General features: G+C 73.6%; 35 protein-coding genes and 1 pseudogene (1 of these 36 cut by a window edge). 24 read left to right on the top strand and 12 right to left on the bottom strand.

Translation table 11 applies throughout. The annotated features are described in order from the left end of the window. Positions 1 to 954: lamin tail domain-containing protein (locus C4U44_RS34400; RefSeq protein WP_235032575.1), on the bottom strand; the 954-nt coding region annotated here is incomplete at its 3' end. A 358-nt stretch (positions 955 to 1,312) separates the two neighbouring features. Then, the gene (locus tag C4U44_RS34395; protein ID WP_235032574.1) at positions 1,313 to 1,930 is read right to left on the bottom strand and encodes an LUD domain-containing protein; all 618 of its coding nucleotides are present in this window, start codon (positions 1,928 to 1,930) and stop codon (positions 1,313 to 1,315) included. Positions 1,931 to 2,100: 170 nt separating this feature from the next. Here C4U44_RS34395 and sigJ point away from each other — a divergent pair. After that, positions 2,101 to 3,039 (top strand): annotated as a pseudogene (gene sigJ, locus C4U44_RS34390) (RNA polymerase sigma factor SigJ). 37 nt (positions 3,040 to 3,076) lie between these two features. On the opposite strand, the gene C4U44_RS34385 reads toward sigJ, so the two are convergent. Continuing rightward, positions 3,077 to 3,709: an isochorismatase family cysteine hydrolase gene (locus tag C4U44_RS34385; RefSeq protein ID WP_235032573.1), complete on the bottom strand. Its 633-nt coding sequence runs from the start codon at positions 3,707 to 3,709 to the stop codon at positions 3,077 to 3,079. A 150-nt stretch (positions 3,710 to 3,859) separates the two neighbouring features. Between C4U44_RS34385 and C4U44_RS34380 the strand changes: the two genes are divergently transcribed. Then, positions 3,860 to 4,432: a TetR/AcrR family transcriptional regulator gene (locus C4U44_RS34380; RefSeq protein WP_103890024.1), complete on the top strand. Its 573-nt coding sequence runs from the start codon at positions 3,860 to 3,862 to the stop codon at positions 4,430 to 4,432. Between the two features lie 766 nt (positions 4,433 to 5,198). Next, entirely contained in the window at positions 5,199 to 7,370 is a 2,172-nt protein-coding gene (locus tag C4U44_RS34375; protein ID WP_103890023.1) for an ATP-binding SpoIIE family protein phosphatase, read from the top strand. Between the two features lie 42 nt (positions 7,371 to 7,412). Here C4U44_RS34375 and C4U44_RS34370 read toward each other — a convergent pair whose 3' ends face one another. After that, positions 7,413 to 8,594, bottom strand: a complete 1,182-nt coding sequence (locus tag C4U44_RS34370) for a beta-ketoacyl-[acyl-carrier-protein] synthase family protein (RefSeq protein WP_103890022.1) — start codon at positions 8,592 to 8,594, stop codon at positions 7,413 to 7,415. Positions 8,595 to 8,968: 374 nt separating this feature from the next. Between C4U44_RS34370 and C4U44_RS34365 the strand changes: the two genes are divergently transcribed. The 10 genes from C4U44_RS34365 to C4U44_RS34320 all read left to right on the top strand — a co-directional run bounded on the left by C4U44_RS34365 (position 8,969) and on the right by C4U44_RS34320 (position 27,272). Further along, positions 8,969 to 9,874, top strand: a complete 906-nt coding sequence (locus C4U44_RS34365) for a carbohydrate ABC transporter permease (RefSeq protein WP_103890021.1) — start codon at positions 8,969 to 8,971, stop codon at positions 9,872 to 9,874. Between the two features lie 11 nt (positions 9,875 to 9,885). Beyond that, the gene (locus tag C4U44_RS34360) at positions 9,886 to 10,827 is read left to right on the top strand and encodes a carbohydrate ABC transporter permease (RefSeq protein ID WP_103890020.1); all 942 of its coding nucleotides are present in this window, start codon (positions 9,886 to 9,888) and stop codon (positions 10,825 to 10,827) included. Between the two features lie 67 nt (positions 10,828 to 10,894). Next, positions 10,895 to 12,271 (top strand): ABC transporter substrate-binding protein, encoded by a 1,377-nt coding sequence (locus tag C4U44_RS34355; RefSeq protein ID WP_103890019.1) that lies wholly within the window; start codon positions 10,895 to 10,897, stop codon positions 12,269 to 12,271. A 124-nt stretch (positions 12,272 to 12,395) separates the two neighbouring features. After that, positions 12,396 to 14,852 (top strand): glycoside hydrolase family 2 protein, encoded by a 2,457-nt coding sequence (locus tag C4U44_RS34350; RefSeq protein ID WP_103890018.1) that lies wholly within the window; start codon positions 12,396 to 12,398, stop codon positions 14,850 to 14,852. Between the two features lie 115 nt (positions 14,853 to 14,967). Beyond that, positions 14,968 to 16,794, top strand: a complete 1,827-nt coding sequence (locus tag C4U44_RS34345; RefSeq protein WP_103890017.1) for a sulfatase — start codon at positions 14,968 to 14,970, stop codon at positions 16,792 to 16,794. 292 nt (positions 16,795 to 17,086) lie between these two features. After that, positions 17,087 to 19,921: an alpha-L-rhamnosidase gene (locus C4U44_RS34340; protein WP_103890016.1), complete on the top strand. Its 2,835-nt coding sequence runs from the start codon at positions 17,087 to 17,089 to the stop codon at positions 19,919 to 19,921. Further along, the gene (locus tag C4U44_RS34335; protein WP_103890015.1) at positions 19,918 to 21,222 is read left to right on the top strand and encodes an ABC transporter substrate-binding protein; all 1,305 of its coding nucleotides are present in this window, start codon (positions 19,918 to 19,920) and stop codon (positions 21,220 to 21,222) included. Before C4U44_RS34340 ends, C4U44_RS34335 begins: the two co-directional genes overlap by 4 nt. Next, positions 21,219 to 22,130, top strand: coding sequence for a carbohydrate ABC transporter permease (locus C4U44_RS34330; RefSeq protein WP_103890014.1), 912 nt, complete (start codon positions 21,219 to 21,221; stop codon positions 22,128 to 22,130). Before C4U44_RS34335 ends, C4U44_RS34330 begins: the two co-directional genes overlap by 4 nt. After that, positions 22,127 to 23,014: a carbohydrate ABC transporter permease gene (locus tag C4U44_RS34325; RefSeq protein WP_235032572.1), complete on the top strand. Its 888-nt coding sequence runs from the start codon at positions 22,127 to 22,129 to the stop codon at positions 23,012 to 23,014. The genes C4U44_RS34330 and C4U44_RS34325 overlap by 4 nt, the downstream gene beginning before the upstream one ends. Further along, the gene (locus tag C4U44_RS34320; protein WP_103890013.1) at positions 22,998 to 27,272 is read left to right on the top strand and encodes a glycosyl hydrolase; all 4,275 of its coding nucleotides are present in this window, start codon (positions 22,998 to 23,000) and stop codon (positions 27,270 to 27,272) included. Before C4U44_RS34325 ends, C4U44_RS34320 begins: the two co-directional genes overlap by 17 nt. Before the next feature lie 157 nt (positions 27,273 to 27,429). Here the strand turns inward: C4U44_RS34320 and C4U44_RS34315 are convergent, their stop codons facing one another. The 3 genes from C4U44_RS34315 to C4U44_RS34305 form a co-directional block, all read right to left on the bottom strand. After that, a complete protein-coding gene (locus C4U44_RS34315; protein ID WP_103890012.1) occupies positions 27,430 to 28,887 on the bottom strand; it encodes an FGGY-family carbohydrate kinase in 1,458 nt (485 codons plus the stop codon). A 61-nt stretch (positions 28,888 to 28,948) separates the two neighbouring features. After that, positions 28,949 to 29,965 carry a 2-hydroxyacid dehydrogenase gene (locus C4U44_RS34310; RefSeq protein ID WP_103890011.1) on the bottom strand — a complete coding sequence of 339 codons (1,017 nt, stop codon included), beginning with the start codon at positions 29,963 to 29,965 and terminating at the stop codon, positions 28,949 to 28,951. Positions 29,966 to 29,987: 22 nt separating this feature from the next. Next, complete coding sequence (locus tag C4U44_RS34305) at positions 29,988 to 30,773, bottom strand: DeoR/GlpR family DNA-binding transcription regulator (RefSeq protein WP_103890010.1); 786 nt, start codon at positions 30,771 to 30,773, stop codon at positions 29,988 to 29,990. Between the two features lie 265 nt (positions 30,774 to 31,038). Between C4U44_RS34305 and C4U44_RS34300 the strand changes: the two genes are divergently transcribed. Together C4U44_RS34300 and C4U44_RS34295 are read left to right on the top strand one after the other, a co-directional pair. Further along, a complete protein-coding gene (locus tag C4U44_RS34300) occupies positions 31,039 to 32,583 on the top strand; it encodes an FGGY-family carbohydrate kinase (protein WP_103890009.1) in 1,545 nt (514 codons plus the stop codon). Then, the gene (locus tag C4U44_RS34295) at positions 32,580 to 33,191 is read left to right on the top strand and encodes a histidine phosphatase family protein (protein WP_103890008.1); all 612 of its coding nucleotides are present in this window, start codon (positions 32,580 to 32,582) and stop codon (positions 33,189 to 33,191) included. The genes C4U44_RS34300 and C4U44_RS34295 overlap by 4 nt, the downstream gene beginning before the upstream one ends. 9 nt (positions 33,192 to 33,200) lie before the next feature. Here the strand turns inward: C4U44_RS34295 and lepB are convergent, their stop codons facing one another. Further along, positions 33,201 to 34,085 (bottom strand): signal peptidase I, encoded by an 885-nt coding sequence (gene lepB / locus C4U44_RS34290; RefSeq protein WP_235032571.1) that lies wholly within the window; start codon positions 34,083 to 34,085, stop codon positions 33,201 to 33,203. 263 nt (positions 34,086 to 34,348) lie between these two features. On the opposite strand from lepB, the gene C4U44_RS34285 reads away from it, so the two are divergent. Then, positions 34,349 to 36,412: a phosphocholine-specific phospholipase C gene (locus C4U44_RS34285; RefSeq protein WP_103890006.1), complete on the top strand. Its 2,064-nt coding sequence runs from the start codon at positions 34,349 to 34,351 to the stop codon at positions 36,410 to 36,412. Positions 36,413 to 36,464: 52 nt separating this feature from the next. Here the strand turns inward: C4U44_RS34285 and C4U44_RS34280 are convergent, their stop codons facing one another. Both C4U44_RS34280 and C4U44_RS34275 read right to left on the bottom strand, forming a co-directional pair. Then, entirely contained in the window at positions 36,465 to 37,517 is a 1,053-nt protein-coding gene (locus tag C4U44_RS34280; protein ID WP_103890005.1) for a serine hydrolase domain-containing protein, read from the bottom strand. Beyond that, entirely contained in the window at positions 37,514 to 38,371 is an 858-nt protein-coding gene (locus C4U44_RS34275; RefSeq protein WP_103890004.1) for an IclR family transcriptional regulator, read from the bottom strand. The genes C4U44_RS34280 and C4U44_RS34275 overlap by 4 nt, the downstream gene beginning before the upstream one ends. Before the next feature lie 108 nt (positions 38,372 to 38,479). On the opposite strand from C4U44_RS34275, the gene C4U44_RS34270 reads away from it, so the two are divergent. Genes C4U44_RS34270 through C4U44_RS34250 form a run of 5 tightly spaced genes read left to right on the top strand, consistent with a single transcriptional unit; the run spans position 38,480 to position 43,737 of the window. Next, complete coding sequence (locus C4U44_RS34270) at positions 38,480 to 39,997, top strand: ABC transporter substrate-binding protein (RefSeq protein ID WP_235032582.1); 1,518 nt, start codon at positions 38,480 to 38,482, stop codon at positions 39,995 to 39,997. Then, complete coding sequence (locus tag C4U44_RS34265) at positions 39,994 to 40,986, top strand: ABC transporter permease (protein ID WP_103890002.1); 993 nt, start codon at positions 39,994 to 39,996, stop codon at positions 40,984 to 40,986. The genes C4U44_RS34270 and C4U44_RS34265 overlap by 4 nt, the downstream gene beginning before the upstream one ends. Next, positions 40,983 to 41,897: an ABC transporter permease gene (locus C4U44_RS34260; protein ID WP_103890001.1), complete on the top strand. Its 915-nt coding sequence runs from the start codon at positions 40,983 to 40,985 to the stop codon at positions 41,895 to 41,897. Before C4U44_RS34265 ends, C4U44_RS34260 begins: the two co-directional genes overlap by 4 nt. Then, a complete protein-coding gene (locus C4U44_RS34255; RefSeq protein ID WP_103890000.1) occupies positions 41,894 to 42,823 on the top strand; it encodes an ATP-binding cassette domain-containing protein in 930 nt (309 codons plus the stop codon). The genes C4U44_RS34260 and C4U44_RS34255 overlap by 4 nt, the downstream gene beginning before the upstream one ends. Beyond that, positions 42,820 to 43,737, top strand: a complete 918-nt coding sequence (locus C4U44_RS34250; RefSeq protein ID WP_103889999.1) for an ATP-binding cassette domain-containing protein — start codon at positions 42,820 to 42,822, stop codon at positions 43,735 to 43,737. The genes C4U44_RS34255 and C4U44_RS34250 overlap by 4 nt, the downstream gene beginning before the upstream one ends. Positions 43,738 to 43,775: 38 nt before the next feature. Here C4U44_RS34250 and C4U44_RS34245 read toward each other — a convergent pair whose 3' ends face one another. Further along, positions 43,776 to 44,735: an ROK family protein gene (locus C4U44_RS34245; protein ID WP_103889998.1), complete on the bottom strand. Its 960-nt coding sequence runs from the start codon at positions 44,733 to 44,735 to the stop codon at positions 43,776 to 43,778. A 41-nt stretch (positions 44,736 to 44,776) separates the two neighbouring features. Here C4U44_RS34245 and C4U44_RS34240 point away from each other — a divergent pair, with 41 nt between their 5' ends. Genes C4U44_RS34240 through C4U44_RS34230 form a run of 3 tightly spaced genes read left to right on the top strand, consistent with a single transcriptional unit; the run spans position 44,777 to position 47,106 of the window. Further along, positions 44,777 to 45,538, top strand: coding sequence for a creatininase family protein (locus C4U44_RS34240; protein ID WP_103889997.1), 762 nt, complete (start codon positions 44,777 to 44,779; stop codon positions 45,536 to 45,538). A gap of 54 nt (positions 45,539 to 45,592) precedes the next feature. Further along, entirely contained in the window at positions 45,593 to 46,720 is a 1,128-nt protein-coding gene (locus tag C4U44_RS34235; protein WP_103889996.1) for a mandelate racemase/muconate lactonizing enzyme family protein, read from the top strand. Beyond that, positions 46,717 to 47,106, top strand: coding sequence for a RidA family protein (locus C4U44_RS34230; RefSeq protein ID WP_103889995.1), 390 nt, complete (start codon positions 46,717 to 46,719; stop codon positions 47,104 to 47,106). The genes C4U44_RS34235 and C4U44_RS34230 overlap by 4 nt, the downstream gene beginning before the upstream one ends. 93 nt (positions 47,107 to 47,199) lie before the next feature. On the opposite strand, the gene C4U44_RS34225 is transcribed toward C4U44_RS34230, so the two are convergent. Further along, positions 47,200 to 47,529: the 3' end of a hypothetical protein gene (locus tag C4U44_RS34225; RefSeq protein WP_103889994.1), read on the bottom strand. Its footprint extends 819 nt past the window's final position; only the last 330 of its 1,149 coding nucleotides appear in the window; its start codon lies beyond the right edge, outside the window; its stop codon occupies positions 47,200 to 47,202.

Below are 47,529 nucleotides of genomic sequence, written 5' to 3'. Positions count from 1 at the left end.
AACCGATCCACCGCCATCCCCGCCGGTCGTCACACCGACCGTCCCACCGTCATCCGCCCCACCCGTCACACCACTGACGGTGCCGCCACCGGTCGCACCGACCGATCCACCGTCATCCCCGCCGGTCGTCACACCCACCGTCCCACCGTCATCCGCCCCACCCGTCACACCACTGACCGTGCCACCACCGGTCGCACCGACCGATCCACCATCGTCACCACCCGTCGTCACACCCACCGTCCCACCATCATCAGCGCCACTGGTCACGCCCACCGTGCCGCCGTCGTCGCCGCCGGTGCTGCTGGTGGATGCCTGGGGGGTCGGCGGGCCCACGGTGAAGTCCGTCGCGTTGTCGTCGGTGTCGTCGAGGGAGCCACCGCGGGCCACGGAGGCGGAGTTGCCCGCCCCGGTGGCCGGGCCGGCGCCCTCGTGCACGACCGCGGTGCCGTAGCCCACCAGGTCCTGGACCCGGGGGTCGGCGGCGCAGGCGGCCGCGGTGAAGCAGGTGAGCGGGGCGGTGCCGGAGACCAGGGCGACCGTGCCGTCCGTGGCGGACAGGTTGATCGTGCCGGTGGCGTCAGGGGCCGGGAGGGGCGCCGCACCACCGGTGTTGCCCCACTCCTGGACCAGGTACCGGCCCCCTCCGGCGAGGGTGCCGGTCAGCGGGGTCGCGCGCCAGGTGGAGGTCGGGGTCGGCGTGCCCCGCAGGTACTGCACGCTGTAGCCGCCCAGATCCAGCGGCGACGCACCGGCGTTGGCCAGCTCGACGAAGTCGTCGGTGTACACCGCACCGGAGTTGCCCCCGCCGCCGTACACCTCGGAGATCAGCGCACCGGTGGACGGCGAGGCGGACGCGGCGTGCACCGCTAGGCCCGCCAGCACGACGGCGCCGGCCACGCCGAGGGGGACGACGCGCCGGCGCAGCCGGGACCGTGACCACGCGTGGGCCGTCACGGCTTCGGTACCGGGTCTCTCGGGGTGAGGCTGCGTGGCCTCCGAGGGGCTCAACATCAGGCGTTCTCCTCTGTCTGCCAAGGGATATGACGCCACGTCAGGTCCGTGGAGCCGGGACGCGGCCGGCCGGGAACCACGATAGGCGCGGCGCCGGAAACGCGACGGGGTTCTTCGAATCTCGTAGCTTTTCCCGCGGGTTCGCAGCCCTTCCGGCAGGTCCCGGCAGGCAGGTCGTGCGGGTTCCCGGCAGGCAGGTCGTGCGGGTTCCCGGCAGGTCGGTCGTCCAGCGGCCGGTCCGGGGCGTGGGGCCGGCCGCCGTCTGGCGTGTCGGCGGAAGGACGGCCGGCCCCGCGCCGGTTCAGAACCCGATCGCCTCGCGGAGCAGCAGGACCGTGCCGCGGCCGGGGTAGGGCTCCGCGTTGAGGACGAGCAGGCGGTTGACGGCGCTGGGCCACCCGTGGGCCGCCTGGGTGCGGGCGCTCTCCAGCGGGAGGCAGTGCTCCTCGACCCGCCGCAGCGCGGTGTCCAGGTCGGGTACCACCTTCTGCGCCCCGACGATCCAGATCGCGCGGGCGGCGCCGCCGGCGTAAGCGGGCAACTGGGCGCCGCTGCCGGAGGCGATGACGAGCGAGCCGGTCTCGGTGAGCGCGGCGACGCTGCCCAGGATCACGTCGGGAACCCCGATGAGCCGCCGGATGTCGTCGGCCTCGGTGGCGCGGTCCATGGCCAGGACGCGCGGCCTGATGGCCTCGTACCGTCCGCCGGTGTTGACGTCCGCCTCGATTCCGGACAGCCGGAGGGTCTCGCTGGCCCCGGTGAACACGGCGGCGCCTTCGGGGACCAGCTCCTGGACGCGGGCACGCGCGGCGGCGACGTCGTCGAGGATCTCCACGGTGAAACCGTGTGCGGCCAGCGCGGCGGCCGCCCGCTCCAGGCGCTGCGCGGGCGCCGGGTCGGCGAACTGTGGTGCGGGCATGGAGGTCGTCATGGTGTCCCTGTACTTCCCTGTCGCTCGATGATGGTCACGTCTCACCGGTACGACCCGGCAGCCCCCGGGAATGTGAGGTCGCCGCGCCGCCTCACATTCCGGCGCGCCGCGTTGTCGAACAGGTGAGGGGACACACGACACAGGGAGCCGCCGGCACCATGACCACCCGTTCCGGGCCGGCACCCGGCCACTTCGATCCGGTCCAGGACCCGATCATGGGTGAGCGCCGCCATCTCATCAACGTCGCCTACCGCCTCCTGGGGTCGACGGCCGAGGCCGAGGACGCCGTCCAGGAGGCCTACGCCCGCTGGTAGTCCATGGCACCGCAGCGCAAGGACGCGATCGTCTCCCCCGGCGCCTGGCTGACGACGGTCACCGCCCGGATCTGCCTCAGCCTGCTCGGCTCCGCCCGCGCCCGGCGGGAGACCTACGTGGGCGAGTGGATCCCCGAGCCGCTGCCCGAGCGTGCGGAGTGGGGCGCGGGGCAGCCGGGCGGCAGCACCTCCGACCCGGCCGACCGGGTCACGCTGGACGAGTCGGTCGGCCTGGCCCTCCTGGTCGTGCTCGACTCCATGACCCCGGCCGAACGCGTCGTGTTCGTGCTGCACGACGTCTTCTGCCACTCCTTCGCCGAGGTGGCCGAGATCGTCGGCCGCACCCCCGCGGCCTGCCGCCAGCTGGCCTCCTCGGCCCGCCGCCGCGTCCGGGCCTCGCGGCCGGTTCCGACCGCGGCGGCCCAACGCGCCCGCGTCGTAAGGGACTTCAAGCAGGCGTGGGAGGCCAAGGACATCGACGCGCTCATCGGCCTGCTCGACCCCGACGCCAGGGCGGTCGCCGACGGCGGCGGCCTCGCCACGACCTTCCTGCACCCGATCGTCGGCGGCATCCGGATCGCACACGCCTGGGCCGAACTCGCCCGCCGCCGACGCGACTCCATGACGCTGCTGGAGCGCACGGTCAACGGCCGGCCCGGCCTGGTGGCGGAGGAGGACGGACTCGTGGTGACGGTGTTCGCGTTCGACGTCGCGGGCGACCGGATCACGCGGATCTGGGTTGTCCGCAACCCCGAGAAGCTCCGCCACTGGATCACGGTCTGAGGTGAACCGGGCCGCACGAAGCCGCACTTCCCCGCGTTCAGCCGGCGAGCGCGGCCAGCTCCGCGGTGGTCACGATCGCGTGCGCGAACGTCGGGCCGTTCAACTCGTGGGCGGCGTGCATCATCTGGGGCTTGAACGCCGCGGTCGCGTCGCGCACCAGCGTCACGTGGTAGCCCAGCTCCATCGCGTAACGGCCGGTGGACTCGATGCAGGTGTTGGCGAGCAGCCCGGCGAGGATCACGTGGGTGATGCCGTGCTGCTTGAGCTGGAAGTCCAGGTCGGTGTTGGGGAACCCGCTCTGGCCCCAGTGCTCCTTAGCGACGACGTCGCCCGGGGCGGGCCGGAAGTCGGGGTGGAACTCGCCGCCCCAGGTGCCCTTGGCGAAGGTGTGGTGCTGGGCGACCAGTTGCTGCGTGGGGTTGGGGTGGTCCCAGTTCTCGTAGTCGCCCTCCTGCCAGCGGCGGTGCGGGACGAACACCATCTGCATCCCGGCGCGCCGGCCGGTGGCGACGACACCGCGGAGGTTGTCCAGCAGCCCCAGCTCGGCGGCCATGCCCTCCAGCAGCGGCCAGATCTTGCCGCCCTCGGAGAGGAAGTCGTTGTAGGGGTCGACGAGCAGCACGGCGGTCCGGCTCGGGTCGTAGGTCGCGGTCATGATCGTCCCTCGCATCTGGAGTATCTACGTCATCCACATTCAGGATGATGCAGATCATCCTGAATGGCAAGCGCCTCCGCCCGTTACGGGAGGTGATGTGTATGATTGCCATCATCCAGATGGTGTGCCGGCGCGGACCGGCCCGGCGCGCGGAAGGAGGCAGGAATGGGCCACTCCCAGGCCGAGAAGGCCGAGTCGCGGGAGCGCGTGCTGCGGGTGGCGGCACGGCGGATCCGCGAGGAAGGCATGGAGCAGCCGGGGGTCGCGGCGCTCATGAAGGAGGCCGGCCTGACCCACGGCGGCTTCTACAAGCACTTCGGCTCCCGCGAGGACCTGATGGACCAGGCCGCGGCGCTGGCGCTGGCCGAGGGCGAGGAGGCGATGGCGCGCGCCGCCCGGGCCGACGCCGACCGGCCGCGCGACGGGCTGATCGACGCCTACCTCAGCGCGCGCCACCGCGACTCCCCCGGCACCGGCTGCGCCCTGGTCACCCTCGGTGCGGCCGCCGGGCGCGGCGGCACCGGGATCAAGGAGGCGTACGAGCAGCAGGTGCGCGGCTACCTGGATCTGATCGGCGCGCCGGGCGCCGGGGCGGAGGACCGGGCCGACGCCATGGTCACGCTGAGCGCCCTGGTCGGAGCCATGCTGATGGCGCGGGCCGTCGCCGATCCCGAGCTGTCGGACGAACTGCTCGACACCGTCGCCGGGCGCCTCAAGCAGGGCACCTCGGCTCCGTAACCGCGGGCGCGCCGCCGTGCGGGCGGGGCCGGGCAACCCGGCCCGCCGCCGGTCGGGTTCGACGATCCCCTCGCCCCGGGAGTACGCGAACGCACCCTCCCTCCGCGATCCGCCGCGCGGCGGCGTCGCCGTACGGTCCGGGCCCGCCGGGAGGCAGCGGCGGCGAGGGAGAGCCGGCCGGAGGACCACCGGTCGCTCTCGGGGGGATTTCCGCCCGGGTGTTGACGAGCCCTTTCCCCAATTCCCCAGCTCCGGTCGGTGGGAGCCGCCCACCGGCACGCTCAGCCACTCGGTGCGGCGCCGCGACCGGATCCCTCCATCGGACCGGCACGATGAGCAGCCTCTCCGCGCCGCCCGGACCATGACGCGGAACGGCCTCCGGGGACCGCCCTGGCACGGACGAGGAACGGACCCGGAAGGATCCGGAACGGACCCGGAAGAGCCGCACCGCCGCCCGCGGAATCCGGCGCATTCCCGAATACGGGTGACCCGTGTCCCACTCCGCCAATTCACCGGGAGAAGGGCAGGTCGGGGAGTTCTCGCGGCCCGCCCGGAATTCACGCCGGGCCGTCCGGGAACCCCGTCCGAGGCGGCGGGAAACGCATTCCGTGACGGCAGGATTCCGTTGGGTGATCGCCGCGTACAGGCAGAGCGGCCACGAGTGTTATTCAATGGGTGTGCGGGAGGGGATCTCGGGGCTTCTTCGCAGGGAAAGCCCGGGCATGCCTCCGGCCCGCACCGGGGGCCGGCGAGCTGAGAGAGGCGCATGGACTCCACACCATCTCCCTCGTCCTCGTTGCCGTCCGACCAGGTCACCCGTGCCCTGGGGAACTACGACGGGCGGGAGGCGCGCACGGCGTCGGCCGGCCCTGCCGCCGTGCGCGACTCCGGCGGGTCCGGGACCGCGGCGGCCGAGGACTCCCCCGGCGGCCAGGAGCAGATCCTCGGCTCCGTCGACCTGGACCGCGGCCTGCGGATCACGCGGGTCCGCATGGACGCGCCCGCCTTCGAGGGGCTGACGATCGCGCCGGGGAAGCCGTTCGCCGAGCTGCTGCCCCCCGGGGACGTGCCGACGGTCACGCGGCGCCTGCGCCAGGTCATCGAGACCCGGGAGGCCCACGTGGCCCGGGTGCAGCGGCTGCGCCGGGACGACGGGACCGAGCTGGTGGTCTCGATGAGCATCCTGCCCGCCGCGGCGTCGCAGGAGGGCCTGACCGTCTCCCTGATCGCGATGGCCAAGCGGCTGCACCTGTACGCCGCCGAGAACGCGATCGGGACCTCGCTGGACATCGGCGAGACCGCGCGGTCCCTTGCCCAGTCCCTGCTGGCCTGGGGCGACGTCGCCGCGGTGGACCTCGATTTCGGGGTGTGGACCGGTGAGGCCGTCACCGAGCACCCGCAGGGGCGCATCCGGCTGCGGCGCGCGGCGCTGGTGCCGGACATGGCCTGGCCGGACGGCTACCTGACCCCCGGGGACAACCTCCCGCGCGAGGCGAGCCGGCTGCTGGCCTTCGCGGTCCGGCGCGACGAGGTGGGGCAGCCGATCGTCATCCCCGACCGGGGGGCGATCGAGCGGGCGCTGCGCGATCCGCGGCTGGTGCGGGCCCTGATCCCCGGCGACCGGCCGGCGAGTCTGGCGTGCATACCGCTGGTGCTGGAGAGTCTCGACGGCAAGGCGCCGATCGTGCTGGGCGTGGCGGAGATCTGGCGCCGGCCGGACCGCCCTTTCCTGGACAGCGAGCTGCTCGACCTGCAGGAACTGGCGGCCAGGACCGCGCACCACATCGACCTGGCCCGTCAGCACCAGCGCGAGCACGCCCAGGTGCTGGCGCTCCAGCGCCGGCTGCTGCCGCGGGCCGGCAGCGACGCCATCGAGGTCGCCAGCGTCTACCAGCCGACCACGCCCGACAGCGCAGGGGTCGGCGGTGACTGGGTGAACAGCTTCCCGCTGCCGGACGGGCGGACCGCGCTGGTGGTCGGCGACGTGGTCGGGCACGGCCTGGGGGCCGCGGCGGCGATGGGCCAGCTGAGCATGGAGGCCCGGGCGCTGCTGTCGGCGGGGCTGGCGCCCGACGAGGTGCTGGAGCACCTGGCCGAGACGGTCACGCTCCTGGACGACGCGGACGCGGGCCTGGTCGCCGGGTACAGCGCGCTCGGTTCCACCTGCTGCATCGCGGTCTACGATCCGGTCAGCCACCAGGTGGTGATGTCCAGCGCGGGCCACCTGCCGCCGGTGCTGGTGCTGCCGGACGGCTCCGCCACGGTTCTCGCGGTGCGCCCCCACCCCGGCCTGGGCACCGAGTTCGCGGTGCGGGAGCCGTTCGACACGCACACCTTCGCCGCGCCGCCCGGCTCCCTGCTCGCGCTCTACACCGACGGCCTGGTGGAGGACCCGGCCGTCCCGATCGACGAGGGCATCGACAGGCTGGCGGACGCGGTCGGCGGCATCCATCCCTGGGACGACCTGCAGCGGGCCGCGCGGCGGCTGGTGACCGACCTCGCCCCGCGCAACCGCCCGCGCGACGACATGACACTGCTGCTGGCGCGCATGTCCGGCTGCCGCAAGCGGGACACGGCGGTCTGGGAGCTGCCGGCCCGCGCCGACGCCGCGAGCCGGGCCCGCGCGCTGGCCGCCACCCGGCTGCGGCAGTGGGAGGCACGGGAGGAGACCCGGGACAGCGCGCTGTTGCTGATCAGCGAGCTGGTGACGAACGCGGTCCGCTTCGCCACCGGGCCGATCACGGTGCGGCTGATCAAGGCCGGGCGCAGCCTGCTGTGCGAGATCGGTGACAAGGGCAACGGCAGGCCGCGGCTGCGCCGCCGCGGCCTGCTCGACGACAGCGGGCGCGGCCTGTACGTCGTCCACAACCTCACCAGCCACTGGGGGGTGCGGTGGACCGACACCGGCAAGGTCGTGTGGGCCGAGCTCAGCTGGTGAGGCGCCCGGCGGACCGCCAGGTGGCCCCCTGCACCCCTACGCCTAGAGCCACTCCCCCTCGATGGCCGTGGCGGTGAGGCCCGGCGCCGCGGCGTACAGCACGGTGCGGTCGCCGGTCTTGCGGCCGTCGTCGTGGGCCCGGCGCAGGATGTCGAACACGGCCGCACCGCCGCGGTTGCCGCTGGTGTAGCTGTCGCGGCTGTAGCCGAGGATCCCGGGCGGGCAGCCCTCGGGCATCGTCTGCTCCATGTACTCCAGCACCCGGGTGCCGCCGGGATGCGCGAGCAGCAGGTCGGGGTGCCAGGTCTCGTCGTCCTGGTGCCGGCCGCGCAGCCAGTCCCACATCGCGACGACCGTCTCCTGCACCGCCCGCGGGCCGCGCCGGTCCATCACGAAGTGGGTGCCGTCGGCGCGCGTCTCCAGCCGGTGCAGGTCCTGGGTGCCGGGCAGGGTGTGGTGCCAGGCGGTGTCCAGCCGCAGCACCGACTCCGGCCGGGGCCGGCCGGTGACCACCGCGGCGACGGCGGTGTCGGCGAACAGCAGCCGGACGATCAGGGACTCCAGCGAGTCGTCCGCGGGCTGGTAGGTGGTGCTCAGGGCCTCGGATATCACGACCAGCACCACGCGGTCGGGGTCGGCGGCCACCAGGTCGGCGGCCAGCGCGAGGGAGCGGGTGCCGGCGATGCACGCCCACTGCGCGGCGGGCAGCAGGAGGACGTCGTCGCGCAGTGGCAGCCGGTTGGCCAGCGAGACGTCCAGCCCGGGCAGCGCCGGGGTGGTCGAGTGGCTGGTGATCAGGCAGTCGACGTCGGCCGCGTCCAGTCCGGCGATCTGCAGGGCGCCGCGCGCCGCGCGCTCGCCGTACTCCTGCACGGCCTCCCAGGCGGGCGCGGTGCGCTCCTGCACGGTCTGCGCCGCCGGTACCGCCTCGAGCGCGGCGATCACCCGGTCGACGTCCTGCTCGGTGAACCCGTCGCGGGCCAGCGCCTCGCGCGCGGGAGCGACGCCGGGGATCTGCAGGCCGCCCGCGCCGGTGGGCGCGACGGCGGTGTCCAGCGGCAGCATCCAGCCCCGGGAGTCGATACCCGTGCTGGCCGCGATGCCCTCGATCCGGGACAGCCACGGCGCGTGCGGGTGCCGGTCGCGCACTTCCGCAAGGATCTCGCCGGTCTCGACGGGGTGCTCGCCGTGTATCACCGCAGGGGGGCACAGGTAGGCGGCCACAATACGCACCTTTCTCCACAGAACGAGGGGGGAAATTACCGCGAAGCATATGAAACAGGTCACTTCGCCGAGTGGTGATCAATTGACGGGCATTGCGCACCACTTCGGAAGTTATATACCGATTTCATCGCGATGAACCGATAGCACGTCTTTTTGTGGTCGACGTCTCAAGTACGGCTCAAGCACCCCCGCCGGATTAATTCATAAATTATTGGCGAGAACCTTGTTCTGCGCTGCCCCGCTCCCTAGGGTCGTCGTGCTCTCCAGAGATCACCGGAGGTCACTCCGGGGCGCCGTCCGGGCGCCCGAAGCCGCCGGTACGAACTGCCCCCACCCACCCCTGGCCAGGACCGTCCTGACTGAATGGAGCCGACATGGCTACGCCACCTCGGACGATGGTGTCGCCCTCTTCCCGCCGCGGGGACGCGAAGCTCGCATGGCTGATGATCACGCCGGCGGTCGCCGGATTCCTCGTGTTCTTCGCCTATCCGGCCGTGAAGGGCGTGTACTACAGCTTCACCTCGTTCCACATCCTCACCCCGCCGAAATGGGTCGGCCTCGCCAACTGGCGGGAGATGTTCGGGGATTCGGTGTTCTGGCACTCGCTGCTGGTCACCGCCTACTTCGTCGGCCTCTCGGTGGTCGCCGGCGTGCTGATCTCGCTGGTCACCGCGGTCGTGCTGCACCGGCTGACCGGTTCCACCGTCATCAGGGGCCTGATCCTGCTGCCGTTCCTGATCTCCGGGGTGGTCTCCGCGCTGGTCTGGCAGTGGATGCTCGACCCCCAACTCGGCATCGTCAGCCGCCTGCTGGAGAAGATCACCGGCAGCCACACACTCTTCCTCGGCGACAGCCACTGGGCCATCCCCACGCTCGCCGCGATCAGCGTGTGGAAGTCGATGGGCTACAACGCCATCCTGATCTTCGCCGGCCTGCAGACCATCCCGGCGTCGGTCTACGAGGCCGGCCGGCTCGACGGAGCGGGCGAGGCGCAGATGTTCCGCCGCCTCACGGTGCCGCTGCTGCGCCCGATCCTGGCCATGGTGGTCGTGCTGACCGTGATCGGCTCGTTCCAGGTCTTCGACATCGTGCAGGTCACCACCCGCGGCGGCCCGGCCAACGCGTCGAACGTGCTGCAGATGTACATCTACGAAAAGGGCTTCGGCGAGCTGGACTTCGGCTACGCCGCCACCATGTCCCTCGCGCTGTTCGTCCTGCTCAGCGCGATCACCTTCACCCAGATGCGGCTGGCCCGCGCGGGTGAGACCGATCTCGCCTGAGGAGTTGCGCCATGACCGTCCTCGCACCGGAACGGCCCCGCACCGCCCCGGACTCCGCCCTGGGACGCGCCTGCCGGGTCCGCTTCTCCCCCGGCAGGGCAGCCGCCTGGCTCTACATCGGCGTGATCCTGCTCGTCACGCTCTTCCCGTTCTGGTGGATCCTGCGTACCGCACTGTCTGACAACGTTGCCATGCCGACGGACCCCGGCTCGCTGCTCCCGGTCCACTTCACCTGGGGTGCCTTCGAGCGGGCGCTGGGCATCGCCGGCCGGGCGCAGGCCGAGGCGCAGGGCGGCTCGGGCGCGGCCATCAACACCCCGCTGTTCCTGCGCAACTCGCTCATCTACGCGGCCGTGCAGACCACCCTGGTGGTGTTCTGCTCGGCGATGGCCGCCTACGCGTTCGCGCGGTTGCGCTGGGCCGGCCGCAACCTGGTGTTCAACATCCTGCTCGGCGCCCTGATGGTGCCGGCCATCCTCACCCTGCTGCCGAACTTCATCTTCATCCGCGACATCCATCAGCTCAACGGCTTTGGCGGGCTGATCCTGCCGGGCGCGTTCTTCTCCGCGTTCAACATCTTCTTCCTGCGGCAGTTCATGCTCGGCCTGAGCACCGAGGTCGAGGAGGCGGCGACCGTGGACGGCGCGGGCCGGCTGCGGATCTTCTTCACCATCACGCTGCCGATGACGGCGGCGCCGATCGCCACGCTGTCGCTGCTGACGTTCATCAACACCTGGAACGACTACCTGTGGCCGCTGCTGGTCACCAGCAGCGACCACGCCAAGCCGCTCACGCTGGCGCTCGGGGTGTTCAAGCAGTCCTCGCCGCAGGCCGCGCCGGACTGGGCGGGCCTGATGGCGGCCACCGTGATCGCCGCGCTGCCGATGCTCGCCCTGTTCATGGTCTTCGGCCGGCGCATCGTCAACTCCATCGGCTTCACGGGCATCAAGTGAGCCGCGCCCACCCCCGCGAGAACCGCCACCAGTACCCGCACCGCCACCAGCAGGACGAGGAGCAACGATGACAGCATTCCGCGCGGGGCGCCGACGCTCGGCCGCCGCCTTGCTCGCCGGGCTCGGCCTCCTCGCCACGCTCGCCGGCTGCGGTGCGGGCGCCGGCTCCGGCACCACCACCGTCAACTGGTGGACCTGGGACGACAAGCAGGCGATCGCCTACCAGAGCTGCGCGGACGCCTTCGAGCGGGCGCACCCGGACATCCACGTGAAGATCACGCAGTACGACTCCGCGGACTACTTCACCAAGCTGCTGTCGGGGTTCGTCTCGGACACCGCGCCGGACGCCTTCATGAACAGCGTCCAGTACCTCCAGCAGTACGCGTCGCTGAAGCAGCTGATGCCGCTCGACTCGTTCATCGACAAGAGCCACGTCGACATGGGCGCGTTCTCGGTCGGGGTGAACGACTGGAAGTACACCGACGGCAAGCAGTACGGCCTGCCGATGGACTGGGCGTCGGCGGCGCTCTACTACAACACGGACATGCTCGCGAAGGCCGGCTACACCGCGGCCGACGTGGACCACCTGACCTGGAACCCCGACGACGGCGGGTCCTTCGAGAAGATGGTGGCCCACCTCACCGTGGACCGGAACGGAGTCCGCGGCGACCAGCCGGGCTTCGACAAGCACCACGTGAAGGTCTACGGCATCAGCAGCATGGTGACCGTGGGCAACGACTTCAACGGCCTCACCACCTGGCGGCCGTTCGCCTCCTCGCTGGGCTGGCGGGCCGGCAACAAGGCCAGCTGGCCGACCGAGTTCACCTACGACGACCCGCGGCTGGTGAAGACCTTCGACTTCTTCCGCGACCTCACCGACAAGGGATTCGCCCCGGCTCCGGGCGAGTTCGCCTCCGCGGGGAACGCGCCCGACGGCGGGCAGCTGCTCGGCTCCGGCAAGGTGGCGATCTACTCCGGCGGTTCCTGGGAGGCCGCGACCCTCGACAAGCTGCCGGGCCTGCACGTCGGCACCGGCCCGCTGGTCGCCGGCCCGGACGGGACCCGCGCGACGGTGAGCAACGCCAACGGGAACGTCATCTGGTCGGGCACCAAGCACCCGGACCAGACGTGGGCGTGGGTGTCGTACATGGGGTCGGTCCAGTGCCAGAGCACGGCCTCGAGGACCGGCACCTTCCTGCCGTCCATCCCGGCCGCGACCGAGGCGTCGGTCGCGGCCATGGCCAAGCAGGGCGTCGACCTGGGCGTCTTCCTCCAGCAGGACCGCACCCACCAGCTGCTGCCCAACTCCCCCTACGCCAACGGAACGGCGCTGCAGGCGGCCGTACTGCCGCTGATGCAGCAGTTCTTCGCCCACCAGAAGAACGGCAGCGTCTTCCCGCAGATGGCCGAGGAGAGCAGGAAGCTGCTCACCGAGACGGACTGACCGCCGCACGACCGGCCACCGGCCACCGGCCACCGGCCACCGACTGCCGACCGCCGACGGCAGTTCCCGGCGCCGCACCCGACGGGCAGCGCCCCACCTTCGCCCCGCACACAGATGGAAGAGCATGGACACCTCCACCACGCCCCCGCACTCCCGCACCAGGCACGCCGTTCCGCTCACCGAGGGCTGGACGCTCCGGCACGAGCAGGAGCAACTGCCGGCGCAGGTACCCGGATGCGTGCACACCGACCTGCTGGCCGCCGGCCGCATACCCGACCCGTTCGTGGGCCGCAACGAGCTGGACGTCCAGTGGGTCGGGAAGGCGGACTGGCAGTACGACACCGTCGTCGACGCCGGCCCCACCGGCCATGAGCGCACCGACCTGGTCTTCGAAGGGCTCGACACGGTCGCCGAGATCACGCTCGGCGGTCAATTGCTGGGCCGCACCGCCAACATGCACCGCAGCTACCGGTTCGACGTGACGCGGGCACTCGCCGCCGGCGGTCCGATCCCGCTGTCGGTACGGTTCACCAGCGCCTTCACCGCGGCCGAGCAGACCCGTGCGCGGATGGGCGCGCGCGAGGAGGCGTACCCCCATCCGGCCTCCATGGTGCGGAAGATGGCCTGCTCCTTCGGCTGGGACTGGGGGCCGACGCTGGCGACCTGCGGCATGTGGCGGCCGGTGCGCCTGGAGCGCTGGTCCACCGCGCGGCTGGCCGCGGTCCGGCCGCTGGTGACGGTGGACGGGACCACCGGCCGGGTCGAGGCCCGCCTGGAGGTCGAGCGCACCGCCTCCGGCGCCGGACAGACGCTGACCGCGGTGCTGCGCGTCGGCGGGCGGTCCGCCGCCGCCCGCTTCGACGACGACCGCGCCACCGTCACCGCCGAGGTCCCCGACGCGCGGCTGTGGTGGCCGCGCGGCCACGGCGAACAGCCTTTGTACGACTGCGAGGTGGAGCTTCGGGACGCAGACGGCGCCGTGCTGGACACCTGGTCGCGCCGCGTGGGCTTCCGGACGGTCGTGCTCGACACCTCCCCGGACGAACACGGCACCGGCTTCACGGTGGTGATCAACGGCAAGCGGATCTTCGCCCGCGGCGTCAACTGGATCCCCGACGACGTCTTCCCCTCCCGCATCACCCCGGAGCGCTACCGCCGGCGGCTGCGGCAGACCGCCGACGCGGGCTGCGACATGGTCCGGGTCTGGGGCGGCGGCATCTTCGAGAGCGAGAGCTTCTACGACACCTGCGACGAGCTGGGCCTGATGGTGTGGCAGGACTTCCTCTTCGCCTGCGCCCCCTACCCGGAAGGGCAGCCGCTGCGCTCGGAGGTGGAGGCCGAGGCGCGGGAGAACGTGGTCCGCCTGATGCCGCACGCCAGCCTGGTGCTGTGGAACGGCAACAACGAGAACCTGTGGACGTACGGCCTGTGGAACTGGGAGGAGCAACTGCGCGGCGACTCCTGGGGCGAGGGCTACTACCTCGCGCTGCTGCCGCGGATCGTCGCGGAGACCGACCCCACCCGCCCCTACTGGGCCGGCAGCCCTTGGTCGGGCTCGTGGGACCACCACCCGGACGACCCCGCGCACGGCTGCTTCCACTCGTGGGACGTGTGGAACACCACGGACTACACCGACTACCTCGACTCGGTTCCGCGCTTCGTCTCAGAGTTCGGCTGGCAGGCGCCGCCCACCCACGCGACGCTGCGGCGCGCGCTGCCCGGCGAGGAACTGGACGCGCACGCACCGGGGTTCACGCACCACCAGAAGGCCGAGGACGGCACGGGGAAACTGGAGCGCGGGCTCGCCCGCCACTTCGCGGTGCCCGAGGACTTCGACAGCTGGCACTACCTCATGCAGCTCAACCAGGTCCGGGCCGTCGCCACCGGCGTGGAGCACTGGCGCTCGCACTGGCCGGTGTGCGCCGGGGCCCTGGTCTGGCAGATCAACGACTGCTGGCCGGTGAGCTCCTGGGCGGCCGTGGACAGCGACGAGCGGCGCAAACCGCTGTGGTACGAGCTGCGCCGGCTGTACGCGGACCGGTTGCTGACCGTGCAACCGCGCGACGGCGCACCGGCGGTGTGCGCGGTGAACCAGGGCGACGCGCCCTGGCGGCCCGCGGTGCGGCTGCGCCGGATGCACGCCGACGGCCGGGTGCTGGCCGAGCGGACCGTCGACCTCGACGCCGGCCCGCAGACCGTCGCCACGCTGGCCGTGCCGGAGGAGCTGCGCCCGGCGGCGGACGGCGGCCAGGAGTTCCTGGTCGCCGACGCCGGGGACCTGCGGGCCCTGCACTTCCCGGTGCGGGACCTCGCGTTCGGCTACCCCGAGCCGGAGTTCGAGGTCGAGGTCGGCGCCGGCGGCGACGGAGCGCCGGGCAGCGCGACCGTGGTCGTCACCGCCAGGACACTGGTGCGGGACCTGCTGCTCCAGGCCGACCGGCTCGCGCCGACCGCCGAGGCGGACCGGGGCGTGCTGACGCTGCTCCCGGGCGAGAGCGTCCGGATCGCGGTCACCGGGTGGCAGGACCCCGACGCCGCCTCGGCGCGGGCCGCGCTCTTCGCGGTGCGCCCGGCACGATGACGCCCGGGCGCCGGTGGCAGTGAGCCGGGCGGCAGGGGGCGGCCGGAGCGTGCCGGCCGCCCCGCCGTCAGCCGCCCGGCGCCCGCCCGCCCGTACGACGGAAAGACGAGCCTCCATGCGTGCGATCATGCTCATGTTCGACACCCTCAACCGACGCTTCCTGCCGCCCTACGGCGCGCGGGGTGTGCACGCCCCGAATTTCGAGCGGCTCAGCGGGCTGACGGCGGTCTTCGACCGCGCGTACGCCGGGAGCATGCCGTGCATGCCGGCGCGGCGGGAGATCCACACCGGCCGGCACAACTTCCTGCACCGTTCATGGGGCCCGCTCGAACCCTTCGACCACTCCGTCCCGGAGATCCTGTCCCGGGCCGGTGTCCACACGCACCTGGTCACCGACCACCAGCACTACTGGGAGGACGGCGGCGCGACCTTCCACAACCGGTACGACTCCTACGAGTTCTTCCGCGGGCAGGAGGGCGACAAGTGGAAGGGGCAGGTCGCCGACCCGCCGATGCCGCCGGTCCTGGGCCGGCGGCCCGACCGGATGCGCCGCCAGGACTGGATCAACCGCCAGTACATGGCGACCGAGGACCGGCACCCGCAGACCCTGACGGTCGACGCCGGGCTGGAGTTCGTCGCGGTCAACGCGGCGGCCGACTCGTGGTTCCTGCAGATCGAGTGCTTCGACCCGCACGAGCCCTTCTTCACCTACGACGAGCACCGCTCCCACTACGTGCGCGACCTCGCGGCCGACAGCGCCGACGGCGTCCCGCGCGCGGACTGGCCCGAGTACCGGCGAGTGACCGAGGACCCGGCGCAGGCCGACCGGGTCCGGGCGGAGTACCTGGCGCTGCTGACCATGTGCGACGCCTCGCTCGGCCGGGTGCTGGACGCCATGGACGAGCACCGGCTGTGGGACGACACCCTGCTGATGGTCTGCACCGACCACGGACTGCTGCTCGGCGAGCACGGCTGGTGGGGCAAGAACGTGCAGCCCTGGTACGACGAGAACATCCACACCCCGCTGTTCGTCTGGGACCCGCGCAGCCGGGTGCGCGGGGAGCGGCGCTCCAGCCTGGTGCAGACCGTCGACTTCGGCCCCACCCTGCTGGACTTCTTCGGCGTGCCGGCCCCCGGTCCGATGGCGGGCGCGCCGCTGGCCGCCACGGTGGCGCGGGACGCACCGGTCCGCGAGGCCGGGCTGTTCGGCTCGTTCGGCGGCCACGTCAACGTGACCGACGGGCGCTACGTCTACATGCGCGCGCCGCTGCGGGAGAGCAACGACCCGCTGTACGAGTACACGCTGATGCCCACGCACATGGCCAGCCGCTTCGCGCCGGAGGAACTGGCGGACGCGGAGCTCGTGCCGCCGCTGCCGTTCACCAGGAACGCGCCGGTGCTGCGCGTCCCGGGGCGCCCCTGGGGCAACCCGCACGCCTTCGGCACGCTGCTGTTCGACCTGGAGAGCGACCCGGAGCAGCGCCACCCGCTGCTCTCGGACGCGCTGGAGCTGCGCATGGCGGGGCTGATGGTGGAGTTGATGCGGTCCGCCGACGCGCCGGAGAGCCAGTTCGAGCGGCTGGGCCTGCCGGCCACCGGCCCGGTCACCGAGCACCACCTGCTGGCGCGCGCGCAGTTCGCGCTGGTGCTGGCCTCCGGCCGGGAACTGCCGCCGAGGAGCGCCTTCCGCCCGGCGGCACAGGGAGTGCCCGGGGTGACCACGCCGCTGGGCGAGCTGCTGGCCGACGGCGACTGCCGGGCCGCGGTGCTGCGGCACCTGCCGCTGGTGGCCAACCCGGAGTTCGCCCGCCGCGTCGCCGACCAGTCGCCGTACGACCTCGCGGCCAGGACGCCGGGGGTGTCCGCGGCGGCGCTGGAGGCACTGGAGGCGGAACTCGCCGTTCCGTCGGCGGGGACCCGGTCCGCCGGCCCGCAGGGCTGACGCACCGTCGGGCGGTCGGGACCCGCCGGTCCCGACCCCACCGGTCGCGCGCCCGCAGCACGGCATTTTCACGTTCATTCATGTGGTAATCACGCAGCGAATATCACGCACCGGCCATCCGTCGCCCGCTGTCGCGCGCCTCAGCTGCCACGCCGGTCGCAGCCGTGCCCGCCGGGAGTTGGGTCACGACATGGGAGCAGCAGATCAGGGCGCTGACGTGACTCTTGACACCCCTCGATGGGGACTCATAGTCTCCACGCCACAGAATCGACGTTAGTTTTCACATCCAAGGATGATCATCTTCACGCCGTTCCCGGTGCGAAGGGAGGACGTGCCCGTGTCCGCACTGCGGCCCTACGCCCTGCGGTGCGACCACCGCACCACCCCGCTCGGAATCGACGACCCGGCTCCGCTGCTCTCCTGGCGGTTGGCGTCCGACCGGCGCGACGACGACCCCACCGCGTACCGGATCCGCGTCGCGGAGCGGCCGGAGGAACTCGCGGAGGACGGGCGGGCGTGGTGGGACAGCGGCCGGATCGGGGACCCCGCGGCGATCGGCGCCGGCTACGAGGGACCCGCGCTGCGCCCCTCGACCCGCTACCACTGGCAGGTCGAGGTCTGGTCGGCGACGCGGAACGCCCCGGCCGCCGCGAGCTCCTGGTTCGAGACCGGCCCGACCCTGCCTGCCGGCACCGCGGAACCCGCCGCCTCGCCGGTGTGGACCGCCTCCTGGATCACCCACGACCCGGACCCGATCGCCGTGGTGGACGCCCCGACCGAGGGCGAGCGCGCGCTCGACGACCACGGTCTGGCCCCGTGCCCACTGCTGCGCCGCTCCTTCTCCCACCCGACCGGCCCGCCCCTGGTCAGCGCCCGGCTGCACGTGAGCGCCCGCGGCCTGTACGAGGTGCGGCTGAACGGCACCCGGGTCGGCGACGCCGAACTCGCCCCGGGCTGGACCGACTACACCCGCCGCGTGCAGTACCAGACCTACGACGTGACCGCGCTCGTCGCCGAGGGCGAGAACGTGCTGGCGGCGACGGTCGCCGACGGCTGGTGGAGCGGCTTCGTCGGTTTCGAGCCGCGCCGGGCGGGCGCCCACTACGGCACGTTCCCGCAACTGTTCGCCGAACTGCGGCTCACCCGCGCGGACGGGAGCGTCCGCACCGTCGCGACCGACGGGTCCTGGGTCACCGGCACGGGGGCGATCCGGCATGCCGACCTCCTGATGGGCGAGTGCCACGACCGGCGGCACGCCGTCGACGGCTGGGACCTGCCCGGCTTCGACGACGCAGGCTGGTCACCGGCCCTGGTCACCGATGCCGAGCACCGGTCGCTGGTGGCGTCCGTCGACGAACCGGTCCGGGCGATGGCCGAGATACCGCCGGTGTCCGTCACCCGCGTGCTGCCCGGCACGCACATCGTCGACTTCGGCCAGAACGTCGCCGGCCGGGTCCGGCTCCGCGTCGGCGCCCTCGCCGCCGGCGCCCGGGTGGTGGTCCGGCACGCCGAGGTGCTCGACGACAAGCAGCGGCTGTACACCGCCAACCTGCGCACCGCCGCCGCGACGGACGTCCTGATCGGCGACGGGCGCGGACCGGTCGAGTTCGAGCCCCGGTTCACCTACCACGGCTTCCGCTACGCAGAGATCAGCGGCCTCCCGGAGCTGGCGGCCGGGGACGTGGTCGCCGTCGCCCTGCACAGCGACACGCCCTGGGCCGGCGCGTTCGACTGCTCGGACCCGGACATCCGCCGGCTGCACGCCTGCGTCGAATGGGGCCAGCGCTCCAACTTCGTCAGCGTGCCGACCGACTGCCCGCAGCGCGACGAGCGGCTCGGCTGGCTGGCCGACGCGCAGGTCTTCCTCCCCACCGCCGCGCTCAACGCGGACGTGGCGGCCTTCTTCACCAAGTGGCTGCGCGACGTGGACGACGCCCGCACGCCCGACGGCGGCTTCACCAACGTCGCGCCCCGCCTGACCGGGGTCGCCGACGAGGGCGCGCCCGGCTGGGGCGACGCGGGCGTGATCGTGCCCTGGCACCTGTACCGGACCTACGGCGACCGGCGGTTCCTGTCCCGCGCGCTGGACGGCATGCGCGCCTGGGTCGCCCTGATCCATCGGCGCAACCCCGACCTGATCTGGCGGCACCGGGTGGGCCCGCACTTCTCCGACTGGCTCGCCCCCGGCACGCCCACTCCGCGCGAGGTCGTCGCCACCGCGTACTTCGCGCACAGCACCCGGCTCACCGCCCTCGCCGCCGAGGCGCTGGACCGGCACGACGTCGCGGCCGAGCACCACGGGCTCGCGGCGGAGATCCGATCCGCCTTCGTCGCGCGCTTCGTCACCGCGGGCACCGACGGCCGGGTGCGGGTGGCGGGCGACACCCAGACCGGCTACCTGCTCGCGCTCGCCTTCGAGCTGCTGCCCGGTCAGCTCCGGGACGGCGCGGCCCGCCGGCTCGCCGAACTCGTCGAGGCGGCGGGGCCCGCACTGCAGACCGGCTTCCTCGGTGTCGCGCTGGCCGCGCCGGTCCTCGACGCGCACGGGCGCGCCGACCTGGCCCACGCGCTGCTGCGCCGTACCGAGGTGCCCTCGTGGCTGTTCCCGCTGCAGCACGGCGCCACCACCATCTGGGAGCGCTGGGACGGCTGGACGCCCGACGGCGGCTTCCGGGCGCCGGCGATGAACTCCTTCAACCACTACGCGCTCGGCTCCATCGGCGAGTGGCTCCACCGGGGCGTGGCCGGCCTGGACCAGAGCGAGGGGTCCGTCGCCTACCGGCGACTGCGCGTGCGGCCCCGGCCGGGCGCGCTCACCCACGCCAGTACCCGGTACGAGTCGGCGCGCGGCACCGTCGCGGCCGGCTGGGAGCGCCGCGGCGACACGCTCAGCCTGCGGGTGCAGGTGCCGCCCGGGGCCACGGCCGACGTCTTCGTACCCACCACCGATCCCGGCTCGGTCCGCGCCCTCGGCGCGGCGCCCGACGACGGCGACCACGCCACCCTGATCGGCACCGGCCCCGACCACGCCCACTACCAAGTGGCCTCGGGGGCCTACCACTTCACCGCGGCATTCGCTCCGGCGGCGCCATCGCCCGCCGGTCCCCATGAGGAGGACACACCATGAGCACGGGTTCCCGCAGTCTGCCCGGCCGGGGCACGGTGAGCCGCCGAGGACTCCTCCGCGTCGGCGGTGGGGTCGTGGCCGCGACCGCGCTCCCCTCGCTCCTCACCGCGTGCGGGGGTGGCGGTTCGGGCGGCAAGGTCCGCATCGTCGGCGTCGCCGACGAACAGAAGCCGATCACGCAACTGCTCGCCGCCTACCGCAAGAGCCACCCCGACTTCAAGGCCAGCACCTCGTTCGCGCCCACCGACGACGTGCAGACGGTGGTGCGCACCCAGCTCGCCGGCGGCAACGCGCCCGACATACACGTCCTGTACCCCGGCAGCGGCAGCGCGATGTCCATGGTCGAGCTGGCCAAGGCCGGCCTGCTGGCCGACCTCTCCGACATGGCGTGGACCAAGACGATCCCCAAGAGCTTCGACGCGGCCTACCGGCGGGACGGCAAGACCTACCTGTACTCGGCGGGCAGCAGCATCATCGGCGCCATCTACAACAAGAAGGTGTTCGCCGACGCCGGGGTGAAACCGCCCACCACCTGGAGCGAACTGCTGGACGTCTGCGCCACGTTGAAGGCCAAGGGCATCATCCCGATCGCGCTCGGCGCCCAGACGCCCTGGGTCACGCAGCTGATCACCTACGCGCTGGTACCCAACGCCGTCTACGCCAAGGACCCCACCTTCGACGACGAGATGGCCGCGGGACGCGCGACGTTCGCCGACTCCGGCTGGGCCGACGCCATGGGCAAGTACCTGGACCTGCAGAAGCGCGGCTTCTTCAACGACCACCCCGACGGCACCACGTACGAGCAGCAGACCTCGATGGTCGCCACCGGCAAGGCCGCCATGGCCGTCCAGGTCTCCTCGGTGCTGTCCGTCTTCCGGGCGGCCGCTAAGAACCCCGACGACCTGAGCATGTTCCCCTTCCCCGGCGGCGACGACCCGGCGCAGCTGTGGATCCCGGCCGGGATCGTGGTGGGCCTCGGGGTGTCCGCGCGGGCCAAGAACGCCACCAAGGCACGGCAGTTCATCGAGTTCCTCGGTACCCAGGAGAACCTCAACGCCTGGACGACGGCCGTGTCCGCCATACCCCTCCAGCGGGACTCCACCACCAAGCTCGACCCGGCGCTGTCGGAGTTCCTGCCCATCATCGACGCCGACCGCGCGGTGCCCTTCATGGACCAGCGCTGGCCCAACGCCGAGGTGCAGCCCGCCCACTTCGCCGCCGTGCAGGACCTGCTCGCCGGCAAGACCGACGTCAAGGGCGCGCTGACGCAGATGGACAAGGCCTACGGGAAGAAGTCGTGAAAGCACCTCGTATCGCGGGAACCCGGCTCGGCCGCCGCGACCCCACCGTACCGCCGTGGTTGTTCGTCGTTCCGGCGCTGGTCGTGTACGCGTTCGTGGTGCTGTATCCGAGCATCGCCGGGGTGGTCTACGCGTTCACCGACTGGTCCGGCATCGGGTCGTTCTCGTTCGTGGGCCTGGACAACTTCCACACCCTGCTCCACGACGACCGCGCGCTGGCGTCCGTCGGCAACACCCTGCTGCTCACCGTCGCCATCGTCGTCGTGCAGAACGCGATCGGGCTGCTGCTGGCGCTCGGCGTGAACACCAACATCCGGTCCAAGGCGCTGCTGCGGGTGGTCTTCTTCGCGCCGGCCGTGGTCAGCCCGGTGATGGTGGCGTTCCTGTGGAAGTACGTCTACAACCCCGAGAACGGGGCGGGGCTCAACGGCATCCTCGGCGCGGTCGGTCTGGGCGGCCTGCGCCAGGACTGGCTGGGCAACCCGTCGCTGACGCTGTGGTCGGTGGCGGGGATGGTGGTCTGGCAGTACGCCGGCTACTCGATGGTGATCTTCCTGGCGGGGCTGCAGGGCGTGCCGGCCGAACTCCACGAGGCGGCCCGGATCGACGGCGCCGGCGCCTGGCAGCGGTTCCGCTACGTGACCTGGCCGCTGCTGGCGCCCGCGCTGACCATCAACCTGATGCTGTCGACGATCGGCGGCCTGAAGCTCTTCGACCAGGTGTACGCCGCGACCGACGGCGGGCCCGGCACGTCCAGCGAGACCCTGTCGACCGTGCTCTACAAGGAAGCATTCGTGTACGGGAAGTTCGGCTACAGCACGGCGGTGGCCCTGGTCCTCGCGCTGTTCGTGGCCGCCGTCTCCCTGATCCAACTCCGTTACCTGCGCGCCCGGGAGGTCACTGCGTGAGTACCGTCACCGCCGGCGGGGTCAGCACCGGTGCGGAGCGACCCGCGGCGACCCGCAGCAGACCGCGGCCGGGCTACGGGCGCTTCGTCCTGGAACTGGTGATGATCGCGGCCGCCGTCGTCTTCCTCTTCCCGGTGTACGCGCTGGTCACGCTGTCGCTGAAGAGCCCGTCGCAGATCGCCGACTCGCCGCTGAAACCGCCGACGTCGCCCACCTTCCACAACTTCGGCAACGCCTGGTCGTCGGCGTCCCTCGGGTCCGCGCTGCTGAACAGCGCCGTCATCACCGCGCTCAGCCTGGTGCTGCTCGTCGTCATCGGATCGACCGGGGCCTACTACCTCGCACGGTGCGTGCGCGGGCTCGGCTACAGCCTGTACGTGCTGTTCCTGCTCGGGATCATCCTGCCGTTCCAGCTCGGGATGATCCCGCTGTACAAGCTGGTGGACGACCTCGGCTGGCTCGGCACCTACCAGGGCATGATCCTGTTCTACACCGGCATCCAGATGCCGTTCACCGTCTTCCTCTACACCGGGTTCATCCGGGCGCTGCCCTCGGACTACGCGCAGGCCGCCCTGATCGACGGCTGCAACCACCGGCAGGCGTTCACCCGGATCGTCTTCCCGCTGCTGCGGCCGATCACCGGCACCGTGATCATCCTGAACGCGGTGTTCATCTGGAACGACTTCTTCACCCCGCTGCTGTACCTGGGCGGTTCCGGCAAGGAGACCGTGCCGGTGGCGGTGTTCTCCTTCGTCGGGCAGTACGTCTCCGACTACGGCCTGGTCTTCGCCGGCCTGGTGCTCGCCGCGCTGCCGATCCTCGTCGTCTTCCTGCTGCTGCAGCGCTACGTGATCAAGGGGTTCGCAGGTGGTCTCAAGGGCTGACGCCACGTCAGCGGATGTCCGGGCGAACGGCCGGGCCCACCACGGCCTGCCGCACACCGTCGCATCGATCCTCGCCGAACCCCCCAGGGCCTTCTCGCCCACCGCCATCTGGTGGTGGAGCGGGGAGCGGCTGGACCGGGCGCGGCTGCGGGCGCAGCTCGAACGGTTCGCCGAGGGCGGGGTGTTCAACCTCGTCATCCTCAACCTGGCACCGTCCGGGCCGCTGTTCGGCTCCGACGCGGACGATCCGCCGTTCATGAGCGACGCCTGGTGGGCGCTGCTCGACGGCGTCTGCGCGGACGCCGCCGAACTGGGCGTCCTGCTCTGGTTCTACGACCAGCTGGGCTTCTCCGGCGCCGACCTCCAGGCCCGACTGGTCGACGAGCGGGAGCAGTTCGCGGGGCGCCGGCTGGAACGGGTCCGCGCGGTGGTCGACGGGGACGGCGCGCTGCGCTGCCCGCCGCACGGGCGGCCGATCGGCGGCCACGCCGAACCGCTGGACGCGGCGGGGCGGGTGAGCGGCCCCGCGGTGCCGGTCGCCGTCGAGAGGCGGGCGGTGCGGCCGCCCGGACCCGGCCGCTGGCGGCTGACCCTCCACCACCACGTGGCGCGCGGCTTCGACTACCTCGGGACCGAGGCGTGCGCCGCGCTGCTGGACCGGGTGCACGGCGCCTTCGAGCGGCACCTCGGCGACCGGCTCGGCAGCGTGGTCGTGGGCTCCTTCCAGGACGAACTGCCGTCCCTGCCCACCTGGTCGACCCGGTTCGCGGCGGAGTTCCGCCGGCTGCGCGGCTACGACCTCGTGCCCCGCCTGGACGCGCTGTACGAGGACGGCGGCGCCGCCCCCGAGGCCGCGGGCGTGCGCCGCGACTACCAGCTGACCCGGGCGGAGCTGGCCGAGGAGGCGTTCTTCCGGCCGCTCGCCGGCTGGCACGAGCGGCACGGCCTGCTCATCGGCTGCGACCAGCAGGACCCGGCGCGCGCCGGACACCCGGTCGGCGGCGTCGAGTTGTACGCCGACTACGCCAGGACCCACCGGTGGTTCTCCGCGCCCGGCTCCGACCACCACGGCGACGCCCGCATCCACTCCTCCCTGGCGCACCTGTACGGGGGCCGGCGGACCTGGATCGAGGCGTTCCACTCCACCGGGTGGGGCGGCACGCTGGAGGAGACCTTCGACTGGCTGCTCCCCTGGCTGCGCGCCGGGGCGACCCTCTACAACCCGCACGCGGTGTACTACACGACCAAGGGCGGGTGGTGGGAGTGGGCGCCACCCGGGACCGACTGGCGCCAGCCGTACTGGCGCCACCACCGGGTCTTCGCCGACGCGGTGACCCGGCTGTGCGCGATCCTGAGCCTGGGCCGCCACCTGTGCGATCTCGCGGTGCTGCTGCCCACCACCACCGCGCAGGCCGGCACCGCCCTGGACGGGGTCTCGGCCGACGCGGCGCGCGCCCAGGCGACCTACCTCGAACTCGTCGGCGACATGACCTGGTTCCACACCCGACCGGGCGTGCTCGACCGGCTCGGGCGCGACGCCGACGTGATCGACGACGCGTCCCTCGCGCGGGCGGCGGTGCGGCGCGGCGGCCGGGACGGGACGCGGCTGTGCGTCGCCGAGGAGCGCTACGCGACGGTGCTGCTGCCCGCGTGCACCGTCCTGGAGGCGGACACCGCGCGGCGGCTCGTGGAGTTCGCGGCGGCCGGCGGGCGCGTGGTCGCGCTCGGCGCGCTGCCGGAGGAGATCGTGGGCGCCGGCTCCGGCGCCGACGCGGATGCCGTGCTCGGCGCGCTCCGCGCGTACTTCGCGGACGGCCGCGCGGTGTTCGTCCCCTCGGCGGACCGGTTGGCCGACGCGCTGGACACCGCACCGGGGGACCCGACCGCCGGATCACGTCCTTCCGTCGAGGCGAGCGTGCCCGCGCTGGCCCGGCGGGTGGAGGGCGCCACGGTGGTGTTCCTGACGGCCGCCGCCCCGCGGGCCACCCGGGCGGAGGTCGCCGCGCCCGACGAGCGGGGCGCCGCGCTCGGCTGGCTGGACGCGCGCTACGACTTCGACCCCGATCGCTACGCCGCCTCGGCGCGGGTGAAGGTGCGGGTCCCGGACGGGGCGGACCACGCGGTGCTGCTGAATCCGTTCGGCGGCGCCGCCCGCTCCTTGCCGGTCGAGGCCGACCCCGACGAGCCGGGCTGCCTGCGGGTGGAGGTGCCCTTCGCGTCCGGCCCCGCCGCGGTCCTGGTCCTGCCCGACCACCACGAGCAGGCGCGCACGGCACCGGAACCAGCACCGGCACCGGCACCGGCACCGGCACCGGCACCGGCACCGACGCTGTCCGCGGACGACGGCGGCGCGAGCACGCTCGTGATCCCCGCCGACGCCGAGTGGGACATGACCCTCGTGCCGACCGCCGACAACACCTGGGGGGACTTCGACCGCCCGGCAGCCGGGCCGGATGCCCCGGCGACCACCGAACTGCGCACGTTCCGGCACCGGGCGGAAGTCCCCGGCGAGGACGGCGTGCGCGACGGCTGGGCGGCGGGAGGGGGCGCCGCCCAGCCCGAACACCCGCCCGCGCATGCCATGTTCGGCCCGCACGCCGTCCTGCGCGGGCCCGCCGGGGAGACCGTCGCCACTCTGGAGTGGTCCGCCTCGCGCGGTATCCACAAGGACCCGGTGCACCGGGACGTGCTGGGCCCCAAGGGCCACGTGCCCGAGGAGTTCCTGCACGTCGGCCCGTCCGCGGCGGGGGTGACCCGGCGGGTGGCGGCCGACCTGCTGCTGACCGAGCCCTTCGACGGCTGGCTCGCGGTCGGCGCCGCCGCCGCGAAGTCGGTCCGGCTGGCGGGCGAGCCGGTCGCGCTGGAGGACGGCGGGCATCTGGCCCTCGGCCGGCTGCGGACCGGGCCCGGCCGGCTGCTCCTGGAGCTGGATCTGACTCCTCATCAGGACGTGGACCTGCGGGCGCACGTGGCGCTCGTGCGCGACGCCGGGCGCTACCGCCGCCCCGAGTGGATCCTCGCCGGAGGCGGCGGGGCGCCGGGCGGGGACGGCGGCCCGGGTGAGAGCGCCGGACGCGTCGGCACGACCCTGTCGCTGGCCGCGCCGCCCGCACGCGGCGTGGTCCAGGTCGCGGCCCGCGGCCGGTGCGTGCTGCGGGTGAACGGGCAGGTGATGGGCCGGCAGGGCGGTTTCGACCCGTACGCCGAGCACGCGGTGCCGCGCGTCCGGCGCCATGACGTCACCGCGGCGCTGCGGGCGGGCGACAACGAGATCTCGGTCGAGAGCGACGGCGGCGATCCGGCCGTCCTGGTGGACGCGGTCCTCCACGACGACGGCCCGGTTCCCGTCGCGGCCCTGCACAGCGATGCCACGTGGTGGGCGGAGCGCGACGGCGCGCGGGTACCGCTGGTGGTGCGGCGCGAGCCGGTGGGCGACCCGGCCGCGCTGTACCTGCGCCGCAGGCCGCACCCGCTGCCCGGCGCCGCCTGGCTGGACCCGGACGCCGACGACGGCACCGTGGTCCCCGTCGGGTTCGCCGTGCCCGGCGACCGGCCGCGGGTGGAGTGGCTGTGGTGCGAACTGCCGCCCGGGGCGACCCGGTTGAGCGTCGAAGTGCACGGCGGGGCCACCCTGTTCGTGGACGGCGCGGCGTGCGGCGGCACGGCGGGGACCCGGGGGCGGCACACGCTGGCGGTCGACCTGCCTGGTGGCGACGCCCCCTCGGGCGCGCGGGCGGCGGCCCTGCGGCTGGAGCCGGACGCCGGGCACGAGGGCGGGGCGGCCCTGGCGGGACCGCTGCGCTGCGAGGTCGGCCCGGGGCGGATCGGGACCGGCGACTGGGCGTCCCACGGCTTGGCCGAGTACAGCGGCGGGGTGCGCTACCGCCGCGTCGTGCGGGTACCCGCCGATGCCGCGCAGGGGCCCGTCCGCCTCGACCTCGGCCGGGTGCGGGGCACGGCGGAGGTGTCCGTCGGCGGGGTACGGGCCGGGGTGCGCGTCTGTTCCCCGTACGTCTTCGACCTGACCGGGCTGGTGGCCCCGGGCGCCAACACCCTGGAGGTCACGGTGTTCGGCACGCTCGGGCCCCGCCTCGACGCGACCAGCCCGACGCACTTCGTCTTCCCCGGCCAGCGCGTCTCGGGCCTCCTCGGCCCGGTCCGCCTCCTCGCCGGCGCGCCGTACCCCGCGGAGGTGCTGCCCCGTCCGCGCCCGGACCACGAGCCGTACGCCACCAGCGACGACCCGGGCGCCGGCTGATCCCCGGGTCCGTTCGGTCCGGCCGTCAGGAGCCGGGCCGAACGGACCGCGCCGGACGGGCCCGAAGCGAACGGGCCGCGTCCGGAGCCCAGTTGCCGCGGACCGCCGCGACCCTCGCCGCACGGGTCGAGGTGCTCCCGGGCGGCGGGCCGGGGCGCTACACGGCCGGGCTGCCCGCAGGGCCCTTCCAGCGGTCCCGCGCGCTCCCGACCCGGAACAGGTAGTCCTGGTACGCCTCGTCGTAGAAGGCGACGGCCGCCGGATCGGGGTCGACCACCGCCTCGGGGGCCGTCCACTCCGCCAGGTCGAGGTGCTGCCCGAGGGTGTCGCCGTGGGCGGCCACCGCTGCCAGCACCGCTCCTCGCGCGCCCGGCTCGGGGCCCCGGGCGACGCGCAGCGGACGGCCCAGCACGTCCGCGAACAGCCGCAGCCACTCCGGGTTGCGGGCGCCGCCGCCGCAGACGGCCAGCCGGCCCGACAGCCCGGCCGCCTCCAGGCAGTGCCGGGCGGCGAAGGCGATGGCCTCGCACATGGCGCGGACCACGTCGGCGCGGGTGGCCCGCAGGTCGAGGCCGGTGAACTCGGCCCGGGCCGTGGGGTCGACGAAGGGCGCCCGCTCGCCGGACGGTGACAGGTAGGGCAGGGCCGCGACGCCGCGCGCGCCGCGCGGGGAGGCGTCGAGCAGGTCGGAGAGCTGGTCGTGGACGGTCCCGGTGAGGCCGAGCACCCAGTCGAGCGCCACGGTGCCGGTCATGGCGGGCAGCGCCCGCATGTGGCGGTCGGGCCTGGCCGTGGCGAGGTGGAAGCCGACCGGGTCCTCGTCGAGGGCGACGCGCTCGACGACGACCTGGCAGGCGAGCGTCGTGCCGACGATGAGCAGCCCGTCGCCCGGCTCGGTCACCCCGGCGCCCGTCGCGGAGGCCGGCAGGTCGTAGGGGCCGGAGGTGACGGGGGTGCCGCGGGTCAGGCCCGGGACGCGGTCGCGCGCCTCGCCGTACGGCAGCGTCGCGGCGATGGGCGGCAGCAGGCCCTTGCGGTGGTCGACGCCGAGGGCGGCGAGCGCCTCGGGGGCGTAGCCGCGGGTGCGCGGGTCGAGGAACGGGTTCGACGCGTCGGAGAGGTCGGTGCCGCGCTCACCGGTCAGCCGCAGGTGGACGACGTCCTTGCAGCAGCCGGCGGTGGTGGCAGCGTCCAGGGAGGCCGGTTCGTTGCAGTCGAGCCAGGCCAGCAGCGGACCGGGCGAGCCGGGGAAGAGTACCTGGCCGGTGCGCCGGTAGAGCCGGTCGGCGGTGCCGTCCGCCATCCATCCGGCCACCAGCCCGCCGGCCCGGCCGTCCATCCAGGACAGCGCCGGGCGCACCGCCCGGCCGTCCGCGTCGACCAGCCACAGGCCGTCGCCCTGACCGGTGATCGCGACCAGCGCGGAATCCTGTCCCCCGGTGACCGCCTCGACGACGCCGGTGGCGGCACGCACCACCTCCTCGATGTCCTGCTCGACGTGCTCGCCCTGCCCGCCCAGCGCGATCGGCGTCGACTCGACGCGCAGGGTCGTGCCGTCATCGGCGAAGGCCGCCGCCTTGACGACGGAGGTTCCCAAGTCCAGTCCGACGAACACCGTGTGTCCCTTCCTCGGCTGAAAGACCTTCAGGTGGTGGGAGCTTCAAGTGACGGGAGCTTCAGATGACGCGGTGCGCGAGCGGCTCGCCGCGCAGGAACCTGCCCACCTCCGCCGCCGCGATACGCGCGGCGTTGTGGGCGACGGACGTGTTGGCGCCCGCCAGATGGGGCGTCATGACCAGCCGGGGGGCGGTGCGCAGCCGCGAGCCGGGCGGCGGCGGCTCCACCGCGAACACGTCCAGCCCCGCGGCGGCGAGCCGGCCCGACTCCAGGGCGTCGCACAGCGCCTCCTCGTCCAGCAGCGCGCCGCGCGCGCAGTTGACGACGACCGCGCCCTCGGGCAGCAGTGCGAGCTCGCGGGCGCCGAGCAGGCCGCGGGTCTCCGGGGTCAGGCGCGCGTGCAGCGAGACCACGTCGGAGCGGCGCAGCAGGTCGTCGAGGTCGGCGACGGGTTCGCCCGACTCGCGCAGCACCCGCTGGTCGGCGTACGGGTCGTAGAGGAGCACCTGCGCGCCGAGGGCGGTCAGGGCGCGCGCCACCCTGCTGCCGACGGCGCCGCAGCCGATCAGCCCGACCGTCGAACCGTCGATCCCGGGGCCGCAGTTGTCGTACGTGTAGAACTCGCCGGCCCAGCGGCCGGCGGCGAGCGCGGCGGACGTCTCGGGGATGCGGCGCATCGCCGCGAGCATCAGCCCGAGGGTGTACTCGGCGGTGGCGGCGGCATTGCGCCCCGGGGTGTTGCAGACCTGGACGCCGTGCTCCTTCGCCGCGTCGAGGTTGACGTTGACCGGGCCGCCGCGGCCGATGACCACCAGCCGCAGGTCGGGGGCACCCTCCAAGATCTTGCGGGTGACCGGCGCCATCTGCGTGACGCACACCTCCGCTCCTCGCAGCGCGGTGAGCATGGTGTCCTCGTCCCCCGACGCCTCGTCGACCTCGGCGACCCGGCCGAAGGGGGTCAACGGCCACGGCAGGCGCAGCTCTTCGATGGAGTGGTCGGTACCGATCTCGGCCGTGAGTTCCCGGGTGAGCAGATCGGGGGCGACGAAGTGGTCGCCCGCCGCGAGGATTCTCATGGGCAGGGTCTCCTTGAGGTGCTCAGGTCGCGGCGGTCTGGTAGGGGACGCCGCTCTCGTCGAGGGAGCGCAGGACGTCGGGCGGGGTGCGGTCGTCGATCAATATGAGGTCGAAGGTGGTGAGCGGGGCGAGCCGGTGCAGCGCGGTGCGGCCCAGCTTGGAGTGGTCGATCATCAGGACGCTGCGGTTGGCCGCCTTGAGCATCGCCCGCTTGACCGCGACGATGCGCTGCTCCTGGTGGTAGGCGAAGTCGCCGAGCACCGACGAGGTCGAGACGAAGCAGAGGTCCACCCGCAGCGCCTCGATCGCCTCCACGCAGGGCACACCGAGGAAGGAGTCGTGCAGCCGGTCGTAGTCGCCGCCGAGCGCCATCAGGTGCAGGCCGCGCTCGTCGGCGAGCAGGTTGAGGGCTTCGAGGAAGTTGGTCACGACGGTCAGCGGGTCGATGCCCGGCAGCAGCCGGGCCAGTTCGAGCGCCGTGGTGGAGTCGTCGATCATGACGGACATGCCGGGTTCGATCAGCGAGGCGGCCTTGGCCGCGACGGCCTTCTTCTCGTCCAGCATGGTCTTCTTGCGGAAGGCGACGTTGCTCTCGAACACGCCGGACGGCTGGACGGTGACCCCGCCGCGGAACTTGCGCAGGATGCCCTCGCGTTCCAGCTCGTCGATGTCCCGGTAGATGGTCATCAGGCTCACACCGAACCGCTCGGCCAGGTCGGACGCGGAGACCGACCCCTCGGCCAGCACATGGTCCGAGAGTTCGCGGCGGCGCTGCGACGGCCCCCGGCGGTTCTTGTCCTGTGACATTCCTCGGTCCCGTTCCGATCCGTCCGGCCGACAGTAACAACCTGCACTGTGGATATAACATTCTATGCTGAGGTAGCGTTCGGCAGTGTTCACTACGCGCGGCGGTCGGGTCAACCCGTCGACCGGCCCGTTGAGTGGTCTCACACCAGGTGGGAGCCGAGAGGCGGACCCGTCGCGACCCTGTGGACGGGCACCTGACCAGGCTGTGGTCACGGTGTGAAAAAGCGTCCGCCGGCCACCGGACGACGACGAGAGGCGGGAGCCCGTGACGGACCCATCCGACGCACCCGGCCAGGACGTGTGGCTGGGCATCGACCTCGGGACGCAGAGCGTGCGTGCCCTGGCCGTGACGGACCGCGGCCGCGTCCTCGGCCGCGGGTCGGCCCCGCTCACGGGCGTCCGGGACGGCGTCCGCCACGAGCAGTTCCCCTCCGACTGGTGGGAGGGCGTCGGCGCGGCGGTCCGCGAGACGCTGCGCCCGCTCACGGCCGCGCGGGTGCGGGGACTCGCGGTGTGCGGCACGTCCGGCACCGTGCTGCTCACCGACTCCCGCGGCACCCCGCTGACACCGGCGCTGATGTACGACGACGGGCGGGCGGCGGCCGAGGCGCGAGAGGCCCAGGAGACCGGCGCCGAGGTGTGGGACGCCCTCGGCTACCGCATCCAGCCGAGCTGGGCGCTGGCCAAACTCCTGTGGCTGGTCCGCCGGGAGGAGGCCGGGGCGGCCGCGCTCCGGGGCGCCCGGGTGTGCCACCAGGCCGACTTCGTCACCACCCGGCTGGTGGGGCGACCGGTGCCGGCGGACTCCAGCCACGCCCTGAAGACCGGTTACGACCTGCACGGCCGCGCCTGGCCCCGGGTGGTCCACGAGCAACTGGGCCTGTCCGAAATCGACTTCCCGCAGGTGGTGGCGCCCGGCACGCTGCTGGGCACGGTCTGCGCCGAGGCGGCGGCGCTGACCGGACTTGCCGAGGGGACCCCGGTCGTCGCCGGGATGACCGACGGCTGCGCGGCCCAACTCGGCTCCGGCGCCTGGGACGTCGGCCAGTGGAACACCGTCCTCGGCACCACGCTCGTCATCAAGGGCGTCACGGCGAGCCCGCTGGCCGACCCGGCGGGCGTGCTCTACAACCACCGCTCCGCCGACGGGAACTGGCTGCCGGGCGGCGCGTCGAGCGTCGGCGCCGGCGCGCTGACCCGGGCGTTCCCCGGCGCCGACCTTCCGCGCCTGGACCGCGCCGCGGCCGGCCACGAACCGTCGAGCGTGCTGTCGTACCCCCTGGTCTCGCCCGGCGAGCGCTTCCCGTTCCTGGCCCCCGACGCCGAGGCCTTCACTCTCGGCACCCCGGCCGGCGACGGCGACCTGCACGCGTCGCTGCTCCAGGGGGTGGCGTACGTCGAGCGCCTGTGCCTGGCCTACGTGCGCCAGCTCGGCGCCCGGATCGAGGGGCCGGTGGCGTTCACCGGCGGTGCCACGACCAGCGCGTACTGGAACCAGTTGCGTGCCGACGTGCTCGGCCGGCCGGCCACCATCCCCGAACAGGCCGACTCCGCACTCGGCATGGCGGTGCTCGCGGCGCACGGCGTCGGCGCCGCGGAGGCGTCCGGGACGGCTTCCGGGGCGACCTCCGGTGACGGCGCGCCGCCGCTGTCGGCCCTGCGGCCGATGGTGCGGGTGCGCACGACGCTGGAGCCGCGGCCCGAGGTGAGCCGCCGGTTCGACGAGCCCTTCGCGGCAATGCTCGACGCGTGGGAGCAGCGCGGCTGGCTCCCTGCCGAGACCGCCGCCTACGCACGGGAGCACGGATGACCGCCGCCACGACGCTGTTCCTCACCCGGCACGGCGAGACCGTCTGGCACGAGGAGAACCGCTACACCGGGGTCAGCGACATCGACCTGACGCCGCTCGGGCGGGACCAGGCGGAGGCCCTGGGCGCGTGGGCGGCGGGCGCCGGGCTGGACGCGATCGTCACGTCCCCGCTGTCCCGCGCCCGCGTCACGGCGGCCCCCGCGGCCCGGGCGACCGGCCTCACCCCCGTCGTCGAACCCGACCTGCGCGAGGTGGACTTCGGCATCGCGGAGGGCCGCACCCTCGGCGAGCTGCGGGTGTCCCACCCGGACGAGGTCGCGGCCTTCCTGGCGGACCCGGCGGCGCACCCGCTGCCCGGCGGCGACGACCCGGTGGCGGCGGCCGCGCGCGCCGCGGGCGCGCTGCTGCGGCTGGCCGCGGGCCGGCCGGGGCAGCGGGTGCTGGCCGTCGCGCACAACACCCTGTTCCGGCTGGCCCTGTGCCGGCTGCTCGGCCTGCGGGAGAGCGAGTACCGCCGGATCCTCCCCGGGCTGCGCAACTGCGCGATCACCGAACTGCGGGTCTCCGCCGGGCAGGTGTCGCTGATGGCCTACAACGTGCCGACCTGACGGGGGCGTTCACGCGCGCTCCCCGGTCCCGCCGTTCTCCCGCGGCCGGCCGGCGGGACGCCGGCGCCTGCGCCACAGGACGAGGGGGGCCGCGCCGGCCATTCCGAGCGCGCCGGGCGCGGCGGCGGAGGCGGCACCGATGCCGGGCTGCCCGAAGGTGCCCGGGACGTGCAGTACGGCCCAGTGGGAGAGCGGCCAGCCGACGACGAAGGCGCGGCCGACGACGTTGCCGACCGGGACGAAGCCCTGGTGCGCGTCGTCCTGGTGGTAGCGGGAGTCGGCGGAGTCCTGGCGGTGGTCGCCCATCACCCACAGGTCGCCGTGCGGGACCGTCACCGTGAACTGCCCCTGGTTGTCGGTGCTGCACGGCGTGTTCCCGGCGTAGACGTACGGCTCGGCCAGCGGCTTGCCGTTGACCTCCACCGGACCGCTGCCGTGGCACTCCACCGTGTCCCCGCCGACCGCGATCACGCGTTTGATCAGGTCGCGTTCGTTGGCGGACGGCATGAGGCCGACGAAGGCGAGCGCCTTCTGCAGGGGGTTGGGGTGCGCGGTCGGCTCGTCGGCGAGCCAGTCGTCCGGGTCGTGGAAGACGACGACGTCGCCGCGTTCGGGCGTCGAGCCGAACCAGGGGGTGAACTTGTCGACCAGGACCCGGTCGCCGCGTTGCAGGGTGTTCTGCATCGAGTCCGAGGGGATGGAGAAGGCCTGCACGAAGAAGGTCTTGATGAGCAGGGCGAGCACCAGGGCGACGACGACCAGCAGCGGGATCTCCTTCCACATCGGGCGCGGCCCCGCGGCCCGGCGCCGCCCCGGCGGATCGGCCGCCGGCACGCCGCCGCTCTCCGGCGCGTCCTCCGCGGGGCCGTCCGTCCCGACCGCTTCGCTGCTCACCCTGCACTCCTTCGCTCGTCGGGCCCGTCCCGCCCCGGGGAGGCGGGGGCCGCCCCGCCACTCCAACGAACGGGAGTTCCGGCCGCGGTCCGGGCCCGGCCACGGGTTGTTCATGCGGCATTGACACCATGCGCGGGCCGTCACCATCATGTGCGCGTCGTCCCCTTGATCGGAGATGACGCGGACACCTCCTCAGCGCGCACCATCGCGCAGGCGCATCCGCTGCCTGGGCCGCCCCCACCGGACCGTCAGGAGAACCACCCGTGCCCCACATCGACCGCCGAAGGTTCCTCCAGCTCGCCGGCTCCACCGCCGCCGCGTCCCTGCTCACCGGCGGCATCGCCAAGGCCGCCGCGATCCCGGCCGCCGCCGGGACCGGGACGCTCCAGGACGTCGAGCACGTCGTCGTCCTGATGCAGGAGAACCGTTCCTTCGACCACTACTTCGGCACCCTGCGGGGCGTGCGCGGCTTCGGCGACCCGCGCCCGGCCCCGCTGCCCAGCGGGAAGACCGTCTTCCACCAGGCGAATTCCGCCGGCCACGAGACGCTGCCCTTCCGGCCGGCCGCCGACAACCTGGGCCTGCAGTTCATCCAGGACCTCGACCACAGCTGGTCCGGCACCCACCAGGCGTGGAACGGCGGCAACTACGACCGCTGGATCCCCGCCAAGTCCACCACCACGATGGCGTACCTCACCCGCGAGGACATCCCCTTCCACTACGCCCTCGCCGACGCGTTCACCATCTGCGACGCCTACCACTGCTCGATGCTCAGCTCCACCGACCCCAACCGCTATTACATGTACACCGGTTACGCGGGCAACGACGGCAAGGGCGGCGGCCCGGTGCTGGGCAACGAGGAGGCCGGCTACGGCTGGACCACCTTCCCGGAGATCCTGGAGGCGGCGGGGGTGTCCTGGAAGGTCTACCAGGACACCGGCACCGGCCTGGACGCCGCCGGCGGGTGGGGCTGGACCAGCGACGCGTTCATCGGCAACTACGGCGACAACTCGCTGCTCTACTTCGATCAGTACCGCAACGCCACCGCCGGCCACCCGCTCTACGACAAGGCCCGCACCGGCACCGACGTGAACGGCGGCGACGGCTGGTTCGACCGCCTCAAGGCCGACGTGCTGGCCGGCGACCTGCCCCAGGTCTCCTGGATCGCCGCTCCCGAGGCGTTCTGCGAGCACCCCAACTGGCCCGCCAACTACGGCGCCTGGTACGTCTCCCAGGTCCTCGACGCGCTCACCGCCGACCCCGACGTGTGGAGCAGGACCGCGCTCTTCCTCACCTACGACGAGAACGACGGCTTCTTCGACCACGTGGTGCCGCCGTTCCCGCCCGCCTCCGCCGCCCGCGGCCTGTCCACCGCCGACGTCACCCAGGACCTGTACACCGGCGGCGTGTCGGGTTACGCCGCCGGGCCGTTCGGGCTCGGGCCGCGGGTGCCGATGCTGGTGCTGTCGCCCTGGAGCACCGGCGGCTGGGTCTGCTCCCAGACCTTCGACCACACCTCGATCGTGCAGTTCGTCGAGAAGCGGTTCGGCGTGCACAACCCCAACGTCTCGCCCTGGCGGCGCGCCGTGTGCGGCGACCTCACCGCCGCCTTCGACTTCACCCGCAGCAACCCGGCGGCGCCCTCGCTGCCCGGCACCGGCGGCTACGCCCCTCCGAACCACTCCAACCCCGGCGACTACGTGCCCACCCCGCCGGCCACCGGCACGCTGCCGAAGCAGGAGGCCGGTCTGCGCAACGCCCGCGCCCTGCCGTACGACCTGGCCGCCGACACCGCGCCGGTCAACGGGCGGATGCAGTTCACGTTCGGCAACTTCGGCGCGGCGGGCGCGGCCTTCCTCGTCACCTCCGCGGTGCGCACGGACGGCCCGTGGCCGTACACGGTGGAGGCGGGCAAGACCCTCAGCGACAGCTGGGCGATGCCGGCCGCCTCCGCCCGCTACGACTTCTCGGTGCAGGGGCCGAACGGTTTCGTGCGCCGGATGGCCGGCACGGCGGGCTCGGTCGGGCCGGAGGTGACCGCCCGGCACGTCGCCTCCACCGGCCAGGTCACCCTGGTGTTCAGCAACCCCGGCACCGGCTCGGTGACCTTCACCGCCACCGACGCGTACGCGCCCACCCAGCACTACACGTACACGGTGGCGGCGGGCGGCTCGCGCAGTGTCCCGGGCTGGGGCGTGGCGGCCGGCAACCACTGGTACGACGTCACCGTCACCTCCAGCGCGGACACCGCGTACGTGCGGCGCTTCGCCGGGCACGTGGAGACCGGGGCCGCGAGCACCAGCGACCCGGCGACCGCGACCGGTTGACCGGCCGCCGCGGGCCCGGGCGGCGCTCCCGCCGCGCGGGCCCGCCCGCGGATCACCGCCGCGCCGCCCCGTCGGCGGGGGCGAGCGCGGCGGCCGCCGCGTGGACGTCGCGCCGGACGGCCACGATGCCGTCGCCGGCCCGCGACGGGTGCACGCGGTTGGTCAGCAGGACGACGTAGCGCCCCGTCGCGGGGTCGACCCAGACGCTGGTACCGGTGAAGCCGGTGTGCCCGTAGGCGCGGGGGCCGAAGGAGTCCCCGGCGGGAGAGCCCGAGGGGTCCTGGCCCTGCCAGGCCAGGCAGCGCCGCAGGCCCAGGCCCTCGCTGTGGACGGTGGTCATCTCCGCGAAGGTGCCGGGGCGCAGCAGTTCCCGGGCGCCGCCGGCCAGGGACCGGCCGAGCCGCTCCATGTCGGTCAGCGGGGCGAACAGCCCGGCGTGCGCGGCCACCCCGCCGAGCACCACCGCGTTCTCGTCGTGCACCTCGCCGACCACGACGCGGCCGCGCCATGGGCAGTCCTCGGTGGCCACCGCCCGCTGCCGGGCGGCGGCGTCCGGCCGGAAGCCCGTGCCGGTCATGCCGAGCGGGCCGCAGACCAGCCGCTGGACGAGGGCGTCGAGCGGCTGCCCGGCGGCGGCCCCCGCGACGAGTCCCAGCAGGATGAAGCCCTGCGAGGAGTACTGGACCCGGGTGCCCGGCGCCGCGGTCAACGGCAGCAGGCGGATCGCCTCCAGGAGCGAGGCGCGGGTGGGGTGGTCGCGGTAGAGCGGGACCTGGCCGGGGATACCCGAGGTGTGGGCGAGGAGTTGACGTACCGTCACCTCCGCCTTGTCGCCACCCCGGTACGCCGCGAGGTGGTCGCCGACGGTGTCGTCCAGCCGCAGGGCGCCCTCGTCGACCAGGGCCATCACCGCGAGCCCGACCACCGGCTTGGTGACCGAGGCGAGGTCCCACACCTCGCTGCCGTCCAGCGCCGGCCCGGTCCGGCTCCGGGTGCCGGTCCAGCCCCGGTCCAGGGTGGCGCCGGCGTCGCCGACGGACCAGGCGGCCGCGGAGTAGACCCCGCGCTCGCGGCCCGCGGCGAGCAGGTCCCTGAGCGTGCTCATCCCCGCTCCCCCGGCCACGAGCCGGGCCCCCCGCCCGCGGCCGGGTCCACGACGCCCAGGACCGGCGCCGGTCCGCCCAGGCCCGCCGAGACGGAGCGGGCGGCGGCGCGCACCATCGGGCCGAACAGCCGCACGCTCTCCGGGTCGAGGGTGAAGGTCAGCCCGGAGATGCCGACCGCGCCGACCACCTGTCCCGACCGGTCGAGGACCGGCGCGGCGACCGAGCGCACGTCCGGTTCGCCGTACCCGTCGTCGACCGCGTAACCCTGCTCGGCCGCGTCGTGCAGCACCGCGCGGACCGCCGCGGGCCCATCGAGCGGGTGCGCGGCCCACGCCTCCGGCGGCACGCCGTCGAGCAGCTCGTCCCGTTCCTCGGGCGGCAGCGCGCCGAGCATCGCCAGTCCGACTCCGCTGCGGTGCAGGGGCGTTCGGCCGCCGGGCGGCACGCCCATCCGGAACTCCGGTGGCGCGTCGGAGAGTTCCAGGTGCACCGCGTCGTCCCCGTGCCGTACGGCGTAGTGCGCGAGCCGGCCGGTGCGCCGGTGGAGTTCGGCCAGCACGGGACGGGCCAGCCGCAGGTCCCGGCCGTCGTGCAGCGCCGCGGCGGCCAGCCCGAGCAGCCGCGGTCCCGCCTGGTAGCGGCCCCCGTCGACGGGCTGCGCGAAGCCGAACTCGGCCATCGTCTGCAGGTGCCGGTGGACGGTCGGTTTCGTCAGGCCGGTGCGCCGGGCCAGATCCCCCAACCGGTGCGGCCCACCGGGTTCGACGAGGGCTTCGAGCACCTCCATCGCCTTGTCGATCGGGCCCTTCGCACGGCCCTGCTCGCCGATTCGGCTGTTGACCATCTTCGCCATGTCGCCTAGCTTAGCCCATCATTCCATCTGCCGGAACGGATGTGCTGTCCAATGGAACGACATCGGCAAGGGAGGCGCGTGGACCGCGATCACCCGGCCCGCCGCGACATCCTGCGGCTCGGCGGCCTGCTGATCCCGGCCGTCGCGGCTCCGGCGCTGCTCACCGGGTGCGGCACCAGCCCCGCGAGCAGTGCGGGCAACGTCCTGCGGGTGTCCCAGCCGGGCGACCCCAAGACCATGGACCCGCACAAGCAGGGCGACATGACCTCGATGAACGCCCTGATCAACATGTTCGACACGCTCACCACCCGCGGCCTGGACAACCTCCTGCACCCGCGGCTCGCCCTCTCCTGGACCGCCCGCGGCGCGACCACCTGGCGTTTCACCCTGCGCCCCGGGGTCACCTTCCACAACGGCGAGCCCTGCGACGCCGCCGCGGTGAAGTTCAGCATCGAACGCGTGCTGGCCCCCGCGACCAAGTCGCCGATCGTCGAGCTCCGCTACGTCAAGGACGTCTCCGTCGTCGACCCGCTCACCGTGGACGTGCACACGACCGTGCACGACCCGATCCTGCCCGACAAGCTCTCGCTCTTCGGCGGCGTGGTCGTCCCGCCGCGCCACCTGGCCGCCGTCGGGGACGCCGCCTTCGCCGAACACCCCATCGGCACCGGGCCGTTCACCTTCGTGCGCTGGCAGCGCGACCACGAGTTGCGGATGCGGGCCTTCCCCGGCCACTGGCAGGGACGCCCGCACGTCGACGAGCTGGTGTTCAGCCCGCAGCCCAACCCGTCGTCCTCGCTCGCCGCGCTGCAGAGCGGCCAGGTCGACCTGGTCGCCGGCCTCACCCCCGACGCGGCGCAGCAACTGGACGGCTACGGCGGCGTCAAGCTCGACGGCTACACGGGCATCAGGACCTCCTACCTCTCGCTGAACACGCTGGACGACGGCCCGCTGAAGGACCGCCGGGTGCGCCAGGCGCTCAACCACGCGGTGGACGTGCCGCTGCTGGTCAAGGCGGTGCTCGGCGGCAAGGCCACCGAGGTGCCCGCGATGATCCCGCGCGGCGCCTTCGGGTTCGACCCCACCGTCAAACCGTTCACCCGCTCCGTGGCCACCGCCCGCAAGCTGCTCGCGGAAGCCGGCCATCCGCACGGCTTCTCCACCACGCTGACCGCCTCCAACGTCGACTCCAACGTCGCCGAGGCGATCTCCGGCCTGCTGGCCCGGGCCGGCGTGCACGCCCGGGTCGAACTCCTCGACCCCGGCACCTACGCCGACCGGCTCACCTCCGACGACCACGGCGCGCTGGGCCCGATGTACCTGGCCGCCAGCACCGTCTGGACGCTGGACGGGGAGAGCATGCTGCAGTCCAACGTCCGCAGCGACCGCCGCCAGAGCCGGTGGCACGACAAGGACGCGGACCGCCTCGTCGACATCGAGGAGCTCTCCGGGGACCCCGCGGAACGCAAGCGCGCCTTCTCCGACCTCCAGCGGCTGATCCAGCAGGAGGCCCCCTTCGTGCCCCTCTACCAGATCGACAACATCTACGCCCGCAACGACCGCCCCCGCTGGACGCCCGGGTCCGCCGGTGTCCTGGCCATGCAGAGTGCGGAGATCTCCCGATGAGCGACCTCACCCTCCGGCCGCCGCGCACCGCGCGGACCGGCCGGCCGCGGGCGGCGGCCCGGACCGGAGTGCTGCGCGCCGTGCTGGTACGGCTCGGCACCGCGCTGCTGGTCCTGCTGTGCACCGCGACCGTCTCCTTCTTCCTCGTCCGGCTCTCCGGCGACCCGGTCAAGCTGCTGCTCCCGGCGGACGCCACGGCCCACCAGGAAGCCGTGCTGCGCGCCGGCCTCGGCCTGGACCGGCCGCTGATCACGCAGTACCTCGACTTCCTGTGGGACCTGCTGCACTTCGACTTCGGCACCTCGATCTCCTACAACGAGCCGGTCGGCCACGTGCTGGCCGACCGGCTGCCCGCCACCCTGGAACTCGCCGCCGCGGCCCTGGTGGTGACGCTCGTCATCGCGCTGCCGGCCGGCATCGTGGCGGCCATGCGGCGCGGCCGCGCCTCGGACCGGGGCATCATGACCGGCGTCCTGCTCGGTCAGTCCACCCCGCCGTTCTGGGTGGGCATCCTGCTGATCCTGGTCTTCGCGGTCGGCCTGCACGCCCTGCCCGCCTCCGGGTACGGCACCTTCGCCAACCTGGTGCTGCCCGCCGTCACCCTGTCCGTCTACTCGATCGCGGTCGTCGCCAGGTTGCTGCGCTCCTCGCTGATCGACGTGCTCACCTCCGACCACATCCGCACCGCCCGCGCCAAGGGCTTCGGCCCGGTGAAGACGGTGCTCACCCACGGGCTGCGCAACGCGGCGCTGCCGGTGGTCACCGTGATCGGACTGGAGGTCGGCAGCCTGCTGGGCGGCGCGATCCTCACCGAGCAGGTCTTCTCCTGGCCGGGCGTCGGCCAGTTGACGATCGAGGCCATCTCCAACCGCGACTTCCCGCTGGTCCAGGCGACCGTGCTGTTCTTCGCGGCCACCTTCGTCGTGGTCAACCTGCTGGTCGACCTCTCCTACAGCCTCCTCGACCCGAGGGTGAGGACCTCCCGATGACGCTCACCTCACCGGCCGCGCCCGCCGCGGCCCCCGCCCGCCGGGCGGCGCGCGGCCGGCGCTCCGCCGCCCTGGGCACCCTCCTGCACAACCGGCTCGCCGTCGTCGCGCTCGCCGTCCTGGCGATCCTGCTGGTCGCCGCGGTGTTCGCGCCGCTGCTCGCCCCCGACGACCCCAACGCGCAGGACCTGCTGACCCGGTTGAAGCCGCCCGCCTGGCAGCACGGCGGCAGCAGTGCCCACCTGCTCGGCACCGACCAGCTCGGCCGGGACATGCTCTCCCGGGTCATCTACGGCACCCGCGTCTCGCTCCTGGTCGGCGCCGGAGCGGCGCTGCTCGCCGGGGTGATCGGCACCGTGGTCGGCCTGGCCGCCGGCTACTTCGGCGGCTGGACCGACCGGGTGCTGATGCGGCTGGCCGACGTCCAGCTGGCCTTCCCGTCGATCCTGCTGGCGCTGGCCATCGTCGGGTTCTTCGGCTCCGGCCTGTGGTACGTGATCCTGGTGCTGGGCATCACCGGCTGGGTGTCCTACGCCCGGGTGGTGCGCTCGGAGGTGATGTCGTTGCGCTCGCGCGACTTCGTCACCGAGGCGCGGGCGATCGGGGTCACCGACGTGGCCATCATGCGCCGCCACCTGCTCCCCAACGTGATGGCGCCGCTGGCCACCATCGGCACGCTGCACGTCGCCGCGGCGATCGTCGCCGAGGCGTCCCTGAGCTACCTGGGGCTGGGCGTGCCCAAGGAGACCGTCACCTGGGGGTCGATGCTCGCCGACGGCCAGCTGTACCTCGGCACCTCCTGGTGGGTCGCGGTCTTCCCCGGCATCGCCCTGATGCTCACCTCGCTCGCCATCAACATCACCGGCGACGCCCTGCGCGACGTCGCGGACCCGAAGGCGTACCGCCGATGACCACTGACCAGCCGACACCGGCCGACCGGACCGCCGGGGAACCGGCGGCCCCGAAGACACCGCAGCCCCTCGGAACCGCCGGGACACGGAGGGCCGCGCACGCACCGGGCGGCGGCGCCGCACCGGCGGCCGAGCCGGTCCTGGAGATCGCCGACCTGACCGTCGACTTCCGGCTGGACACCGCCACCGTGCACGCCGTGCGCGGCGTCGGGCTGCGGCTGGCGCAGGGCGAGACGCTCGCCGTCGTCGGCGAGTCCGGGAGCGGCAAGACCGCCACCGCACTGTCCGTCCTGCGGCTCAACCCGCAGCCCCCGTGCGTCTACGCGGGCGGCCGGATCCTCTTCGAGGGCCGCGACCTGCTCACCGTCCCCGAGAAGGAGCTCGGCCGGATCCGCGGCCAGGACATCGCGATGGTCTTCCAGGACCCGATGACCAGCCTCGACCCGCTGCGCCGGGTCGGCGCGCAGGTCGCCGAGGGGCTGCGCCACCACCAGGGCCTGTCCCGCGCGGAGGCCGGCGCCGCGGCGCTCGAAGCGCTCGACGAGGTCGGCATCCCCGATCCCGAACGGCGGTTCCGGCAGTACCCGCACGAGCTCTCCGGCGGCCTGCGCCAGCGGGTGATGATCGCCGCGGCCCTGGTCGGCCGGCCCCGCGTGCTCATCGCCGACGAGCCGACCACCGCGCTGGACGTCACCGTGCAGCGCCAGATCCTCGACCTGCTCGTCACCCTCCAGGAGCGGCACGGCATGGCCGTCCTGCTGATCACCCACGACCTCGGGGTGGTCGCGGAGACCGCCGACCGGGTGGCCGTCATGCACCGGGGCGAGGTCGTGGAGACCGGTGACGTGCTGGACGTCTTCGACCACCCGGCCGACGACTACACCCGCCAACTGCTGGCCGCCACCCCCCGATTGGAGCTGGCATGACCACCGAAGCCGGCACGGCGCCCGAGACCCGCCGGCCGTTGCTGGAACTGACCGGACTCCGCAAGGAGTTCGGCGGGCGGCACGGCAGCGTCGCGGTGGACGACGTGTCCCTCACGGTCGGCGAGGGCGAGACGCTCGCGCTGGTCGGCGAGTCGGGCTGCGGCAAGACCACGCTGACCCGGCTGCTGCTGCGGCTGCTCGAACCCACCGCCGGCAGCGTCCGGTTCGACGGGCAGGACCTCGCCGCCCTCGCGCCGGCCGAGCTGCGCCGCCTCCGCCGCCGGATCCAGGTCGTCCTCCAGGACCCGTACTCCAGCATGAACCCGCGCCTGGACATCGCGGGCATCGTGGGCGAGCCGATGGTCACCCACGACCCGGCGGCCCGCGGCCGGCGCGGCCGGGCGTACGTCAGGGAACGGGTCGGCGAGCTGCTGGAGTCCGTCGGCCTGGACGCCGGCATCCAGGACCGCTACCCGCACGAGTTCTCCGGCGGGCAGCGCCAGCGCGTGTCCATCGCGCGCGCCCTGGCCGTCGAGCCGCGGCTGATCGTGCTCGACGAGCCGACGAGCGCCCTGGACGTGTCGGTGCAGGCACGCATCCTGGACCTGCTCGCCGAACTCCAGCAGCGGCGCGGGCTGACCTACTTCCTCGTCTCGCACAACCTCGCCGTCGTGCAGCAGGTGGCCGACCGGATCGCCGTCATGCGGCAGGGGCGGCTGGTGGAGGTCGGCGAGGCGGCGCAGGTGCTGCGCCGGCCCCGGCACGCGTACACCCGGCAGCTGCTCGACGCGGTGCCGGTGCCCGATCCGCGCCGGGGCCGCAGGTTCCGCGCCGCCGGCGCGACGGACGCGGCGGGCGTGACGGGCGGTGGCGCCGGCGCGCCGGGCGACGGTGAGGCGGGTGACCGCGGGTGACCGGGCACGCGGGGGGTGGCGGCGCGGCGGCGCCCCCGCTACAGCCGCGAGAGAACCAGCCCGGCGCCGCCGAGCAGCGCGATGTCGTCGATGTCCGCCGTGCTGACCAGGACCCGCGGCTTCTCCGCGCCGTCCCACGCCACGTCGGACCGCAGCCGGTCCTCGATCAGCCCGCGGAACCGCGCGCCGCCCTCCCGCGCCTCGCCGTGCAGCACGAACAGGCCGGGCGCGAACAGCTGCTGGATGTTCACCAGCCCCAGGGCGACGTTCTCCGCGTACTCGGCCACCACCCGGCGCGCCGCCTCGTCCTCGCGGGCGACCAGCGCGCCGAGCGAGGCCGACTCCCCCAGGCCCGCCGCCCGCGACCTGGCCTGCAGCCAGCGGGTGGTCGCGACGGTCTTCCAGCAGCCGCGGCTGCCGCAGGTGCAGCGATCCCCGCTGGCCGAGACGGTCATGTGGGCGCCGCTGCGCCCGCCGGGCGGGGCCAGCACCTGGCCGGCGTACAGGATGCCCACGCCCAGCACCTCCCCGGTCGAGACGGACGCGAAGGTGCGCCGGCCGCGGCCGGGACCGAACCACCGGTCGCCGAGCACCTGCAACCGGGCGTGGTGCTCCACCCGGACCGGCACACCCGTCACCGCTTCCAGCCGGGCCGCCACCGGGTAACCCCGCAGCGCCGGCACGTCGTTGACCTCGGTGATCAGGCCCGCGTCGGGATCGACCAGCCCGGCCGCGGCCACCCCTATGCCCTCCGTCCGGCCGCCGGCGAAGACGCGCGCGGCGCGGGCGAGCGCCGCGTCGAGGTCGGCGGGCAGCGCCGAGGCGGCGTCGTACCCGGTCTCGGTGCGCTCCAGCACCGCGCCGGACATGTCCAGCACCGCGGCCCTGATCCGGCCCGGCACCAGTTCGACCGCTCCCAGCCTGCGCGCGCCGCGCGGTGCGGCCGGTTCCGGTTCGGGCTCGGGCACCAGTCGCAGGGGGAATCTCTCGTCGGCCATGGGCCGACTCTGCCACGACCACGTTTCAGGAAGGTAGTGCCGTGATCCCGAGGAACCTCACCGAGTCGACCTGGCGGGAGGTGCGCGCCGCCGGAGAGCGGGGCATCGCCCTGCTGCCCATCGGGTCGCAGGAGCAGCACGCCGCCCACCTGCCGATGGGCACCGACACCCTCCTCGTGGAGGCGGTGGTCGACCGGGCCACCGCCCTGCTCGCCGACGGCTCCGGACCGGAGCTGGTGCGCCTGCCGGCGCTGCCCTTCGGGCACAGCCCGCACCACCTCTTCGCCGCCGCGGTGTCACTCGGCGCGGCCACCCTGGGCGCGGTCCTCGACGACGTCCTGGACTCGCTCGCCGACTCCGGTCACCGCCGCGTCCTGGTCGTCAACGGGCACGGCGGCAACGACGAGATCATGCGGCTGGCCGTCAAGCGGTTCGCGCTGCGCCGCGAGGTCACCGCCGCGGCCTGCTCGTACTGGACCGTCACCGGCGGAGAGGACGACGGCGGGCGCCCCGAGGTCACCCCGGGGCACGCCGGCTGGTTCGAGACGTCGCTGATGCTCGCCGCCCACCCGGACCTGGTCCGTACCCCCGTCCCGGCCCGCGCGCCGGTGGAACCGCCGCCGCTGTTCGACCGCCCGCCGCACCCCGGCCTGACCGTGGAGCGCCACGGCGAGTGGGCCAGGGTCGGCGGGTCGACCGACGACGCCTCGGCCGCCGACCCGGCGCGCGGCCGGCGGCTGCTGGAGGCGCGCGCGGCCGGACTGGCCGGCGCGATCAGGGCGTTCGACGCGGCCACCCGCTGAGCCCGGCAGCCGCCGGCGCCGGGCCCGTCACCACCGAGTTGGAGAGAAGAAAGCATGAAGATCGTCGATGTCGACGTGTGGGTGGTCAACCTCCCGCTGGTCAACCCGTTCACCAGCTCCTTCGAGACGAAGACGGGAGAGACCCGCACGGTGGTGCGCATCCGCACCGACAGCGGCGTCGAGGGCTGGGGCGAGACGATGTGGGGCCGGCCGGTCGCCGCGATCGTCAGGTCACTGGCGAAGGACCTGATCGGCACCAGCCCGTTCGCGCTGGAGAGCTTCCACCGCAGGCACCACATGGTGCCCTTCTTCCACGGCTACCTCGGGTACGCGGCTCTCGCCGCCCTCGACGTGGCGTGCTGGGACACGATGGGCAAGGCGACCGGGCAGCCGGTGACCGAGCTGCTGGGCGGCCGGGTGCGCGACGAGGTCCCGATCACCGCGCTCATCACCCGCGCCGACGCCCCCGGGGCGCGGGGCCCGGCCCTCGCCAGGGCGCTCGCCGAGCACACCGTGCGGGTGGTCGAGGAGGGCGGCTTCGAGGCCGTCAAGCTCAAGGGCACCACGGACGTGCAAGGCGACGTGGCGATCCTGCGGGCGCTGCGCGAGGCGCTTCCCGAGGTGAACCTGCGAGTGGACCCCAACGCGGCCTGGTCGGTGCCCGACTCGGTGCGGGCCGGCATCGCGCTGGAGGAGCTGGACCTGGAGTACCTGGAGGACCCCTGCTCCGGCATCGAGGGCATGAGCCAGGTCAAGGCGAAGGTCCGGATACCGCTGTGCACCAACATGTGCGTCGTGCGGTTCGAGGAGTTCGCGCCCGCGATGCGGCTGAACGCCGTCGACGTCATCCACGGTGACGTCTACAAGTGGGGCGGCATCGCGGCGACCAAGGCGCTCGCCGCGCACTGCGAGACCTTCGGGCTCGGCATGAACCTGCACAGCGGCGGCGAGCTGGGCATCGCGACCGCCGCGCACCTCGCGGTCGTCGCCAGCACCCCGGTGCTCTCCCGCGCCATCGACAGCATGTACTACCTGCACGCCGACGACATCATCGAGCCGCTGCACCTGGAGCGCGGCCGGCTGCGGGTGCCGGCCGGTCCCGGTCTCGGCGTCAGCGTGGACGAGGACAAGCTGCGGCACTTCGCCGCGGCCAACGAGCGCGAAGGGGACCTGACGGGATGAGCGGGCACGGCAAGCAGGAGGTACGCACCGACGACGCGCCGCGGCCGGCCGGCGCGTACAGCCAGGGCGTGGCGGCCGCGGGGCTGCTCTTCACGGCCGGGTTCGGCCCGCAGGACCCGGCGACCGGGGCGGTGCCCGGCACCGTGGAGGAGCAGACGGCGCAGGTGCTGCGCAACGTGCGGGCGGTCCTCGCGGCGCGCGGGCTCGGCATGGACGACGTGGTCAAGGTGACGGTCCATCTCCAGCACCTGCGGCGCGACTTCGCGGCGTACGACGCGGTCTACCGGGAGTTCTTCACCGCGCCGTACCCGGTGCGCACCACGGTCGGGTCGGATCTGATGGGGATCCTCGTGGAGATCGACGTGGTGGCCGCCTTCCCGCGCTGACCGCGCCGGCGCCCCCGCAGGCGCCCCGCGGGAAGCGCCGTCCGGCCCGTCGTCACCTCTCGACGGGCCGGACGGCGGAACGCGATCCCGGGATCAGGGCACGATCAGGGTGAGCCGGCCGAACCCCCCGTCGTAGGCGATCCGGACCAGCGCGGTCTGGTCGGTCTCCCCCGACGGCACCGCCAGGGACATGGTCGTCGACCAGGAGGCGCCCGGGGCCAGGGCGGGCACGGCCGTGGCGCCGAAGGTCCCGGTGATGCCCTGCGGTCCCGACGCGGACCGCAGCGTGGTCGCCGCCGTGGCGGCGGTGCCCTTGTCGGTGAGGGTGACCGTGACCGCGGTGCTCGAACCCCGCACCGCCTCACAGGTGTTGGGCACCTGGGTGGTGACCGTGAGCGGGCCGGAGCTCTGGGTGCCGGTGAG

Source organism: Actinacidiphila yanglinensis, assembly GCF_900107965.1.
Classification (GTDB): domain Bacteria; phylum Actinomycetota; class Actinomycetes; order Streptomycetales; family Streptomycetaceae; genus Actinacidiphila; species Actinacidiphila yanglinensis.
This window is presented reverse-complemented; position numbering and strand designations above follow the sequence as displayed.

Excerpts from the sequence above, each read along its gene's own strand:
- C4U44_RS34395 (WP_235032574.1), bottom strand. The coding sequence starts at position 1,930 with ATGCCCGCACCACAGTTCGCCGACCCGGCGCCCGCGCAGCGCCTGGAG.
- C4U44_RS34385 (WP_235032573.1), bottom strand. The coding sequence starts at position 3,709 with ATGCGAGGGACGATCATGACCGCGACCTACGACCCGAGCCGGACCGCC.
- C4U44_RS34380 (WP_103890024.1), top strand. The coding sequence starts at position 3,860 with ATGGGCCACTCCCAGGCCGAGAAGGCCGAGTCGCGGGAGCGCGTGCTG.
- C4U44_RS34375 (WP_103890023.1), top strand. The coding sequence starts at position 5,199 with ATGGACTCCACACCATCTCCCTCGTCCTCGTTGCCGTCCGACCAGGTC.
- C4U44_RS34365 (WP_103890021.1), top strand. The coding sequence starts at position 8,969 with ATGGCTACGCCACCTCGGACGATGGTGTCGCCCTCTTCCCGCCGCGGG.
- C4U44_RS34360 (WP_103890020.1), top strand. The coding sequence starts at position 9,886 with ATGACCGTCCTCGCACCGGAACGGCCCCGCACCGCCCCGGACTCCGCC.
- C4U44_RS34355 (WP_103890019.1), top strand. The coding sequence starts at position 10,895 with ATGACAGCATTCCGCGCGGGGCGCCGACGCTCGGCCGCCGCCTTGCTC.
- C4U44_RS34350 (WP_103890018.1), top strand. The coding sequence starts at position 12,396 with ATGGACACCTCCACCACGCCCCCGCACTCCCGCACCAGGCACGCCGTT.
- C4U44_RS34345 (WP_103890017.1), top strand. The coding sequence starts at position 14,968 with ATGCGTGCGATCATGCTCATGTTCGACACCCTCAACCGACGCTTCCTG.
- C4U44_RS34340 (WP_103890016.1), top strand. The coding sequence starts at position 17,087 with ATGATCATCTTCACGCCGTTCCCGGTGCGAAGGGAGGACGTGCCCGTG.
- C4U44_RS34335 (WP_103890015.1), top strand. The coding sequence starts at position 19,918 with ATGAGCACGGGTTCCCGCAGTCTGCCCGGCCGGGGCACGGTGAGCCGC.
- C4U44_RS34310 (WP_103890011.1), bottom strand. The coding sequence starts at position 29,965 with ATGAGAATCCTCGCGGCGGGCGACCACTTCGTCGCCCCCGATCTGCTC.
- C4U44_RS34305 (WP_103890010.1), bottom strand. The coding sequence starts at position 30,773 with ATGTCACAGGACAAGAACCGCCGGGGGCCGTCGCAGCGCCGCCGCGAA.
- C4U44_RS34295 (WP_103890008.1), top strand. The coding sequence starts at position 32,580 with ATGACCGCCGCCACGACGCTGTTCCTCACCCGGCACGGCGAGACCGTC.
- C4U44_RS34280 (WP_103890005.1), bottom strand. The coding sequence starts at position 37,517 with ATGAGCACGCTCAGGGACCTGCTCGCCGCGGGCCGCGAGCGCGGGGTC.
- C4U44_RS34275 (WP_103890004.1), bottom strand. The coding sequence starts at position 38,371 with ATGGCGAAGATGGTCAACAGCCGAATCGGCGAGCAGGGCCGTGCGAAG.
- C4U44_RS34265 (WP_103890002.1), top strand. The coding sequence starts at position 39,994 with ATGAGCGACCTCACCCTCCGGCCGCCGCGCACCGCGCGGACCGGCCGG.
- C4U44_RS34260 (WP_103890001.1), top strand. The coding sequence starts at position 40,983 with ATGACGCTCACCTCACCGGCCGCGCCCGCCGCGGCCCCCGCCCGCCGG.
- C4U44_RS34255 (WP_103890000.1), top strand. The coding sequence starts at position 41,894 with ATGACCACTGACCAGCCGACACCGGCCGACCGGACCGCCGGGGAACCG.
- C4U44_RS34250 (WP_103889999.1), top strand. The coding sequence starts at position 42,820 with ATGACCACCGAAGCCGGCACGGCGCCCGAGACCCGCCGGCCGTTGCTG.
- C4U44_RS34245 (WP_103889998.1), bottom strand. The coding sequence starts at position 44,735 with ATGGCCGACGAGAGATTCCCCCTGCGACTGGTGCCCGAGCCCGAACCG.
- C4U44_RS34235 (WP_103889996.1), top strand. The coding sequence starts at position 45,593 with ATGAAGATCGTCGATGTCGACGTGTGGGTGGTCAACCTCCCGCTGGTC.
- C4U44_RS34230 (WP_103889995.1), top strand. The coding sequence starts at position 46,717 with ATGAGCGGGCACGGCAAGCAGGAGGTACGCACCGACGACGCGCCGCGG.